Origin of the sequence: Nonomuraea sp. NPDC049637, from assembly GCF_040675235.1 — a bacterium.
GTDB lineage: Bacteria > Actinomycetota > Actinomycetes > Streptosporangiales > Streptosporangiaceae > Nonomuraea.
Genome location: NZ_JBFAOM010000036.1, coordinates 54,436 through 97,119, shown reverse-complemented (window position 1 = coordinate 97,119; position 42,684 = coordinate 54,436). Strand labels below are relative to the sequence as shown.

The following is a 42,684-nucleotide window of genomic DNA, read 5'->3' as shown; positions in this document are numbered from 1 at the left end:
CCCCGCTCGGAGGCGTTCATCTCGTCTTGCGTTCTTTCGTTGTGTCTTAATTCTTTCAGCCGTTCAAGTCTCTGTCAAATTGACCGGACTTGCTCAACCTGCTGGAATTAAGTCGCGCCCCGCTTCCGGGACAACCCCTCTAACTTACCAGCCTGTCGCTCGGTTAGCGAACCGATCTTCAAACCCGCGAGCCAGAAGGGATTGCCGTCGATACGCGTCGCAACGCACCAAAGTCACCGGAGTGAAGGGAGTGGGTTGCGCCGCACCTCGTCGGCTCCTAAAGATTAGCAGCGCTCCCGACCACTCGGGACGCGTTCGGCAGCTCTCCCGGCCACAGAACGATCACGGCCGAACATAGACTCCCCCCGTGAGCAGCAACACGCCGCCAGTGGCGAAGAAGGTACCGACTGAGCGCATCCATCACGGCGACACGTTCATCGACGAGTACGCCTGGCTAAGCAACAAGGACGACCCGGACACAACGGCGTACCTGGAGGCAGAGAACGACTTTCTCAAAGAGCACACCGCGCATCTCGCCGAGCTCCAGGAACAGGTCTTCCAGGAGATCAAGGGGCGCACTCAGGAGACCGACCTGTCGGTGCCGAGCCGTAAGGGGGCGTGGTGGTACTTCTCGCGTACCGAGGAGGGCAAGCAGTACGCGGTGTCCTGCCGGGTGCCGGCCGACAGTGACGCGCCGCCGCAGATCACCCCGGGCGAGCGCCTTGAGCGCGAGCAGGTCGTGCTCGACGGCAACGAGCTCGCCGGCGACAGCGCGTTCTTCTCCGTCGGCACCAGCGCCGTCGCGCCCGACGGGACGATGCTGGCCTACTCGACCGACTACAAGGGCGACGAGCGTTTCACGCTGAGGTTCAGGAACCTCGAGACGGGCGAGGTGCTGCCCGACGAGATCAAGGACATCTTCTACGGCGGCGCCTGGTCGGCCGACGGCTCGGCGTTCTTCTACACGCGGGTGGACGACGCCTGGCGTCCCTACCAGGTCTACCGGCACACCCTCGGGACGGAAGAGGACGTCCTGGTCTACGAGGAGACCGACGAGCGCTACTGGGTGGGCATCGGGCTGACCCGCAGCGAGCGGTACCTCGTACTGGGCGCGGGCAGCAAGATCACCAGCGAGGTGCGCATCCTCGACGCCGCCGACCCCACCGGCGAGTTCCAGGTCGTCCGGCCCAGGAAGACCGGTGTGGAGTACGGCGTCGAGCACGCGGGCGACTTCTTCTACGTCCTGCACAACGAGAACGCCGAGAACTTCGAGCTGGCCACGGCCCCCATCGACGAGCCCGGCTCCTGGACCCCGCTGATCGGGCACCGCGAGGACACCAGGCTGCTGGAGATCGACGCCTTCTCCGACCACGCCGTCGTGCACTTCCGTCGTGACGGCCTGACCGGCCTGCGGGTGCTGCCCTACGGCGCCGCGGGCGCGGGCTGGCGGGAGCGGATCGAGGCCGCCGAGCGGAACGCGTACGAGATCGACTTCCCCGAGCCCCTGTACGACGTCGGCCCGGCGGGCAACCCCGAGTTCACGACGACGCGGCTCAGGCTGGCGTACACGAGCATGGTGACGCCGCCGAGCGTCTACGACTACGAGCTGGACTCGCACGAGCTGATCCTGCTCAAGCAGCGTCCGGTGCTGGGCGGCTACGACGCGGGCGACTACGAGCAGTTCCGGGAGTGGGCGACGGCCGAGGACGGCACGCGCGTGCCGATCTCGATCGTCAAGCGCAAGGACACCACGACGCCTGCTCCGACCCTGCTCTACGGCTACGGCAGCTACGAGACCTCGATCGACCCCGGGTTCTCGGTTCCCCGGCTGTCGCTGCTCGACCGCGGGTTCGTCTTCGCCGTCGCGCACGTCAGGGGCGGCGGCGAGATGGGCCGTCGCTGGTACGAGGACGGCAAGCTGACCAGGAAGCGGAACACGTTCACCGACTTCGTGGCGGCGGCCCGGCATCTCAAGGCGAGCGGTTGGAGCGGGCGGATCGTCGCGCGCGGCGGCTCGGCGGGCGGGCTGCTGATGGGGGCGGTGACGAACCTGGCTCCCGAGGAGTTCGCGGGGGTGGTGGCCGAGGTGCCGTTCGTGGACGCGCTCAACACGATCCTCGACCCGTCGTTGCCGCTGACGGTGATCGAATGGGACGAGTGGGGCGACCCGCTGCACAACCCGGACGTCTACGCGTACATGAAGAGCTATTCGCCGTACGAGAACGTGGACGGCAGGGTGTACCCGCCGATTCTGGCGATCACCAGCCTGAACGACACGCGGGTGCTGTACCACGAGCCGGCCAAGTGGATCGCGCGGCTGCGGGCGACCGCGTCCGGCGGGCCGTTCCTGCTCAAGACGGAGATGGGCGCGGGCCACGGCGGGCGCAGCGGCCGGTACGACGCCTGGCGCGAGGAGGCGTTCGCGCTGTCCTGGATCATCGAGAGGGGGACGGCGTGAGCTTCGTGGCCGATGAGCGGCGGTACGAGCGTCAGCCGTACAACCGCAGCGGGCGCAGCGGGCTGAAGTTGCCGGCGGTGTCGCTGGGGTTGTGGCACAACTTCGGCGACGACCGGCCGATCGAGAACTCGCGGGCGGTGCTGCGGCGCGCGTTCGACCTCGGGGTGACGCATTTCGACCTGGCCAACAACTACGGCGTGCCGTACGGGTCGGCGGAGCGGAACTTCGGGCGGATCCTGCGGGAGGACTTCGCGGCGTACCGGGACGAGCTGGTCATCTCGACCAAGGCCGGGTACGACATGTGGCCGGGGCCGTACGGGGAGTGGGGGTCGCGCAAGTACGTGCTGGCCAGCCTCGACCAGTCGCTCGCCCGCATGGGCCTGGAGTACGTGGACGTGTTCTACAGCCACCGTCCGGACCCGGAGACGCCGCTGGAGGAGACCATGGGGGCGCTGGACCGGGCGGTGCGCTCGGGCAAGGCGCTGTACGCGGGCGTCTCCAACTACTCGGCCGAGCAGACCGCGCAGGCCGCGCGGATCATGCGCGAGCTGGGCACGCCGCTGCTCATCCACCAGCCGTCGTACTCGATGATCAACCGGTGGATCGAGGACGACGGGCTGCTCGACGTGCTGGAGGAGGCGGGCATGGGCTGCATCGTGTACTCGCCGCTGGCGCAGGGGCTGCTCACCGACCGCTACCTGGAGGGCGTGCCCGAGGGCTCGCGGGCGGCGACGAGCCGGTTCCTGAGCGCCGAGCAGATCGACCGGGACCTGGCGCGCGACCTCAACGAGATCGCCAGGGGCCGGGGTCAGACGCTGGCCCAGATGGCGCTGTCGTGGACGCTGCGCGACCCGCGGGTGACGAGCGTGCTGATCGGGGCGAGCAGTGTCCGGCAGCTGGAGGACAACGTGGCGTGCGTGGACGGCCCGGTGTTCACCGAGAGCGAGCTGGCGGCGATCGACAAGATCACCGAGCCGGTCACGTCGGCCCGCTGACTCACCCGCGGCGCACGGGGTCCTGTTCCGCCCGAGTGCGGTTCACAGGGCCTCGTGCCGCTGGAGGTAGGTGAAGGCGGCCCAGCCCGGCAGCACCGGCAGCCAGAACGTGAGCAGCCGGTGCAGCAGCACGGCCGAGGCGGCCAGGTCCCATTCGAGGCCGGCCGCGACCAGGCCGAGGGTGAGCGCGTACTCGACGGCGCCGAGGCCGCCCGGCGTGGGGGCGGCCGAGCCGATGGCGTTGGCCGTGAGGTAGACGACGGCGACGGCGGTGAAGCTCAGCTGGCCGCCGAACGCCGCGACGCAGGCGTCGAGGCAGGCCACGAACGCGATCGTGATCATGAGCGTGCCGAAGGCGGCCTCGATCATCTTGGCCGGCGACTGGAGCACGTCGAGCAGGCGGGGCAGCACGTTCGAGAACAGCCTGCGCATGCGCACGGTCACCATCCTGCGCAGCGGCGGCACGCCGAGCACCACCGCGACCAGCAGCGCGATGGCGAGCATCGCCACGACCAGGCCGCGCGAGGGGGTGAAGGAGGTGGCGGCGTCGGAGCCGGTGATGTAGGCGAACAGCAGCAGCAGGGCGATGTGGAAGACCAGCATGATGAGCTGCGAGGCGCCCACGCTGGCCACCGCGAGCGCCGGCGCGATGCCGCGCTTCTGCAGGTAGCGGGTGTTGATCGCGACGCCGCCGACCGCGGCGGGCGCGACCAGCTTGACGAACGACGACGCGAACTGCACCAGGACGGTACGCCACAACGGCAGGCGTTCCGGGACGAACCCGCGCAGCATGAGGGCGGCGGCGACGAAGCTGGTGAACGAGGCGATCAGCGCCAGGCCGGACCACCCCCAGTTGGCCGTGGTCACCACCTTGTAGAGGTCGACCTTGCTGAGCTGGGACAGCACGACGTAGGCGGCGACCGTGCTGGCGATGATCGTGATCAGGGTGCGCGGGCGGAAGCGCTCCAGGCGTACCTCTTCGACCTTGCCCTGGGGCTTGAGGGCGACGATGTGGTCGCGCAGGCCCGTCAGCACGTTCTTGGCCTTGGACAGGGCCGAGCGGGTCTCCCTGGTCAGGGCGATGCGCTGGAGCAGCGGCATGGCGGCGGCGAGGGCGTCGGGGCCCATCACGGCGGCGGCGGCCCGGACCGAGCGCTCGGCGCCGACGCGCAGTGCCAGGTAGGTGAGGAGCTGGGCGATGTCGAGCCGGAGCAGCAGGTCGCCGGCGGCGATCTCGCCGCTGCGGGCGTCGGTCAGCACGACCCGGCCGGCGCGGTCGAGGTGGATGCTGTCGCCGGTGAGCCGCCGGTGTGCCAGCCGCTGGATCTGCAGCAGCTCGACCTGCTCCCAGATCTGGGCGAGCAGGGCGTCGTCGATCTCGGCGTCGGGCACCTCGTCGAGCGGGCGGGTCTCGATGTGCTCGTAGGCGAGCAGGGCGGCCTCGGTGCCGATCTCGCTGGTGCCGAGCAGGCGCGGCGTGCTGGCGCCGGCGGCCTGGGCCGCGTAGGCCATCAGGGCCTCGCGTTCCAGCTCGGCCCGGAGCGAGCGGATGGCCCGGCGCCTGGTCTCGGAGTTGAGCCTGATGCGCCGCCACAGCCGGTACGGCAGCCCGGCCACCTGGCGGTCGCGGTCGAGGACGGTGACGTCGAGGCTGGTGCCGTCCTTGAGGCCGATGGCGTAGCGGCGGCTGCCCTGGTGGTCGTCCTCGATGCGGCGGGCGGAGACGGGCGAGAAGGACAGCTTGCGCAGCGCGGCGACCACGGCGCTGCCGGGCGGGCGGGTGTTGGGGCTGCCGACGCCGTAGAGGGTGGCGTAGCCGATGGCCATGCCGACCAGGACGGTCACGATGGCGCTGGGCAGGGTGATCTGCCTGCCGGAGAAGTAGGTGAGGATGTAGAGGGCGATCGAGGTCCACATGAGCATGCGCCACGTGGGGCGGCGCGCGATGCGCACCGCGGTGGTGTAGGCGATCACCGAGGTGAGCAGCGTGTTCAGCGGCTCGATCGCGCGGTCGCCGGTGAGCAGGATGCGCAGGTCGGTCAGGCTGCTGGCCTCGATCCACTGGCCGAGCAGGAACGACCCGGCCATGCCGATGATGGCCGCGATCAGCCCTTCGGCGACGCGCAGGCCGTCGCGGTGGAAGACCCGCTCGACGGCGAACGCGGCGGGCACGATGAGCACGGCCGCGCTGCCGATGAAGGCCGCGACCCGGCTGAGCAGCGGGACCATCTCGGCGCCGACCTTGACGTCCTGCTCCAGGCCGTTGAGCGTCTGCTTGGCGACGAGGGCGAGCAGGATCACCGCCGCGAGCACCGCCAGCGTCGCGAAGAAGCGCAGCAGGTCGGACGGCCGCCGCAGCCGCTGGGGAAGGAGCGGCTCGACTACGTAGACGCCGCCGTCGGCGCGTGGCTCGGACACGGCTGGATCCCCCTCCGTGAGGTCCTCCGTGTCATCGTCTCGTTCCCTGATTTCGGCCACCGACAGTGATTCTGCACCTTCCCGGCCGGACCGTACGATCTCTGTTGTCCAGTGTCCTCGTTCGCCGCTCCGGCGCGCGCACCGGGTGAGGACCCGACCGGCGTCGGCCTGCCCGCGTGTCTGGCATGTTCACTCCCGCGGTGCCGGTGCCGGCCCTCGTCGCCCCCGACGCCCGGCGCCCACGGGGAAAACCGCGCGGCCGGGCGGCCCGGTCACGACGCGTCGGCCGAGTACACCGCGGCCAGGCTGCGCGAGGCAGGGTACACGGTGGAACTCCCACCGTTCACCTTTGACTTCTTTCACGAGGTCGGCTCGGCGGTGTCGCGGGGACGGCGGGCGCGGGCCTCTCGACGTAGGCTGTGCGCATGTCGGGTGATTTGAGGGTTTTGGGGGCATGTCCGCTTGACTGCCCCGACACCTGCTCCTGGATCGTGACCGTACGGGACGGGCAGGCCGTCAAGATGCGCGGCAACCCCGACCACCCCTACACCCGCGGCGCGTTGTGCGTGAAGGTCAACCGGTACCTGGAGCACACGCAGGCGCAGGACCGCATCCTGTACCCGATGCGGCGCACCGGGCCGAAGGGGTCGGGCCAGTTCGAGCGCATCACCTGGGACGAGGCGCTCGACGAGATCTCGACCCGCCTGCGCGCCATCGTGGACGAGCACGGCGGCGAGGCGATCTGGCCGTACCTGGGCACCGGGTCGCTGGGTTACCTCCAAGGCTGCGAGGGCGTGGCGGGCCGCCGGTTCTGGAACGTGCTGGGGGCGTCCAAGCACTGGCTGAACATCTGCTCGGCGGCCGGCAGCAGCGGGCTGATGAAGGCCAACGGCACCGCGGGCGGCATGGACCCGGAGAACTTCGCCCAGGCCAGGCTGATCCTGCTCTGGGGCACGAACACGCTGACCAGCGGCCACCACCTGTGGAAGTTCATCCAGGACGCCCGCGCGGACGGCGCGCACGTGGTCGCCATCGACCCCATCCGCACCAGGACCGCCGACCAGGCCGACCAGCACCTGGCGATCAGGCCGGGCACGGACGCCGCGCTCGCGCTCGGGCTGCTCAACGTCGTGCTCGCGGAGAACGCCCAGGACGAGGAGTTCCTGGCCGAGCACACCGAGGGCTGGGAGGACTTCCGCAAGGAGATCCTGGAGTACCCGGTGGAGCGGGTGGCGGAGATCACCGGCATCCCGGCCGAGGACGTCCACAGCCTGGGGATGCGCCTGGCCCACACCCGGCCGACCGCGATCCGCGCCACCATGGGCATCCAGCGGCACGCCGGCGGCGGCACCGCGATGCGCACGATCGCCGCGATCCCCGGCGTGACCGGCGACTGGCGGCATCCGGGCGGCGGCGTGGCGTACTCGACGAGCGGTCACGTGCGCGTGACCGTCGACACCCGCGACGACCTGCTGGCCAAGCCGGTGCGCACGCTGGTCATGACCAAGCTCGGCTCCCAGCTCGACGACGTCAAATGTCTGTGGGTGTACGCCGCCAACCCGCTCGGCTCGACCCCCGACGCCAACGCGATCAGGCGGCAGCTCGCCCGCGAGGACCTGTTCACGGTCGTCATGGAGCAGTTCCCGACCGACACTGTGGACTACGCCGACATCGTGCTGCCCGCGACCATGCAGACCGAGCACATGGACCTGCACGCCGGTTACGGCCACATGTACCTGCTGTGGAACGAGCCCGCCGTGCCGCCGCCCGGGGAGTGCCTGTCCACCACCGAGACCTTCCGCCGGCTGGCCGCGCACATGGGGCTGAGCGAGCCGTCCCTGTACGACTCCGACCTGGAGCTGGCCGAGTCGTTGTTGTCGGGCGGGCACCCGTCGCTCGAAGGCGTCACGCTGGACCGGCTGCGCAAGGAGGGGTGGGTGCGGATGAACTACCCCAAACCGTTCGCGCCGTTCGCCGAGGGCTTCCCGACGCCGTCCGGGCGGCTGCGCTTCCCGCCCGCCGGGAAGGCGTACGTGCCCTCGCACACGGCGGCCGCCGACCGGTCGGCGTACCCGCTGACGCTGGTCACGCCGGCCTCGCACACGTTCCTGAACACGATCTTCGCCAACAATCCGGAGCTGCGGCGGCGGGCCAAGGGGCCGGCCGTGCTGGTCAACCCGGCCGACGCGGCGGCCCGGGGGCTGGTGGCCGGGCAGCGCGTACGGGTGCACAACGACGGCGGCGAGTTCCTGGCCGACGTGGAGATCAGCGACCGGGTCGCGCCCGGCGTGGTGGCCTCGCCCAAGGGCCGGTGGCCGAAGCTGACCCCGGGCGGCGCGAACGCCAACGCGGTCGTGGCCGAGCGGGACGGCGACATGGGCCGGGGGCCCGCCTTCCACGACAATCTGGTCGAGCTCAGCCCTTGCGCCGGTCCATGACCTGGTGAAGGTCAGCCCTTGCGCCGGTCCATGACCTGGTGAAGGTCAGCCCTTGTGCCGGTCCATGAACGCCACGACCGTGTCGAGCACCTTGGCGGCGTGCGGGCTGCCGAGCAGGGCCGAGGCGTGCAGCGACTCGCCGGGGATGATCAGCACCTGGTTGTCCGGGGACTTGGTCGCGGCGGCCTCGGCCGCGCGCATCGATTCGGCGCCGCCGTAGGCGTCGTGCTCGGAGCCGATCTGCAGCAGCGGCACGGTGAGCGCGGCGGCGTCGCCCTCGTCGATCTCGCCGGACAGGGCGACGACGCCGGCCACCTCGGCGCCCAGCCGCTTGGCCGCCGGGACCGAGGCCGTGGCGCCGATCGAGCCGCCGACCAGGAACAGCCGCTCGACGCCCTTCTCCTTGGCCAGGCGCTTGCCCATGGCGACCGCGCCGTCCTCCGGGAGCAGGCCGGCGTCCCTGGCGTACAGCAGGACGCGGTAGCCGGCGGCGACCAGGCGGTCCGACAGCGGGCGCCAGGAGCACACGGTGCCGCGGCGCTCGTAGCTGATCACCACGCCCACCGGGCCGTCGCCGGCGATCACGCCGGGCAGGCCGCGGACGTGGTTGAAGATCTTGCCGTCCTGCTCGGTGAAGCAGCCCGAGACGTTGGGGCCGGTGGGCGGCGCGCTCGGGGTGGCGCTTGTCTCGCTGACAGGGGCGGGGGACTCGGCGGCCGTCGTGCGGACGGCGGTGGTGCCGGCGCCGACCGCGCCCCCGCAGCCGGTCAGCCCCATGGTGAGGAGTGCCATCCATCCGACGATCTTTCGCATGGCCGCCGCGCCCTTCTCCCGACTATGTCTGAACTGACATAGTGCCGCAAGCACCATATCCTTGGACGCACCATGACCTCAACGCTCGGATACGCGATCCTGGCCGTGCTGGCGCGCGGCGATCGCACCGGATACGACCTCGCGGCGGCCATGCGGCGGCCGGTCGGCTACTTCTGGACGGCCGGCCACAGCCAGATCCACGCCGAGTTGCAGAAGCTGCGGGCGGCCGGGCTGGTCGGGTTCGAGAGCGCGCACGGGCCTGGGCCGCAGGCCAAGAAGGTCTACCACCTGACCGCCGAGGGCCTGGCGGCGCTGCGGGCATGGGTCACCGAGCCGCCGCGCGAGCGGCCGGAGCGCGACGAGCTGGTGCTGAAGACGTACGCGGCGTGGCTGGCCGAGCCGGAGCTGCTGCGGCGGCTGTTCGCCGACCAGCTCGCCGCGCACGAGGAGCGGCTGGCCGACTACGAGCGGCAGGAGGCGTCGTTCGGCGGCCGGCCGGCCTTCGGCGACCCCGGGTTCGGCGGCTACGCGACGCTGCGCTGCGGGCTGAGCTACGAGCGGCACCGGGCCGAGTGGTGCCGCTGGATGCTGACCCAGCTCGCCGACGCCGCGTCAGCCGAGTGAGAGTTTGTAGCCCTCGTGGGAGGCGGTGAAGCCGAGCGCGTCGTAGAAGCGGTGGGCGTCGGTACGCGACTTGTCGGAGGTGAGCTGGACGACGGCGCACCCCCTGGCCCGCGCCCGGTCGACGGCCCACTGGATCATCTTGCCGCCGAGCCCCTGGCCACGGGTCGAGGCGGCCACCCTGACGGCCTCGATCTGGCACCGCTCGGAGCCCAGCCGCGACAGCCCGGCCAGGTACGTGAGCTGCATCGTGCCGACCACCTCGCCCTCCCGCTCGGCCACGATGAGCTCGTCGTGCGGGTTGGCCTCGATGCGGTCGAAGGCCATCAGGTAGCGGGTGTCGTCGGGGTCTCCCTCGCGGGCGGCGCCGAGCGGGTCGTCGGCCAGCAGCCGGACGATGGCCGGGACGTCCTCCTTGCGGGCCTGGCGGAACAGCAGGGACAACACGTAGTGGGACTCCATCAGGGACGGGTTGGAGGGCAGGGCCATGACCTTGCCGCTGCGCACGAAGCCCTTGGCCGCGTAGAGCGCGCGGGCGGCGTGGTTGCGGTCGACGGCCCAGAGCTGCACCTGCTCGGCCCCGGCCGAACGGGCCCACTCGACGGACCGGTCGACCAGGCGGGAGGCGAGCCCGCGTCCCCTGGCCTCGGGGGCGACCCACATGGACAGCAGGTGGGCGCCGGTCTCCTCCAGGAGCATGCACACCAGGCCGACGTCGCCCAGGTCGTCGTCCTCGGCCACCCACCACCGCGAGTGCGGGTTCTTCAGCCGATCGGCCCAGTCGTCTGCGGAGAACGCGACCTCGCGCGCGTAGGAGGAGCCGAACGCGTCCGGTGACTCCTGCAGCGCCCGCAGCCGGACGTCCCTCAGCCGTTCTCCTTCGTCCGGCCCCAACTGCACAATGGCGATTTCCGTCATATGGGAATCATGTCAGGGACAGGTCAGGGTCCGTCCCCGATGCCTCACGGGGGCCCGCGGCGGCACCATGAGGACATGAACGAAATCAGTAGGCGCGACGAGGTCTCACTGTCCGCGGCGGCCCTGCGGGGCGCCCCTTGGAAGACCGCCGCCATCGGCGGCGTCGTGGTGTCGGCCGCCAGCTTCGGGATGGGCCTGGTCACCGGCGGCGGTGACCTGGTCTGGGCCCTGGGCCTCGGCATCAGCCTGTTCGCGCTGATCGCCGCGATCGGCGCGGTCGCCAAGCCGCACGAGGGCGACCGCGTCACCCGCCAGGCGCGGCTGTGGTCGCTGCGGCACCCGTGGAAGTTCGCGCTCCTGCCCTCCGCGATCACGGCGGTGCTCGACTACCCGGTGCAGCTCGTGCTCGACGACGAGGGCGTGTTCGGCTCGGCCGTGCAGGCGATGTGGCACGGCGCGCTGGTCTACCTGATCGCCGCGATCCTCACCCTCACGATGAAGGGACGAGCACGATCTTCCCAGTGACCCGCCGCTCCAGCAGGCCGTCCATGGCCCGGTTCTCCGCGGCGTGGCCCATGGACCACGCGCCCCAGTCGACGCCCACCACGGCCCGGTTACGCAGCAGCACCTGGTTGGCCGGCAGCCTCACGATCCCGCCCGAGGCGAATCCGACGACCAGGAGCCGCCCGCCCTCGCGCAACCCGCGAAGGGCATGCTCGGACAGCTCGCCGCCGACCGGGTCGACGCCACGTCCACGGACCACGCCCTGGCCGCTTCCTTGAGCCCGTCGTAGCCGATCACGTCGTCGGCTCCCGCCCGCCGGGCGCGCTCCCTCTTCTCGCCGGTGGACGCCGCCACCGCGAGCACGTCGAAACCCTCGGGCAGCGGTACGGCGCACCATCAGCCCGTCCACGAGCTTCACCGACAGAACATCATTCCGGCAAGGCCTTCTCCGCCTCGCTCCGGCACACGCAGAACTCGTTCCCCTCCGGGTCGAGCATGGTCACCCAGCCCGTGCCGTCGGGCCTGCGCTGGTCCTGGAAGACGGTCGCGCCGAGGCCGAGCAGCCGCTCGACCTCCTCGTCACGCGTACGGCCCTCGGTGCCGTTGACGTCGAAATGCACCCGGTTCTTGCCCGTCTTGGCCTCGGGCACGCGGATGAACAGCAGGAACGGGTCGCGCGGCGTACGCAGCATCACCTCGTCGGCGCCCGGCTTGTCACCCTCGCCGAGCGGCCACCCGGTGGCCTGGCTCCACCAGTTCGCGAGCTCGTAGGGATCGGCGGCGTCGACGGTGACGGCGTGAATCTCAATCATCGCACTAGTGTCCACCAGCCAGATTGAGCCCCACGACACCGGCCAGGATGAGCGCGATCGAGGTCAGGCGCAGCGGCGACACGTCGTCGCCCATGGCGACCATGCCGAGGATCGCGGTGCCGACGGCCCCGATGCCGGTCCACACGGCGTACGCGGTGCCGACCTCCAGCGACTTGAGCGCGTAGGCGAGCAGCCCGAAGCTGAGGGCGGCCGTGGCCAGGAAGGACAGGGTCCACCACAGGTTGCTGAGGCCGTTGCTGAGCTTGAGCGACAGTGCCATGGCCACCTCGAACAGGCCGGCCAGCACGATGAGGATCCACGCCATGATCAGACTCCTGAGGACGAGACGTACGGGTACGTGCGTCGTCTTGGCGTGTCCGGGTACGGCGCGTCTCGTCCGGGAGCGTCAGCTCATTTCGTACAACGGCTGAGCAAAACGGATCATTCCCACCAGACGGTGACCCACCGATCGCGCGGCACCGGCCACATGCCCAGCTCGACGGCGGTCTCGGCCACCTCCGCCACCCTGGACGGGTCGAGGCACACCCGGCGGCAGGCGCTCTCGGCCAGCTCCTCGACGGTCGTGAAACGTTCCAGGGGCGCCTCACGCTCCTCCACGCGTACCGGGAAGCCCAGCGCCGCGGCCAGGGCCACGCAGTCCTCCGCGATGGGCCGGACCGGGCGGTCGACGCCGTGGAAGTGCTGCCAGAGCGGCGTCATCCAGCTCATGGGATGGCGGTGGGGCAGTTCGAGCACCACCCGGCCGCGGGTGCGGCTGTCGAGCGCCTGGAGGAACTGCGCCAGGTCGGGCACGTTGTAGACCACGTGCGCGGCGACGGACACGTCGGCCACCGGCACCTGGTCGGCCACGTCGGGCCAGCGCCCCTCGACGGTGGTGGCGGGCACGCCGAGGTTCATCGCCCTGACCTTCAGGCCCTCCAGCATCGGCGCGGAGGTGTCGACCGCGTAGAGGTGGCCGATGCGCTCGCGCAGCGGCAGCGACGCGGCGCCGGGACCCGAGCCGACGTCGAGCAGCGTGCCCTTGTCAGGCAGCGCCTCGGCGAGCCGGGTCATGGTCGGGCCGTCGTCGGGCTCGGCCAGCGCCCGGTCGGTCCGCGTGGCGAACCTTTCCGGCGAGTGGCTCCACGGATCGGCCGGAGCCTTGGCCAGGATCTCCTCGGGGATGGCCCAGGATTCCAGTCGCTCCCGCCATCTTGTGGCGAGTTCTTCGGCGTCCATGGAGTCGAGCATGCCACGCATGGGCGGGGTTACCCACGGGTAGCATTGCAGGTAAGGTTACTGGCCAGTACATGAAGACCTCGGTTCAAGGAGATCTGCACCCATGGGCCACTACAAGAGCAACGTGCGTGACCTGGAATTCAACCTCTTCGAGGTGTTCGGTCGACGCGAGATCCTCGGCACCGGGCCCTTCGGCGAAGTGGACGAGGACGTCGCGCGGAGCATCCTGGACGAGGTCAACAGGCTGGCGACCGGCGTGCTCGCCGACTCCTTCGAGGAGGGCGACCGCACCCCGCCGGTGTTCGACCCCGCGACGAGCACGGTGACCGTCCCGGCCGGCGTCAAGAAGTCGTTCAAGGCGCTGGTGGACGGCGGCTGGGCGCACCTCGACCTGCCCGCCGAGCTGGGCGGCCCCGGCATCCCGCGCAGCCTCGCCTGGGCGACGGCCGAGATGGTGCTCGGCTCCAACCCGGCCCTGTACATGTACGCCGCCGGCCCGAACTTCGCCTACACCCTGTGGAAGCTGGGCACGCCGGAGCAGAAGCGCTTCGCCGAGCTGGCCATCGAGAAGAACTGGGGCGCCACCATGGTGCTCACCGAGCCGGACGCGGGCTCGGACGTCGGCGCCGGCCGGGCCAGGGCGGTCCAGCAGCCCGACGGCACCTGGCACATCGAGGGCGTCAAGCGCTTCATCACCAGCGCCGAGCACGACATGGCCGACAACATCTTCCACCTGGTTCTGGCCCGTCCCGAGGGCCACGGTCCCGGCACCAAGGGCCTGTCGATGTTCCTGGTGCCCAAGTTCCACGTGGACCTGGAGACCGGCGAGCTGGGCGAGCGCAACGGCGCCTACGTCACCAACGTCGAGAAGAAGATGGGCCTGAAGGTCTCCACGACCTGCGAGCTCACCTTCGGCGACAAGCACCCGGCGATCGGCTGGCTGGTCGGCGACGTGCACGAGGGCATCAAGCAGATGTTCATGGTGATCGAGCACGCCCGCATGATGGTCGGCACCAAGGCCATCGCCACGCTCTCCACCGGCTACCTCAACGCCCTCGACTACGCCAAGTCCCGCTACCAGGGCGCGGACCTGACCAAGATGGCCGACAAGTCCGCCCCCCGGGTGACCATCACCCACCACCCGGACGTGCGCCGCGAGCTGATGCTGCAGAAGGCGTACGCCGAGGGCATGCGCGCCCTGGTCCTCTACACGGCCACCTTCCAGGACGCCCTCCTGATCGACCCGGCGGACCGGCACGCGGAGGCCATGAACGACCTGCTGCTGCCCCTGGTCAAGGGCGTCGGCTCGGAGCGCTCGTACGAGCTGCTGGCCCGCTCGCTGCAGACCCTGGGCGGCTCGGGCTACCTGCAGGACTACCCGATCGAGCAGTACATCCGCGACGCCAAGATCGACTCCCTGTACGAGGGCACCACCGCGATCCAGGGCCTCGACCTGTTCTTCCGGAAGATCCTGCGCAACCAGGGCGCCGCGGTGGGCGCGCTGCTCGCCGAGATCAACGAGTTCGCCGCCTCCGAGGCGGGCAACGGCCGGCTCAAGGAGGAGCGCAAGCTGCTCGCCGAGGCCGCCGCCGACGTCAAGGTCATGGGCGACACCATGGCCGGCTGGGCGCTCGGCTCGCTGGAGAAGCCGGAGGAGGTCTACAAGGTCGGCCTGAACAGCACCCGGTTCCTGCTCGCGCTGGGCGACCTGGTGATCGGCTGGCTGCTGCTGCGCCAGGCCGAGGTGGCCCTGGCCCGGCTGGCCGAGTCGGAGGACCCGTTCTACCAGGGCAAGGTGGCCGCGGCGTCGTTCTTCGCCACGACCGTGCTGCCCAGGCTGGCGGCCGAGCGGCGCGTCCTCGCCGCCACCGGCCAGGACCTCATGGAGCTTCCCGAAGAGGCCTTCTGAGCGTGATCCGCGTTCCGTGACGCCCGCTCCCCGTCCGGGGGGCGGGCGTCGCTGTTAGGTTCCGGGCATGAGCTCCTCACCTCATGACCACCCCCTGCCCCCGCCGCGCGTCGAAGAGGTCTGCGAGGGCGTCTACGCCTACGTCCAGCCCGACGGGAGCTGGTGGATCAACAACACCGGCTTCCTGGCCGGGCGGCGCGGCGTGATCTGCGTGGACGCCTGCTCGACCGAGCGCCGCACCCGCGACCTGCGAGAAGCCGTCGCCAAGGTCAGCGGCAGGCCGATCACCACGCTGGTCAACACCCACCACCACGGCGACCACACCTTCGGCAACTGGCTGTTCCCTGAGGCCACGATCGTCGGGCACGAGGGCGTACGCGCCCAGATCCTGGCCGACGGCGTTCCGGCGTACCGGGGGGCCTGGTCGCCGGAGGTGGTGTGGGGGGCGATGGAGGTCGCGCCGCCGTTCCTGACGTACTCCGAGGGGGTCACCCTCTACTCCGACGACCTGCGCTGCGAGGTGCGGCACGTCGGGCCGGCCGCGCACACGACCAACGACTCGATCGTCTGGATCCCGGAGCGGCGGGTGCTGTTCTCCGGCGACCTGGTCTTCAACGGCGGCACGCCGTTCGTCCTGATGGGCTCGGTGGCCGGGACGATCGCCGCCCTGGACACGCTCAGGGAGCTGGGCGCGGAGACGATCGTCCCCGGGCACGGCGAGGTGTGCGGGCCGGAGGTCTACGACCGGGTCGAGGGCTACCTGCGGTTCGTCCAGGAGACCGCCCGGCGGGGCCACGCGGCGGGCCGGACGCCCCTGGAGGCGGCGCGGGAGACCGACCTCGGCGAGTGGGGCGCGCTGCTCGACCCCGAACGGATCGTGGGCAACCTGCACCGGGCCTACGCCGAGCTGGACGGCCGCCCGCCGGGGGCGCCGATCGACGTCGGCGCGGCCGTCCAGGACATGATCGCCTACAACGGCGGGCGGCCATTGTCCTGTCTCGCCTGACGCGGCGGGGGTGTGGTCACCGATACCCGGGTATGACCGTGGGCACATCTCGCCTTTGCCTGGAGGTCGTCATGGGTGTCGGGGTCAGCATCTTCTTCCTCACGCTCGGCGCCATCCTGCGGTTCGCCATCGAACCCGACGTGTTCGGCCAGAGCGTGCACATGGACATCATCGGCGTCATCTTCATGATCGTCGGAGGCGTGGGCGTCGTGCTGAGCATCGTGCTCGCGCCCCGGCGCGGACGCACCTCCGAAGACCGGCTGATGCACCGCGAGAACCACCCGCCCGAGTTCTAAAGGGTTCTAGAGGGTTCTAGAGACTGAGCTGCACGGCGGCGCGCGTCGCCAGGATCGGCTTGATGTGCTCCGCGATCACGGCCTGGTGGCGGGGGTGGTCGCGGTAGATCACGAAGTCGTCCACACTGTCGAGGTCGGCGACCACGGCGAAGTCGTGGTTGCCCTGGGTGATGCCCGCGTCGGGCCCCACCGTGTACGCCCGTAGCTGCGGGATCTCGCCCGGCAGCTTGCGCAGCTCGGTCGCGACCGCGGCCTTCTGCTCGTCGGTGGCGTCGTCGGACCAGGTGAACAGCACAATGTGACGGATCATGCGCCAACCCTATCGACACACACCCGTCGGCGGAGTTATTCTCAGATCGAGATTGACTCGAACTGAGAAGGACTTGGGGATGGAAGAGTTCCTGACCGGCTACAACCCCCGGCTCTACGCGCCGGTCGCGGTCACCGTCGACGTGGTCGCGCTGACCATCCGCGACCGGCGGCTGCACGTCCTGATCGTTGAGCGCGGCGTGGAGCCGTACGCGGGCCGCTGGGCCCTGCCCGGCGGCTTCATCAAGCCGGACGAGGACCTGGCCGAGGCGGCGGTGCGCGAGCTGGCCGAGGAGACCGGCGTGGCCACCCGCCCGGCGCACATCGAGCAGCTCGCCAGCTACGGCGGCCCCGGCCGCGACCCCCGCATGCGGGTGGTGTCGATCTCCTACCTCGCCTTCGCCCCCGACCTGCCCGACCCCCGGCCCGGCACGGACGCCGCCGCGGCCGTCTGGCACCCGGTCGACGACGTGCCGCCGCTGGCCTTCGACCACGCCCGCATCCTGGCCGACGGCGTCGAGCGGGCCCGGTCGAAGCTGGAGTACACGCCGCTGGCCACGGCCTTCGCCGGCCCCGAGTTCACCGTCTCGGAGCTGCGGCTGATCTACGAGACCGTGTGGGGCACGCCGCTGCACGCGGGCAACTTCCACCGCAAGGTCCTGTCCGTCCCCGGGTTCGTCGAGAGCACCGGCCAGACCACCGAGACCGGCGGCCCCAGGGGCGGGCCGCGGGCCAAGCTCTACCGGGCGGGCGACGCCCGGCTGCTCCACCCCGCGCTGCTGCGGCCCGCCCGGGAGGAGGAGGTGCGGTGAACACCGAGCGGGCGGCGGCGATCGTCATGGGCGCGCGATCGGCCCAGGAGCTCTTCGCCGGCGGGTCCGCGGCCCGCGTCTACCGGCGGCTGGCCAGGGCGCTGCATCCCGACCTCGCGCCGGGCGGTGAGGAGGCGTTCAAGCGGCTGGTCGCGCTCTGGGAGACCTACCACCGCGGTCAGCGGGTCGGCGACTTCCTGGTCGGGCCGCCGCTGCACAAGGGCGGCACCGCCGTGCTCTACCCGGCCGGGCGCGGCGCCGAGCGCGACTCGCTGCTCAAGGTGGCCCGCGACCCGGCCGCCGACCGGCTGCTGGTCCGCGAGGCCGCCGCGCTGCGGAAGATCGCGGCCGACGGTGACCCGCGCTTCCTGCCGTACGTCCCCCGCCTCGTCGCAAGCTTCCGCTACCGCGGCGGCGGGGTGGTCCGGCAGGCGAACGTGGTCAGCCGGGCGCCCGCCGGGTTCGTCACCCTCGAACGCGCCGGCACCGGGCTCGCCCCCCGCGACGTGGCGTGGATCTGGCGGCGGCTGCTCGTGGCCGCCGGGCTCGCCCACCGGGCCGGCGTCGCGCACGGCGCGGTGCTCCCCCGCCACGTCCTCGTCCATCCCCTCGACCACGGGCTCGTGCTGGTCGACTGGTGCCACGGCGACCGGCTCGACGAACGCGCCGACATCGCCGCCCTGACCCGGTGCGTCGACCACCTGATGGGCGAGCGCCCGCGCCGGATGCGCGCCTTCGTCCGGGGCTGCCTGCTGCGGCCGCCGTCCGACGCGTGGGAGCTGCTGCGCGAGCTCGACGACCTGCTCGACGACCTCTACGGGCCCCGTACGTACCGTCCGCTCCACCTTTGAGGGAGGCTGCCATGGGCAGCGGAATCTGGTCCACGAACGTCTACGACTCGGCCGCGCGCTACCGCGCGGCCACCGGCTCCAGCGCCTTCGCCTACAGCGACGGCGGAGCCCGGCGCGTCCACCCCGACCTCGACCCCTTCGGCGTGACGCGGGAGAGCCGCGACTCGGCCGAGCACCCCGACTCGCTGGCCATCGCCGTGCTGTTCGACGTGACCGGCTCGATGCGCGCGGTCCCCCGCACGCTGCAGACCCGCCTGCCCGACCTGCTCGGACTGCTGCTGCGCAAGGGGTACGCCACCGACCCGCAGATCATGTTCGGCGCGATCGGCGACGCCACCTGCGACCGGGCGCCGCTGCAGGTCGGCCAGTTCGAGTCCGACAACCGCATGGACGACCAGCTCGGCCTGATCCTGCTGGAGGGCGGCGGCGGCGGGCAGAAGCGCGAGTCCTACGAGCTGGCCATGTACTTCATGGCCAGGCACACCTCGATCGACTGCCACGAGAAGCGCGGCAGGCGCGGCTACCTGTTCGTCATCGGCGACGAGATGCCCTACCAGCGGGTGTCCAGGAACCACGTCAAGGACCTCGTCGGCGACCGCCTGACCGCGCCCCTCGGCGTGGACGACGTCGTGGCCGAGCTGACCCGCAAGTACGACGTCTACTTCATCCTCCCGCAGGGGGCCAGCTACGCCGGCGACCCCGAGGTGCTGGACTCCTGGCGCGGCCTGCTCGGCCAGAACGTGCTGGAGCTGGACGACCTCGATGCCGTGTGCGAGACGATCGCGCTCACCGTCGGGCTCGGCGAGGACGCGATCGGCCTGGACGAGGGCCTTGAGGACCTGGCCGAGCTGGGCTCGACGGCCGGCGCGTCGGTGTCGCGCGCCCTGGCCAGGCTCGACCGCGGCACGGTGGTCACCGGCGAGCCGCTCGACGGGCTCGGCGGCGGGCTCGGCGGCGGGCTGGGCGGCGGGCTGGGCGGGCTCCTGCCGTGAACGAGCACCTCGTCGTCGTCGACCTCGGGTACGGCGACGCCGGCAAGGGCACGGTCGTGGACTGGGCGTGCGCCACGCTGCCCGTCCACGCCGTGGTCCGGTTCAACGGGGGCGCCCAGGCGGGGCACAACGTCGTCCTGGACGACGGGCGGCACCACACGTTCGCGCAGTTCGGCGCCGGGACGTTCCGGGGGGTTCGCACGCATCTGTCGCGGTTCGTGGTGGTGGACCCGCTGGCGTTGTCGGCCGAGGCGGAGCACCTGGCGCGGCTCGGCGTGCCCGACCCCTACGGGCTGCTCACGGTGGACCGGGACTGCCTGCTGGCGACGCCGTACCACGTCGAGGCCGGGCGCAGGCGGGAGCTGGCGCGCGGGGCGGCGCGGCACGGGTCGTGCGGGATGGGCGTCGGGGAGACGATGGCGTACCACCTGGAGCACGGCGCGCTCGCGCCCCGGGCGGGCGACCCGCCGCGCGAGCTGACGCGGAAACTGACCGTGCTGCGGGAGACGCTGCGGGACGCGCTGGGGGTCGAGGGGCCGCCGGTGGCCGACTGCGTGGCCGTCTACCGGGCGTTCGCCGAACGGGTGCGGCTGGTGGACTCGTCGTACACCGCCGGGCTGGTCGGGCGGGGGCCGGTGGTGTTCGAGGGCGCACAGGGCGTGCTGCTGGACGAGCGGCAGGGGTTCGACCCGTACACCACGTGGAGCACGACGACGTTCGCCAACGCGCTGGAACTGCTCGACGGGGCCGGGGCGGCGCGGCTCGGGGTGCTGCGGACCTACACCACCCGGCACGGCCCCGGCCCGCTGGTGACCGAGGACCCCGGCCTGGAGCTGCCCGAGCCGCACAACGTGACCGGGCCGTGGCAGGGGTCCTTCCGCCGCGGGCACTTCGACGCGGTCGCCCACCGGTACGCGGCCGAGGCGGCCGGCGGCGTGGACGGTCTCGCGCTCACCCACCTCGACGCGGACGTCTCCCGCATGTGCGTGCGCTACGACCGGCCCGTCACGTTCGCCGAGCCGGACCGTACGGCCCGGCTGCTGCGGGCGACGCCGGTCTACGAGGAGGGTGTATCAGACTGGCCCGCGGCGGTCTCCCATGTCGTGGGCGCGCCCGTGTGGCTGGAGTCGTACGGCCCCCGCGCGCGGGACAAGAAGGCGCCCTGGCCGAGCCTGCGGTGACCGCCGGGGAGAGGGGTCCTCCCGGCGGTCGCCGCCCGGCTTCAGCCCGGTTTCAGCCCCAGGCGAGCATGCGGAGCGGGTCCTCCAGCATCGCGCCGACGTCGCGCAGGAACATCGAGCCCAGCTCGCCGTCGACGATCCGGTGGTCGAAGCTGAGCGCGAGGGTGGTCACCTTGCGCACCGCCAGCTCGCCGTCCACCACCCACGGCATGTCCCTGACCTGGCCGAAGGCCAGGATGGCCGACTCGCCCGGGTTGAGGATGGGGGTGCCGGCGTCGACGCCGAACACGCCCACGTTGGTGATGGTGATCGTCCCGCCGGCCATCTCGGCCGGCTGGGTGCGGCCCGCCCTGGCCGTCTCCGCCAGCGCGCCCAGTTGCCTGGCCAGCTCGGGGAGCGGGAGGGCGTGGGCGTCCTTGATGTTGGGCACGACGAGGCCGCGCGGGGTGGCGGCGGCGATGCCCAGGTTCACGTAGTGCTTGACCACGATCTCCTGGGCCGCCTCGTCCCATGACGAGTTGATCATCGGGTAGCGCCTGACCCCGGTGAGCAGGGCCCGGCAGACCAGGAGCAGCGGAGAGACCTTGACCTCGGCGAAGTCGGGCAGGGCCCGCAGCCGCCGGACCGCCTCCATGGTCTCCGTCACGTCGACCTGGAGGAACTCGGTGACGTGCGGGGCCGTGAAGGCGCTGGCCACCATCGCCTGGGCGGTCATCTTGCGCACGCCCTTGACGGGGACGCGCTCCTCCCGCCGCTGGGGCTCGGCCTGCCGGACGGGCTCGGGCGCCCCCTGCGGACCGCCCTGCAGACCACCCTGCAGACCACCCTGCAGACCACCCTGCGCGGCGGCGTGCACGTCGTCGCGGGTGATGGAGCCCTGGGGCCCGGTGCCGGTGAGCGTGGCCAGGTCGACGCCCAGGTCCTTGGCCAGCTTGCGGACCGGCGGCTTGGCCAGCACGGCCACGCGGCCGGAACCGGCGACCACGCCGGCGGCCGGCGCGGCGGCGGGGACGGGCTCGGCCGGGCGGGCCGTCGGGGCCGGGCCGGGCACCTCCACGCGGGCCGGGTTGGCCACGGGCGCGGCCGGGATCGGCTCCGCCTGCTGCTTGCGGGGACGGCGCTTGGAGGCGCCGGTCTTGACCCCGTAGCCCACCAGGACCGCCTGCCGCTCCTCCTTGGGCGCGGGGCTGCCGTGGGCGCCGGGCTCGACCGCGCCCTCCTCCGGCGGCTTGGGGACCATGTCGTCGGCCAGCGCCTTGAGGCCCTGGTCGGCGCTCCCTTGGTCGGCACGGTTCCGGTCGGCCACGCCCTGGCCGGCGGGGCCCTGGTCGGGGCCGCCCGCATCGCCGCCGGTGTCCACGGCGACGATCGGCGTGCCGACGTCGACCGTGCGGCCCTCCTCGACCAGCACGCCCGCGACCACGCCGTCCCAGGGGATCGGCAGCTCGACGATGGACTTGGCGGTCTCGATCTCCACCACGATCTGGTTGACCTTGACCTCGTCGCCCGGCCGCACGTGCCAGCGGACGATCTCGGCCTCGGTCAGCCCCTCCCCGACGTCGGGGAGCTTGAACTCGCGTCGCATGGAAGCGCGTCCCCCTTTCAGAACCCGAAGGCGCGGTCGACGGCGTGCAGCACCCGGTCCAGATCGGGCAGGTAGTGCTCTTCGAGCTTCGACGGCGGGTAGGGGGTGGAGAAGCCGCCGACCCGCAGGACGGGCGACTCCAGGTGGTAGAAGCACTGCTCGGTGATCCGGGCCGCCAGCTCGGCGCCGAAGCCGCTGTAGACGGGCGCCTCGTGGACCACGACCACCCGGCCGGTGCGGCGGACGGACTCCATGACCAGCGGCTCGTCCAGCGGGTTGAGCGAGCGCAGGTCGATCACCTCCAGCGAGCGGCCGTCGTCCTCGGCGGCGGCGGCGGCCTCCAGGCAGGTCTTGACCATCGGGCCGTAGGCCAGCAGCGTGACGTCGGAGCCGGGCCGTACGACCGTGGCCTTGTCGAACGGCGTCCACCAGTCGGTCGAGGCCGTGTCGATGTCGGCCTTCTCCCAGTAGCGGCGTTTCGGCTCGAAGAAGATGACCGGGTCGTCGCTCCGGATGGCCTGCTGGATCATGGTGTAGGCGTCGGCCGGGTTGGAGCAGGCCACCACGCGCAGGCCGGCCGTGTGCGCGAAGTACGCCTCGGGCGACTCGCTGTGGTGCTCGACCGCGCCGATGCCGCCGCCGCACGGGATGCGCACGACGACGGGCAGCTTGATCGCGCCGAGCGAGCGCATCGGCATCTTGGCGAGCTGCGTGATGATCTGGTCGGCCGCCGGGAACACGAACCCGTCGAACTGGATCTCGCACACCGGCCGGTAGCCGCGCAGCGCCAGGCCGATCGCGGTTCCGATGATGCCGGACTCGGCGAGCGGCGTGTCGATGACCCGGTCCTCGCCGAAGTCCTTCTGCAGGCCGTCGGTGACGCGGAACACGCCGCCGAGCTTGCCGACGTCCTCGCCCATGATGAGGACCTTGGGGTCGTCCTCCATGGCGCGGCGCATGCCCTCGTTAAGCGCCTTGGACAGGCTCAACACCGTCATTTCTCGAAGCCCTCCAAGTAGGCTGCGAACTGAGCGCGCTCTCCGTCGATGAGCGCGTGGGGCTCGCGATAGACGTGGTCGAAGATATCGAGCGGCTCGGGGTCGGGCATCGCCAGGCACCGCCTGCGCAGGTCGGCGCCGAGCTGGTCGGCCTCGGCGGTCACGGCGTCGAAGAAGCCCTGATCGGCCAGCTCGTTGCGGAACAGGTACGACTTGACCCGCTCGATCGGGTCCTTCAGCTTCCACGCCTCCAGCTCGCTGGCCACCCGGTAGCGGGTCGGGTCGTCGGTCGTGGTGTGGGCGCCCATCCGATACGTGAACGCCTCGATCAGCGTCGGCCCCTGGCCCGTGCGGGCGGCTTCGAGCGCCTTCCTGGTCACCGCGAGGCAGGCGAACACGTCGTTGCCGTCGACCCTGATGCCCGGGAAGCCGAAGCCCGAGGCCCGGCGGTAGAGGGGGATGCGGCTCTGCTTCTCCAGCGGCTCGGAGATGGCCCACTGGTTGTTCTGGCAGAAGAAGACGACGGGCGCGTTGAACACGCTGGCCCAGATGAACGACTCGTTCACGTCGCCCTGGCTGGTGGCGCCGTCGCCGAAGTAGACGATCGTGGCGGCGGAGGCGTCGTCGCGCTGGATGCCCATGGCGTAGCCGACCGCGTGCAGGGTCTGGCTGCCGATCACGATCGTGTACAGGTGGAAGTTGTGCTCCTCGGGGTCCCAGCCCCCGTGGTTGACGCCCCTGAACAGGCCGAGCAGCTTCACCGGGTCGACGTCGCGGCACCAGGCGACGCCGTGCTCGCGGTAGGTGGGGAAGGCCATGTCGGAGTCGGTGAGCGCGCGGCCCGAGCCGATCTGGGCGGCCTCCTGGCCGAGCAGCGAGGCCCAGATGCCCAGCTCGCCCTGACGCTGCAGCGCCACGGCCTCCAGGTCGATGCGCCGGACGAGCACCAGGTCGCGGTAGAGCGACCTGACCTCTTCGGCCGTCAGGTCTATGTCGTAGTCGGGATGCTCGACCCTCACTCCCTCGGGGGTGAGCAACTGCACGAGCTCAGGGGGTGCTTCGGCACCACGAGAGGCGTCGACTGTCACGTGCCGCTCCTGTGCGGTCGGGGCCGGTGTCGATGGGGTCGCCACCTGAGGCCAGCCGTGTGTGCGTGCGAACCATGTGGTGGTGGTTCATACGCGTTTGGGGACATCGTGGCAGACGTCACAGCCCTCCGCGCAAGCCCCATGTCCTCCCCGTTCCCGTTGTGTTGACGGCCATGCGCGCCGGTAGGCTTGCTTTCCCAAGCACCCACTCCACCCAGGAGGAACGTAGTGGCGCGCGTCATCGTCGACGTCATGCTCAAGCCCGAGATCCTCGACCCGCAGGGCCAGGCCATCGCCAGAGCGCTGCCCAGGCTCGGTTTCTCCGGCGTCTCGGCGGTCCGTCAGGGCAAGCGGTTCGAGGTCGAGCTGGAGGGCCCGGCCGACGAGGCGGCTCTCGACGAGGTACGGAAGATGGCCGAGACACTCCTGGCCAACACCGTGATCGAGGACTACAGCGTCCGGGTTGAGGGGTAGAAGGCACATTTGATGCCTGGTTTTACCCCTGGTGAGTTAAAGTCGCGTTCGGGCATGCCACAATGCCACGGGCGTGCCAACACTAAATAACAACAACGTGATTTTGCGGTTAGCCCCGATTTCACAGGGAAACCTACTCCAGGTGACATTCCGGAGCCCGGAGGAGTCCGGTGGATATTGAGTTCTCGTTGGCGCTGCCTCGGGATGCGATCGGCATACCGATGGTCAGGCGAGTGCTTGGCGACGCGATGCGCTCACTCAACGTGAGTGAGACCTGCATCGCCGACATGCTGCTCGCCGTCTCCGAGGCGTGCTCCAACGCGGTGCGACACGGCGGCCCCGCCAACCGTTACGAGGTCTCGGCGTCGATCGGCTACGGCCGCTGCGACGTGCGCGTCGCCGACAGCGGCGACGGCCTCCCGTCGATGCCGCTGCACTTCCCTCCGCCCGACACCGAGAACGGCCGCGGCCTGCTCATCATGCGGTCCGTGGTGGACGAGATCTCCTTCGGCACCACGCCCGGCCGCGGCACCACGGTCCACCTGCGCAAGATGCTCGCCTGGGACGACGAGGCCGAGGGCGCCCGTCACCGCGAGCTGGCCGCCGTCTGAGCGTCATCTGAGCGCCGCCTGAGCGCGTCCCGACCCGCTGCCCGGAACACAGCCGTGCACCCGATAATCTGAGTACACCGCCGTAGACCGCCGTCCGCCCCCAAAGAGACGGTGGCACGCGCGTGCGCATTCCTCGGAGGGGACGACTGTCATGAGCGCTGCCCGTGTGGGCGTAGTCACGTTTCCAGGAACTCTCGACGACCAGGACGCCGCCAGAGCCGTGCGCCTCGTGGGCGCGCAGGCGGTCCCGCTGTGGCACGCCGACCACGACCTGAAGGGAGTCGACGCCGTCTTCCTGCCCGGCGGCTTCTCCTACGGCGACTACCTGCGTTGCGGCGCGATCTCCAAGTTCGCCCCGCTGATGGACGAGCTCGTCCCGGCCGCCAGGGCCGGTCTGCCGGTCATCGGCACCTGCAACGGCTTCCAGATCCTCTGCGAGGCCCACCTGCTGCCCGGCGCGCTCACCCGCAACGCCTCGCTCCACTACGTCTGCCGCGACCAGCGGCTCACGGTGGAGCAGACCGCCACCGCCTGGACCGGCTCCTTCGAGCGCGGCCAGGAGATCGTGCTGCCGGTCAAGCACGGCGAGGGCCGTTACGTCGCCTCCGCGGAGACGCTGGCCGAGCTGGAGTCCGGCGGCCACGTCGTCGTGCGCTACGCCGGGGGCAACCCCAACGGCTCGCTCAACGACATCGCCGGCATCCGCAACGAGGCGGGCAACGTGGTCGGCCTCATGCCGCACCCCGAGCACGCCGTGGAGGAACTGGTCGGCGCGCCGAGCACCGACGGGCTCGGCTTCTTCACGTCCATCCTGAGGAATCTGGTGAACGCATGAGCACCGACAACGTCAAGCGGGCCGCCGAGACCCCCGACGAGCCGATGCCCTTCGCCGAGCTGGGGATGAAGCAGGACGAGTACGACCGGGTCAAGGAGATCCTGGGTCGCCGTCCCACCGGCTCCGAGCTGGCCATCTACAGCGTCATGTGGTCGGAGCACTGCTCGTACAAGTCGTCCAAGGTGCATCTGCGGCAGTTCGCCACCAAGGCGCCCAAGTCCGAGGCGCTGCTGGTGGGCATGGGCGAGAACGCGGGCGTCGTCGACATCGGCGACGGCTGGGCGGCCACGTTCAAGATCGAGTCGCACAACCACCCGTCCTACGTCGAGCCGCACCAGGGCGCGGCCACCGGCGTCGGCGGGATCGTGCGCGACATCATGTCGATGGGCGCCCGCCCGATCGCCGTCATGGACGCGCTGCGCTTCGGCGGCGCCGACGCCGTCGACACCCGGCGGGTGCTGCCCGGCGTGGTCGAGGGCATCAGCCACTACGGCAACTGCCTGGGCCTGCCCAACATCGGCGGCGAGGTCGTCTTCGACCCCTGCTACATCGGCAATCCCCTGGTCAACGCGCTGTGCGTCGGCCTGCTGCGCAAAGACCAGATCAAGCTGGCCACCGCGCCGGGGCCGGGCAACCAGGTCGTGCTGTTCGGCGCGTCCACGGGTCCCGACGGCATCGGCGGCGCGTCCGTGCTGGCCTCGGCGACGTTCGAGGACGAGTCGCAGGCCAAGCGGCCCGCCGTGCAGGTGGGCGACCCGTTCATGGAGAAGCTGCTCATCGAGTGCTGCCTGGAGCTCTACGCGGCCGACGTGGTCGTCGGCATCCAGGACCTCGGCGCGGCGGGCGTCTCCTGCGCCACGACCGAGCTGGCCGCCAAGGGCACCGGCGGCATGAAGGTCGACCTCAACCTGGTCCCGCTCCGCGACTCCTCGCTCAAGCCCGAGGAGATCCTGATGAGCGAGTCCCAGGAGCGGATGATGGCCGTGGTCCGGCCCGACGACATCCCCGCGTTCATGGCGATCTGCGCCAAGTGGGACGTCCCGGCCACCGTCATCGGCGAGGTCACCGACACCGGCCGCCTGGTCATGACCTGGGACGGCGAGGTCATCGTGGACATCCCGCCGGGCACCGCCGCCGACGAGGGCCCGGTCTACGAGCGTCCCTACCACGAGCCGGCCGGGCAGGCCGCGCTCAACGCCGACACCACCGACCGGCTGGCGCGCCCCGACGACCTGCGGGCCACCCTGCTGCAGCTCCTCGGCTCGCCCAACCTGGCCTCCAAGGAGTGGGTGACCTCCCAGTACGACCGCTACGTCCGCTCCAACACCGTGCTGGCCCAGCCCGCCGACGCCGGGATGCTGCGCATCTCCGAGGCCATCGCCGGGGCCGAGCCGACGACCCGGGGCATCGCGCTGTCCACCGACGGCAACGGCCGTTACGCCAAGCTCGACCCCTACGCGGGGGCGCAGCTGGCGCTGGCCGAGGCGTACCGGAACGTGGCCGTGACCGGCGCCAAGCCGCTGGCCGTCACCAACTGCCTCAACTTCGGCTCGCCGGAGGACCCCGAGGTGATGTGGCAGTTCGCCGAGGCCGTACGCGGGCTCGCCGACGCCTGCCGCACCCTCGGCGTGCCGGTGACCGGCGGGAACGTCTCCTTCTACAACCAGACGGGCTCGACCGCCATCAACCCCACGCCGGTCGTGGGCGTGCTCGGCGTCATCGACGACGTGGCCAAGCGGGTGCCGTCCGGGTTCACCGCCGAGGGGCTGCGGGTGGTGCTGCTCGGCGACACCGCCGAGGAGTTCGGCGGCTCCGAGTGGGCGCACGTGGCCCACCGCCACCTGGGCGGCCTGCCGCCGCACGCCGACCTGGAGGCCGAGCAGGCGCTGGCGACCGTGCTGGTCGAGGCCGCCGCCCGCGGGCTGCTGGAGGGGTCGCACGACCTGTCCGACGGCGGGCTGGCCGTGGCGCTGGCCGAGTCGTGCCTGGCCCGCGGCATCGGGGCCACCGTCGCGCTGAGCGGCGAGCCGTTCACCGACCTGTTCAGCGAGTCGGCGGCGCGGGCCCTGGTCGTGGTGCGGCCGGAGGCGTTCGAGGAGTTCGCGGCGCTGTGCGGGCGGCACGAGGTGCCGTGCTACGGGCTCGGGGTCACCGGCGGGGCGTCGCTGGTGGTCGAGGGCGTGTTCGAGGTGGGGGTCGAGGAGCTCCGCGAGACCCACTCGGCGACGCTGCCGGCGCTGTTCGGCTGACGTCGAACGAGAAGGGCCGGTGCGGGGTGACCCCGCACCGGCCCTTTCAGCATCGTCAGACCTTCTCGGCCGTCAGACCTGCTTGGCCGTCAAACCTGCTTGGCCGTCAGACCTGCTTGATCGTCAGACCTTCTTGATGCAGACGACGTACACCTTGCCGGAGACGCTGGTGCCGTTGGCGCCGTGGTCGTTGCCGCCGTTGTCGTCCTTGGCGACGGTCACCGTCCAGCCGCTGTCGCCGGGGTAGCTGCCCAGGACTTCGGCGTTCTTCAGGGTGCTGAAGGAGAAGCCGCCGCCGGTGGGGTTGCCGCCGTTGTTGCAGGAGGCGGTCACCGAGCCGAGGCCGTTGATGGTGGCGCTGTTGGTGTAGGTGGCGTAGGTGACGCCGGCGCCGTCCTTGCCGGGCTCACCCTTGGGGCCCTGCGGGCCCTGCTTGCCGTCGTCGCCCTTCGGGCCCTGGGGGCCCGCCGGGCCGCGCTCGCCATCCTTGCCGTCCTTGCCGTCCTTGCCCGGCAGGCCCTGCTTGCCGTCCTGGCCGTCCTGGCCGTTCTTGCCGGGGAGGCCGTCCTTGCCGTCCTTGCCGTCGTCGCCCTTCGGGCCCTGGGGGCCGGCTGGGCCGCGCTCGCCGTCCTTGCCGTCCTTGCCGGGAAGGCCGTCCTTGCCGTCCTTGCCCGGGAGGCCCGGCTTGCCCTGGGGGCCCGTGTGACCGTTCTCACCGCGGGGGCCCTGCGGACCCTGCGGGCCCTGGGGTCCCTGGTCGCCCTTGGGGCCGGACGTGCCGCCGTTCAGCTGCGTCGTGCTGCCGCCGATCACCACGCGCTCTTCGGTCTTGCGGCACGGCGTGGTCGGGTTGACGATGCGGACGTACCGCGTCTTCTTGTGCACGCAGGCGTACACCTCGCTCGCCGCCGACGAGGCGGTGGCCACGCCACCGACGGCGAGGAGCGAGGCGGCGAGCGCTCCGACAGTGGCGAGGGTGAGCGTACGCCCACCGCGAACGTTGATAGCCACGGCTTTCCTTCCAGGGAACAAGTGATGCTCATGTGCTGCATGAGATTCACGTTTCAACCGTTCCAACGGTTGGCAGAAACTACATAACGTATATGTCACGAAACGGAGGGTTACTGACCGGATTGACCGACTGTCGCCGTCACAGTGGGTAAAAGGACGCATTGGCGGCGGCGATCCCGCGTGCATAATCGGGTCTGTGCCCAGCACCTACCTGCCGCCGGCCACGCAGCCCGTCCGAGGCGTGGTCTGGGTCATCCATCTCGCCCTTCCCCTGCTGGGGCTCTGGTTGCTGCTCTCCCAGCCGCATCTCAACGTCGTCTGGCAGCACAACGCGAGCCACTTCTGGATGATCCTCGCGGTGGCCGGGATCAACGTGGCGCTCGGCGGGCTGATCACCGAGGCCGCGCGCCGCCGTCAGGACGCCCGGCTGTTCCTGGTCTCCATGGTGTTCCTCAGCAGCGCGGGGTTCTTCCTCCTGCACGGCCTGGCCACGCCGGGGATCATCCTGCCGACCGGCTCGCTGGGCTTCGACCTCGGGCAGCAGGTGGGGCTCACGATCGCCTCGATGTTCGCGTTCGCCTCGGCCCTGCCGCTGGGCGAGCGGGCCGCCAGGAGCGTCCTGGCGGCGCAGCACTTCGTCCGGGCGATGTTGTTCGGGTTCATGCTGTTGTGGGCGCTGGTGTCGTTGGTGCCCGAGCTGACCGAGCTCAGCCGGCCGCCGCCGGTCGCGCCGATGAGCTGGCTGGGCGCGGCCTCGATCCCCGGCGTCCTGCTGTACGGCGCGGCCGGCGTGCTGATGTTCCTGCTCCACCGCCGCCGTCCCTCGGCCATGCTGGTCAGCCTGATCACCGCGTACGCGCTGCTGGCCGAGGCGATGGTCGCCGGGATGTCGCAGCACAACTGGCACCTGACGTGGTGGGAGTGGCACGTGCTGCTCACCCTCGCCTTCGTGTTCGTGGCCTACAGCGCCTACCTGCAGTTCCGGCGGGAGGGGTCGAGCGCGGGGCTGTTCGACTCGGTGACGCTGGCGGCGACCGTCGCCCGCCTCCAGCAGGACTACGACCAGGCCCTGGAGGAGCTGGTCGAGCACGTACGCCGGGGCGAGCCGCTGGCCGCGGCCCGGTTGTCGGGCAAGTTCCGGCTGAACGAGAGCCAGGCCGCCGTGCTCGACCGGGCCGGGACGGCGCTGGCCCACGAGCGGGAGTTGTCGGAGCGGCTGGCCGCGCTGGTGGCGGTGAGCGCGCAGACCCGCGTGGGCCTGCCGGAGGGCGAGCTGCTGACCACCGCGCTCGACCGGGTCAGGCAGGCGTACGGAGACGTCAAGATCGCGCTGGTGTCGGAGGGGAAGACCCAGATCGGCTCCCGCGCGTACGAGTTCGAGGGCGACGGCCCGATCCGCCGCGACCACCGGCTGGCCTACCCGCTCACGGTCAGGGGCCGCCTGGCCGGCGTGCTGGAGGTGCCGGTGGGCCGCAGCGGCCACGACGAGGCGCTGGCCGCCACGCTCGCCGGCCAGTTGTCCATCTCGCTGGAGAACGCCCGCCTCTACCAGGAGCTGGACACCCTCTTCCGCCAGTACATGTCGCCCGACGTGGCCAACGCCCTGCTCGCCGACCCGGCGCGGGCGGCGCTCGGCGGCGAGTTGCGGGAGCTGACCGCGCTCTTCGCCGACCTCAAGGGGTTCACCTCGTTCTCCGAGCAGGTCACGCCCGGCGAGATCGTCGAGATGCTCAACCGCTACCACACGGCCGCCGTCCCGTGCGTGCTGAACAACGGCGGCACGATCGTGCAGTTCGTCGGCGACGCGATGCTGGCCCTGTTCAACGCGCCCGCCCCGCAGGCCGGTCACGCCAGGGCGGCCTGCCGGGCCGCGCTGGAGATGCAGCGGGCCGCCGCCGAGGTGGCCGAGGAGATGGCCTGGAAACGCGCGGACGACGTGGAGTGGCCGACCTTCCGGGTGGGCGTCAACACCGGCCCCGCGCTGGTCGGCAACATCGGCAGCCCCGAGTTACGCGGCTTCAACGCGATGGGCGACTGCGTCAACGTGGCCGCCAGGCTCCAGGCCCTGGCCGAGCCGGGGACCGTGGTGATCGGCGAGACGACGCTCAGACAGCTCGGCCGCGACGCCTCGGTGAACGCCCTCGGACGGCTCAGCCTGAAGGGCAAGGAAGAACTCGTGGCCGCGTACGTTCTGACTGGAATGCCATAGAACGGCAATAGCCGTACGTACATAATCGGCGCATGGATCCAGAGCCCGGCGAGTTCCTTTCCCTGCTCACCGCCGAGGAGATCGAGGCGCTGCGAGCCGCCGGGCGCCCGCGCCGATGGGACCGCGGCACGACGGTGATCACCGAGGGCGACGCGGCCGACTGGGTGCTCGTGCTGACGCAGGGCCGGGTCAAGGTGTCCTCGCACACGAGCGGCGGCACCGAGGTGGTCCTCGCGGTCCGCGGCCCGGGGGCGCTGCTGGGCGACATGTCGGCCGTGGACGGCTCGCCGCGCTCGGCCACCGTGACCGCGCTGGAGCCCATCGAGGGCATCGTGGTCCGCGACTTCAGCGGTTTCCTGGCCGCGCACGGCCGCATCGCCGTCCTGCTCCTGCAACTGGTCGTCGGCCGGCTGCGCGACGCCGACCGCAAACGCGTCGAGTACGGCGCGTTCGACACCACCGGCCGGGTGGCGACCCGGCTGCTCGAACTGGCCGACCGGTACGGCGAGCGCACCAGCACCGGCGTGCGCGTGGCCCTGCCGCTCAGCCAGGACGAGCTGGCCGGCTGGACGGGCTCCTCACGGGAGGCGGTCAGCAAGGCGCTGCGCTCCCTGCGCGACCGCGGGCTCATCGAGACCGGCCGGCGACGGGTGGTCATCCACGACGTCGAGGGGTTACGGAAGCGAGCCAGGTGACCCCTGGTACAAAACGGACGTACGACGTACGTCATAGTGGGAGGCATGGTCGCGGTCACCCCCGAAGCCGGCACCCGCATGCGCTACGCCTGGCGCGTGTGCTCGGTCACCAGCCTGGGCCTCGTCCTCATCGGCATCGCCGGCAGCACGCTCAACGTCGCGCTGCCGACCGTCGTGCGGCACTTCCGGGCCGACGCGACGCAGTCGGGATGGATCCTGCTGGCGTTCCTGCTGGTCAACACCGCGAGCCTGGTGTTCTTCGGCCGGGTCGCCGACCTGCTCGGGCGGCGCGAGGTGTACCTGGCGGGCTTCGCCCTGTTCACCGCGGCCTCGCTGCTGGCCGGCTTGTCACCGGACGTCTGGTTCCTGGTCGGCATGCGCGTGCTCCAGGCGATCGGCTCAGCCATGATCCTGGCCAACGGCACGGTGATCATCACCGACGCGTTCCCGCCCGAACGGCTCAGCCAGGGCATGGGCGTCTACATCGGCACGCTGTCGGTGGCCCAGCTCGCCGGTCCGACGCTCGGCGGCCTGATCGCCGAGACCGCCGGCTGGCAGTGGATCTTCTGGGTGAACGTGCCCGCCGGGCTGATCGCGCTCGGCTGGGGCGCGGTGATCTTACGCAAGATGCCGAAGAGGCCCAGGCAGCCGGTGGACGCGCTCGGCAACGTGCTGGTGTTCGCCGCGCTGTCGGCGGTGCTGCTGGCGGTCAACGAGGCCGGGTCGGGCGGCCTGACCAGCCCGGTCGTCCTGACGGGGGCGGCGCTGTTCGTGCTGCTGGTGCCGCTGATCGTGCTGGCCGAGCGGCGCTCCACCAACCCGGTGCTGGACCTGCGGCTGTTCGGCGGCCGACTGCTGGCCTACGCGAACCTGGCCTCCTTCTGCAACGCGCTCGCGCGGTCCGCGCTGATCCTGGTGGTCGCGCTCTACTTCCAGGCGGCGCGCGGGCTCGACGCGTTCTCGGCCGGGCTGAGCGTGCTGCCGGTGCCGGTGGGCATCGGGCTGGCCTCGCCGATCGCGGGCCTGCTCGGCCCGCGGGTCTCGCCGTACGGGCTGTCGATCGGCGGCGCGGCGATGAGCGCGCTCGGGCTCGGCACGCTGATGCTGACGGCCGACCCGGCGACGCCGTACTGGGTGACGGGGATCGCCCTGTTCGTGGCCGGCTGCGGCAGCGGGACGTTCCTGACCGGCAACACCACCCAGGTCATGGCCGCCCTGCCGAGCGGCAGCCTGGGCGTGGTCAACGGCTTCCGAGTCATGATCATGAACGTCGGCATCGTGATCAGCGTGGGCCTGTCGCTCAGCGTCGTGACCAGCTCCGTGGGCCCGGCGCTGCGCGCCCAGGTGTACGCGGGCACGCTGTCCACGCTCTCCCCGGTGGCCGTCGGGCAGCTCATGGACGGCTTTCAGCGGGCGTACGCGGTGCTGTTCGCCGTGGCGCTGGCCGGCGCGGTGCTGGCCGCGCTCGCCCGCTCTCAGAGGGCTCCGGCGAGCCTCGACTCCACGTCGCGGTAGCGCGAGACCGGGATGAGGTGCACGCCGTCGAACGCGCCCGAGTCGCGCAGCGCGAACACCTGCTCGCAGGCCGCCTCGACGCCCGCCATGCGGTCGGCGGCCACCCGCTCGACCAGCTCGCCGGGCAGGGCGATGTCGGGGATGGCGGCGGCCAGCGTACGGGCGTGGCGCTCGCTGGCCAGCACCATGACGCCCGCGTAGACCGGCACGTCGACCTGGTTGGCCTCGCGCCACCGGACCTGTGCCTCGACCGAGAAGCTGACCTGGGCGAACAGGAAGTCGGCCGCGCGCTTCCAGGCCGGCAGCGGGCGCAGCCCGGCCGCCGCGCCGACGCGGAAGGCCGGCGAGAAGCCCCTGGCCTCCTCGATCATCGAGCGGACCGTCAGGTCGCTGGTCCGGCTGCCGCTGGCCGGCTTGTCGCCGTGGACGAACAGGAACTGGTCGACGCCGTACGCCGCGGCCGTCAGCAGGTCGCGGTGGAAGCCGAGCAGGTTGCGGTCGCGGGAGTTGAGACAGGCGATGCTGCGCCCGCCCATCGCCTCGACCTCGTGGGCCACGGCCACGCTGGACACGGTGGCCCGGCCGATGTGGTTGTCGGGGATCAGGAAGGAATGGGCGACCTGGCTGAGCGTGCCGATCTGGTGGCGTACGCGCTTCAGATCGGGCTTGGTGGGCGGTTCGATCTCGCAGACCAGCTCGAAAGGCATGATCCCGACCCTAACGCCCGGCGGCCAGCGCCTCGATGCCGCGCAGCACGAGATCGACGCCGAAGGAGTCGTAGAAGGCCGGGTCGGCGCCCGCGACCAGCGGTGAAGCCATCTCGACCAGGTACGGGTACTTCTCCGGCGGCAGCGACTGGAGGCCGGCCCGCTTGCCCCTGACCAGCTCGGCGATCTCCTCACCGGTCCGGCCGGCCTTGAAGTGCACGGGCGCGTCGGCGATCGACAGGGCGCTCTGCAGCAGGTACTTGGTGATCAGGCAGCTCTCCTCCACGTCGAACCCGGCCGTACGGGCCAGGCCCAGCGCCTTGTCCCAGACGACCAGGAAGTTGGGGACGGAGATCGGGTCGATCTGCTCGATGACGTTCTTGGCGCAGGGATGGGTGCGCAGGGTCCTGATGAGCCCCTGGGTCAGGTCGCGGAGCTGCTCCTGCCAGGGCCGCTCGTCGGCCGGCTCCGGCACGAAGCCGCCGATCAGGTGGTCGGCCATGCCGACCAGGAGCTGGTCCTTGTTCTTGAAGTGCCAGTAGAGGGCCATCGGCGTCACGCCCAGGTCGCTCGCCAGCCGGCGGATCGTCACGGCGTCGAGCCCCTCGGTGTCGCCGATCTCCAGCGCACGCTCGGCGATGGCCCGCGCGTCCAGTTTTCCCATCACGGTTGACAACTATACGCCGTACAAGTTGAACTGTACGACGTACAAGTACGGCGTATAGGAGGTTGGCGACATGCGATGGTGGGCGCTGGGTGCCGTGACGTCGGGCACGTTCATGACCTATCTCGACAACAACGTGGGGAACGTCGCGTTGCCGACGATCCAGCGGGAGCTCGGGCTGACGATCTCCGGGCTGGAGTGGATCGTGAGCTCGTACATCCTGGTCTTCGCCGGGCTCATGCTGGTCGGCGGCCGGCTGGCGGACCTGTTCGGGGCCCGCGTGGTGTTCCTGGCCGGGCTCTCCGTCTTCACCGCGGCCTCGCTGGGCGCCGGGCTGGCCACCTCGGGCGGCGCGCTGATCGCGGCGCGGGCCGTCCAGGGCGTGGGGGCGGCGCTGCTCACGCCCACGTCGCTCACCCTGATCAGCCAGATCTTCCCCGAGCCCGGCGAGCGCGGCAGGGCCGTGGGCGTCTGGAGCGCGTCCGGGGCGCTGTCCATGGCGCTCGGCCCGGCGGCCGGCGGTTTCATCAGCGAGCACCTGCACTGGGGCTGGATCTACCTGATCAACGTGCCGATCGGGATCGCCACCCTCGGCCTGGCCCTGTGGGCGGTCCGGCCCGCGTTCACCCGCCGGCGGCACCGGCTCGACCTGCCCGGCCTGGCCACCTCGGCGCTCGCGCTGGTCTCCCTCACCTACGCGCTCATCGAGGGCGACCGCGCCGGATGGACGTCGGCCGAGATCCTGGCCGCGTTCGGGCTCGCGGCGGCGGCCGCCGTGGCGTTCGCGCTGGTCGAGACGCAGTCCGAGCGCCCGATGATCGACCTGTCGCTCTTCCGCTCGCGGGTGTTCACCGGCGGCGCGCTGACCATGGGCATCTGGTCGTTCGGCGTGTTCGGCATCTACTTCTTCAGCGCCCTGTGGCTGCAGAACGTGCTCGGCTTCTCCCCCACGCAGGCCGGCCTGGCGTTCGTGCCGATGGCCCTGGTCATGGCGGTCGTCGCCATCACGTCGCAGCGGATCTCCGCGCGGCTCGGCACCGGCCGCACGGTGGCGCTCGGCATGGCGCTCATGGGCGCGGCGATCTACCTGATCTCCGGCGTCGGGGCCGACGGCGACTACGCCGACGTCGCCCCCTGGTTCCTGCTCTACGGCCTCGGCGGCGGCCTGCTGGTGCCGCTGACCTCGGCGATCCTCGGCGGCCTGCCCAAGGACAGGGCGGGCGTGGCCTCAGGCGTGCTGAACGTCTCGCGGGAGGTGTTCGGCCTGCTCGGCATCACCGTGCTGGGCGCGATCCTCAGCTCCCGCCAGAGCGGGAGCGATCAGCCCCCGCCGGCCGCCTTCCTCGACGCCTACCAGTTCACGCTCGTCATCGCGGCGGTGATCGTGCTGGCCGCCGTCCCGCTCGGCCTGTACGCGCTGCGCCCGTCCCGCCGCCCGCCGGTGACGGACGAGCCTCAGGCCACCGCCCCCGCGACCGTCGGCTCGTCGAACTGAGTGCGGTACAGCTCCTCGTAGCGGCCGCCCATGGCCAGCAGTTCGGCGTGCGTGCCCCGCTCGGCCACGCGGCCGTCCTCGATCACCAGGATCTGGTCGGCCGCCCGCACGGTCGACAGCCGGTGCGCGATCACCACGGCGGTCCGGCCCGCCAGCGCCTCCCCCAGGGCCTCCTGCACGGCCGCCTCGGAGGTGGAGTCGAGCGCGGCGGTGGCCTCGTCCAGGATCACCACGCGCGGCCTGGCCAGCAGGAGCCGGGCGATCGTCAGCCGCTGGCGCTCGCCGCCGGACAGCCGGTAGCCGCGCTCGCCGACCACCGTGTCCAGGCCGTCGGGCAGCGACTCGATCAGCGTCCGCAGCCGGGCCCTGGACAGGGCGTCCCAGATCTCCTCCTCGCTCGCCGCCGGCCTGGCCAGCAGCAGGTTCTCCCTGATCGTGTCGTGGAAGAGGTGGCCGTCCTGGGTGACCATGCCGAGGGTGTCGCGGATGGCGTCGAAGGTCAGGTCCCGTACGTCCACGCCGCCGAGGCGGACCGCGCCGGAGTCGACGTCGTACAGCCTGGGCAGCAGCTGGGCGATCGTGGACTTGCCGGCCCCCGACGAGCCCACCAGCGCCACCATCTGGCCCGGCAGGGCCGTGAACGAGATGCCGTGCAGCACCTCCTCGCCGCCCCGCGAGTCCAGCGTGGCGACCTCCTCCAGCGAGGCCAGCGACACCTTGTCGGCGGCGGGGTAGGCGAAGCGCACGTCGTCGAACTCGACCGCGACCGGGCCCTCGGGGACGTCGCGGGCGTCCGGGCGCTCCTGGATCAGCGGCTTGAGGTCGAGCACCTCGAAGACGCGCTCGAAGCTGACCAGGGCGCTCATCACGTCCACCCGGGCGCTGGCCAGGGCGGTCAGGGGCGCGTAGAGGCGGGTCAGCAGCAGGGCCAGCGACACCACGGCGCCGGGTTCGAGCTGGTCGCGCAGGGCGTAGAAGCCGCCGAGGCCGTAGACGAGGGCCAGCGCGAGCGCCGAGACCAGGGTCAGGGCCGTGACGAACACCGACTGGTTCATGGCCGAGCGCACGCCGATGTCGCGCACCCGCCGCGCCCGCGCGGCGAACTCCGCGGACTCGCGCGCCGGACGGCCGAACAGCTTCACCAGCGTCGCGCCCGGCGCGGAGAACCGCTCGGTCATCTGGGTGCCCATGGCGGCGTTGTGGTCGGCGGCCTCGCGCCGCAGCCGCGCGATCCTGACGCCCATCCGGCGCGCGGGCAGCACGAACACCGGCAGGAGCAGCAGCGCGAGCAGCGTGATCTGCCACGAGATGCCGATCATCACGGTGAGCGTCAGCACGAGCTGCACCAGGTTGCCCGCCACGCTGGACAAGGTGTCGGTGAAGGCCCGCTGCGCGCCGATCACGTCGTTGTTCAACCGGCTCACCAGGGCCCCGGTACGCGTGCGCATGAAGAACGCGACCGGCATCCGCTGCACGTGGTCGAAGACCGCCGTGCGCAGGTCGAGGATCAGCCCTTCGCCGATGGTGGCCGACTGCCAGCGGTTGAGCAGGCCGAGCCCGGCCTCGGCGAGCGCCAGGCCCGCGATCAGCAGCGCGACCACGACCACCACGCCGAGCGGCTCACCGTTGAAGATCGCGTCGACCACCCGCCCCGCGAGCAGCGGCGACACCACGGCCAACCCTGCCAGCACCACGCTGAGCACCAGGAACAGCACGATCCTGCGCCGGTGGGGACGGGCGAACCCGCCGATACGCCGGAGCGTCGCCCTGTTCAGCGGGCGACGCTCCGGCCGGTTGTTCATCGAGTAAAGCTGATGCCAGGCGGTCACTTCCATGCTCATGCATGGGAGACTATTTCCTCAAGTTAACTTGAGGTCAACCGGTTTTCGCCGGGGAGCCGGGTATCAGCTGCCGATCTTCCTGCCCCTGCCGTGCCAGACCACCGCCACCGACGGGCGCGGCTGGTCGCCGTCGGGCCAGCGGCTGGCCGGGTTGTCCGGGGTCGCGCCGTCGATCTCGCCCGGGTGCTGCACGGCCACGAACACGCTCTTCTGGTCCTCGGTGACCAGCGGGCCGCAGGTCTCCGCGCCGAGCGGGACCGTGAGGAACTGGCGCAGGTGACCGCGGTCGGAGCCGCGCACCGGCATGACGAACAGGCCGTCGTTGCTGCCGAGCTGGTTGCCGTCGGTGGAGATCCACAGGTTGCCGTCGGCGTCGAACGTCACGTTGTCCGGGCACGAGATCGGCGAGACCTTGGTCTTGTCGAAGCCGGCGAAGTACGTCGCGGGGTCGTTCGGGTCGCCGCAGACGAGCGGGAGCGACCAGGCGAAGGTGGTCTCGCCCGCGTCGTTGCGCCGCTCGGCCACCTCCAGGATGTGACCGTGCTTGTTGGACGGGCGCGGGTTGGCCTCGTCCACCTGGGCGGCGGTGCGGTTGGAGTTGTTGGTCAGGGCCACGTAGACGCCGCCGGTGACCGGGTTGCGCTCCATGTCCTCCGGACGGTCCATCTTGGTCGCCCCGACCTTGTCGGCCGCCGTACGGGTGTAGACCAGCACCTCGGCGGCGGTCATGCCGTCCACGTACGACCTGTCGCCCGACACCAGCGGGATCCACTGGCCCGAGCCGTCGAACAGCCCGTCGGAGGGCAGCTTGCCGGAGCCGTCGATCTCGGCGGCCGGGCTGTCGCCGGTGAACTTGGCGACGTACAGGGTGCCCTCGTCCAGCAGGGTGCGGTTGTGGCGGTCGAAGCCGGGGATGTACCGGTTCTTGGAGACGAACTTGTAGATGTACTCGAAGCGCGAGTCGTCACCCATGTAGACGACCAGGCGGCCGTCCCTGGCCAGGGTGGTGTTGGCGGCCTCGTGCTTGAACCTGCCGAGCGCGGTGCGCTTGACGGGCGTGGAGTCCGGGTCGAACGGGTCGATCTCCACGATCCACCCGAACCTGTTGGCCTCGTTCGGGTGCTTGGCCAGGTCGAAGCGCTCCTCGACCCGGTCGAAACGGCGGTTGCCCGCCGGGGTGCCCGTCGTGATCGTGTACCGCGAGATGTACGGCCGCTGCGCCTCGGGCACCTTGTCGCCGTTGACGAAGTACTGGTCGAAGTTCTCCTCGGCGGTCAGGACCGTGCCCCACGGGGTGGAACCGCCCGAGCAGTTGTTCAGCATGCCGACCGGCGCCAGGCCCTTGGGGTCGGCGGCCGTCCTGAGCAGGGCGTGACCGGCGGCGGGGCCGGAGAAGCGCATCGGCGTCTGCGCGGTGACGCGCCGGTTGTAGCGGCGGCGGCCCTTGGTGGTGAGCTTCCACTCGCCGGTGCCGTGCGCCCGCTCGATCTCCACGACCGAGCCGCCGTGCGCGGCCAGCGCGATCTTGATCTGCTCCTCGGTCGCCGCCGCGCCGCCCGTGTACCCGCGGAACATCAGGTTCTCGTCGGTGTACTCGTGGTTCACCCACAGCAGGCCGCGGTTGTGGCCCATCGGGAAGAACGTCACGTAGTCGCAGTTGTAGCCGAACTGCTTGTTCTGGGCGTCGGCCGTCTGGTTGGCGAAGTCGAAGGCCGGCGCGTCGGGCAGCACCGGGTCGCCCCAGCGCACGACCACGGAGGAGTTGTAGCCGTCGGGGATGCGCAGCGCGTCGTCCTTGTTCGGCGGCACCGGGGTGAAGGCGATCCCGCTCCGGCCGCGCAGGCCCTCCGCGACCGGCCCGGCGGCGGTCTCGGCGGCCGCCTCGGCCGCCGGCTCGTCGGCGAACGCCGGGACCGCGCCCGCCACGCCCACGCCCGCCACCAGCGCGCCGAGCGCGCCCGCGCGCAGCACGCCGCGGCGCGTCAGCGCCTCCTTCACCACGTCGCCGAAGTAGGCGTTGCCCGTCGTGTTGGCCACGTCGTGCGCGCACGCGTTCCCGCAACGGAACTGACAGGTCAGAGCGGATCGGCCACCTTTGTGCGGGGTGGAAAGCAGCGGCAGCAGCCGCCCCGCCTCAGGGTTCGCCACAGGTCCTCCAGATATGTGCGCGGTTGTACGGCGGGGACGTTACGGTCGCCGACGAAACCCGGGGTGAACGACGACCTCCGTCCCGATGAACGCTTGCCGCGAGACAATGGACTCGTGCCACCACGCAAGATCGACCCGGAGAAGCTGCGCGCGGCCCTCGACGGCCAGCTCGTCGCCCTCGACGAACCGCCCTACGACGGCCCCGCATCGGCCCTGCCCGACGCCCTGGTCGCCGCGGTGCTGACCGCCTACGACCGCGGGCTCGCCCCCGAACGCGACGCGGCCCGGCAGGCGGTGCGCCACCTGCTGGAGAAGCTGGCCGCCGCCGCTCCCGGCCGCACGGTCGAGGTGCGCGTGCCGCCCTACGCGGCCGTCCAGGCCGTCCCCGGCCCCCGCCACACCCGCGGCACACCGCCGAACGTGGTGGAGACCGACGCCCGCACCTGGCTGGAGCTCGCGCTCGGCCGGCTCACCTGGGACGAGGCCGTGGCCAGGGGCTCGGTCGCGGCGAGCGGCTCCCGCGCCGACCTGTCAGCCCACCTGCCGCTCTAGCGGCCCTTGCTCATCCAGGGGAACCTGCTCTCGAAGCACTGGTCGGCGAGCTGGCCGGGAAGCTGGCCGCACTCCTGGACCACCTTCCAGAACCAGATCGCGACGATCGCGAACAACACCAGCGACAGCGCGCTGATCACGATCCCGGCGATGGCCCGGCCCCTGCCCACGCGCTTGGCGAGCGCCACACAGCCGAAGACGATCGACAGGATCGCGGTGAGCACGCCGGTGAAGCAGACGAACACCAGGAACGGGCTGGCCACGCCCAGCACCAGCGAGGCGGTGGCCAGGCCGCTGCCGGGCGGCGCAGGCGGCTGGGCGCCGTAGGGGCCGTACTGGCCGTAGGCGGGGGCTCCCGGTGGCGGGCCGTAACCGGGCGGGCCGCCGTAGGGGCTGGAGGGGGTGGTGCCGGGGACGGACGCGTCCCGGCCCCCGGTCTCGTACGCCCCCGGCGCCTCATAACGCCCGCCAGCCGCCGCCGACCCCCCATAGGCCCCCTCACCGCCCCCGCCGACCCCCGGCCCGCCATACGGCCCCTCACCACCTCCGCCGGCCGCCGTGGGCCCGGTGTAGGCTCCCTCGCCCCCGTAGGCCCCCGGCCCGCCGTAGGCTCCCTCGCCCCCGTAAGGTGCGCCAGGACCTCCTGTGGGTCCTCCTGCGCCTACGGAGGGGGGCGTCACGCCTTCCGCGCCCGCGGTGGCACCCCTGCCTACGGCGCCTCCGGGGCGCTCGATGCCTCCTGGGCCTTCCGCACCTCGTGGGCCCTCCGTACCGCCCTCCGTACCGCCCTCCGCGCCGCCCGGCCGCGCGCCCGGCTCCTCGGGGCCGCCGGCCGCGTGGGTGCCGGTGGGCGGGGGCTCGAAGGTGGGCACGTCGCCGTATTCGTACCGGGAGGGCGCGGGGCGGCTCGGCTCCTCGTCCGGTTGCGTGCCCCAGCCCGGATAGGCCGGGGTGCCGCCGGGCATCGGATAGACCTGCGTCTCCTCGGCGTCCCTGCCAGACCATCGCGTCCCGCCGGTGCCGCCGCCCTCGGCCGGTTGCGGCGTCTCGGGCGAGGTGGGCAGGTCGGGATGGTCGGGACGTCCCCCGGGCCTGGGCTCGTGCGACGGCGGCACGTCGGGTGGCGGCGGTGGCACCACGGGTGGCACGGGCGCGATCGGCTCCTCGCCCTCCCGCTCCTCCTCGAACGGCCACTCATCCGCCCACCGCCCACCCCCGGACCGCCCCCCAGCTCCTTCGCCCTCAGACCGCCCGGCCTGCCGCTCCCCCGGCCGTTCGCCGGGCTGCTCGCCGGGCTGCTCGCCGGGCTGCTCGCCGGTCCGCTCGCCGGTCCGCTCGTCGGGCTGTTCGCCCTCGTGCCGCCCGCCGCCCGACCGGCCTCCCTCTCCGGGACCTACGCCTCCGCCTGGGGCTGCGCCCTCCGGAGTGTCCGCGT

At 71.5% G+C, this 42,684-nt stretch carries 38 protein-coding genes and 1 riboswitch; of the genes, 21 read left to right on the top strand and 17 right to left on the bottom strand.

Going from position 1 to position 42,684, the window contains the following annotated elements; translation table 11 throughout:
- The first annotated feature begins 367 nt into the window (after positions 1–367).
- Complete coding sequence (locus AB0J71_RS36755; RefSeq protein ID WP_364418529.1) at positions 368–2,458, top strand: S9 family peptidase; 2,091 nt, start codon at positions 368–370, stop codon at positions 2,456–2,458.
- Positions 2,455–3,453 carry an L-glyceraldehyde 3-phosphate reductase gene (gene mgrA / locus AB0J71_RS36750; RefSeq protein WP_352320535.1) on the top strand — a complete coding sequence of 333 codons (999 nt, stop codon included), beginning with the start codon at positions 2,455–2,457 and terminating at the stop codon, positions 3,451–3,453. Before AB0J71_RS36755 ends, mgrA begins: the two co-directional genes overlap by 4 nt.
- A 42-nt stretch (positions 3,454–3,495) precedes the next feature.
- On the opposite strand, the gene AB0J71_RS36745 is transcribed toward mgrA, so the two are convergent.
- Entirely contained in the window at positions 3,496–5,871 is a 2,376-nt protein-coding gene (locus AB0J71_RS36745; protein WP_352320533.1) for a lysylphosphatidylglycerol synthase transmembrane domain-containing protein, read from the bottom strand.
- Between the two features lie 425 nt (positions 5,872–6,296).
- Here AB0J71_RS36745 and AB0J71_RS36740 point away from each other — a divergent pair, with 425 nt between their 5' ends.
- Positions 6,297–8,309, top strand: coding sequence for a molybdopterin oxidoreductase family protein (locus AB0J71_RS36740; RefSeq protein WP_364418527.1), 2,013 nt, complete (start codon positions 6,297–6,299; stop codon positions 8,307–8,309).
- A 45-nt stretch (positions 8,310–8,354) separates the two neighbouring features.
- Here the strand turns inward: AB0J71_RS36740 and AB0J71_RS36735 are convergent, their stop codons facing one another.
- Positions 8,355–9,101: a hypothetical protein gene (locus AB0J71_RS36735; RefSeq protein WP_364418525.1), complete on the bottom strand. Its 747-nt coding sequence runs from the start codon at positions 9,099–9,101 to the stop codon at positions 8,355–8,357.
- A gap of 93 nt (positions 9,102–9,194) precedes the next feature.
- Between AB0J71_RS36735 and AB0J71_RS36730 the strand changes: the two genes are divergently transcribed.
- Positions 9,195–9,746: a helix-turn-helix transcriptional regulator gene (locus AB0J71_RS36730; protein WP_352320527.1), complete on the top strand. Its 552-nt coding sequence runs from the start codon at positions 9,195–9,197 to the stop codon at positions 9,744–9,746.
- On the opposite strand, the gene AB0J71_RS36725 is transcribed toward AB0J71_RS36730, so the two are convergent.
- Positions 9,735–10,661 carry a GNAT family N-acetyltransferase gene (locus tag AB0J71_RS36725; RefSeq protein WP_364418523.1) on the bottom strand — a complete coding sequence of 309 codons (927 nt, stop codon included), beginning with the start codon at positions 10,659–10,661 and terminating at the stop codon, positions 9,735–9,737. The two genes, AB0J71_RS36730 and AB0J71_RS36725, sit on opposite strands and share 12 nt — an antisense overlap.
- Before the next feature lie 75 nt (positions 10,662–10,736).
- Between AB0J71_RS36725 and AB0J71_RS36720 the strand changes: the two genes are divergently transcribed.
- Positions 10,737–11,186, top strand: a complete 450-nt coding sequence (locus AB0J71_RS36720) for a hypothetical protein (protein ID WP_352320523.1) — start codon at positions 10,737–10,739, stop codon at positions 11,184–11,186.
- On the opposite strand, the gene AB0J71_RS36715 is transcribed toward AB0J71_RS36720, so the two are convergent.
- From AB0J71_RS36715 to AB0J71_RS36700, 4 genes are all read right to left on the bottom strand, one after another.
- Entirely contained in the window at positions 11,152–11,424 is a 273-nt protein-coding gene (locus AB0J71_RS36715; RefSeq protein ID WP_364418521.1) for a hypothetical protein, read from the bottom strand. The genes AB0J71_RS36720 and AB0J71_RS36715 overlap by 35 nt on opposite strands.
- A 169-nt stretch (positions 11,425–11,593) precedes the next feature.
- Entirely contained in the window at positions 11,594–11,977 is a 384-nt protein-coding gene (locus AB0J71_RS36710; RefSeq protein ID WP_364418519.1) for a VOC family protein, read from the bottom strand.
- Positions 11,978–11,981: 4 nt separating this feature from the next.
- Positions 11,982–12,302: a multidrug efflux SMR transporter gene (locus tag AB0J71_RS36705; RefSeq protein WP_352320519.1), complete on the bottom strand. Its 321-nt coding sequence runs from the start codon at positions 12,300–12,302 to the stop codon at positions 11,982–11,984.
- Positions 12,303–12,334: 32 nt separating this feature from the next.
- Positions 12,335–12,408, bottom strand: a riboswitch (guanidine-III (ykkC-III) riboswitch).
- Positions 12,409–12,418: 10 nt separating this feature from the next.
- Positions 12,419–13,216 carry a methyltransferase domain-containing protein gene (locus AB0J71_RS36700; RefSeq protein WP_352320517.1) on the bottom strand — a complete coding sequence of 266 codons (798 nt, stop codon included), beginning with the start codon at positions 13,214–13,216 and terminating at the stop codon, positions 12,419–12,421.
- A gap of 103 nt (positions 13,217–13,319) precedes the next feature.
- On the opposite strand from AB0J71_RS36700, the gene AB0J71_RS36695 reads away from it, so the two are divergent.
- From AB0J71_RS36695 to AB0J71_RS36685, 3 genes are all read left to right on the top strand, one after another.
- Positions 13,320–15,125 (top strand): acyl-CoA dehydrogenase, encoded by a 1,806-nt coding sequence (locus AB0J71_RS36695; protein WP_352320516.1) that lies wholly within the window; start codon positions 13,320–13,322, stop codon positions 15,123–15,125.
- Positions 15,126–15,192: 67 nt separating this feature from the next.
- Entirely contained in the window at positions 15,193–16,131 is a 939-nt protein-coding gene (locus AB0J71_RS36690; protein ID WP_364418517.1) for an MBL fold metallo-hydrolase, read from the top strand.
- A 71-nt stretch (positions 16,132–16,202) separates the two neighbouring features.
- Positions 16,203–16,427 carry a hypothetical protein gene (locus AB0J71_RS36685; protein WP_352320513.1) on the top strand — a complete coding sequence of 75 codons (225 nt, stop codon included), beginning with the start codon at positions 16,203–16,205 and terminating at the stop codon, positions 16,425–16,427.
- A 16-nt stretch (positions 16,428–16,443) separates the two neighbouring features.
- Here the strand turns inward: AB0J71_RS36685 and AB0J71_RS36680 are convergent, their stop codons facing one another.
- Entirely contained in the window at positions 16,444–16,737 is a 294-nt protein-coding gene (locus tag AB0J71_RS36680) for a Dabb family protein (protein ID WP_352320511.1), read from the bottom strand.
- A gap of 79 nt (positions 16,738–16,816) precedes the next feature.
- Between AB0J71_RS36680 and AB0J71_RS36675 the strand changes: the two genes are divergently transcribed.
- From AB0J71_RS36675 to AB0J71_RS36660, 4 genes are read left to right on the top strand one after another with little or no spacing between them, the layout of a single operon-like run.
- Positions 16,817–17,548, top strand: coding sequence for an NUDIX hydrolase (locus AB0J71_RS36675; RefSeq protein WP_364418515.1), 732 nt, complete (start codon positions 16,817–16,819; stop codon positions 17,546–17,548).
- Entirely contained in the window at positions 17,545–18,399 is an 855-nt protein-coding gene (locus tag AB0J71_RS36670) for a molecular chaperone DnaJ (RefSeq protein WP_364418513.1), read from the top strand. The genes AB0J71_RS36675 and AB0J71_RS36670 overlap by 4 nt, the downstream gene beginning before the upstream one ends.
- Before the next feature lie 11 nt (positions 18,400–18,410).
- Complete coding sequence (locus AB0J71_RS36665; protein WP_364418511.1) at positions 18,411–19,391, top strand: hypothetical protein; 981 nt, start codon at positions 18,411–18,413, stop codon at positions 19,389–19,391.
- Entirely contained in the window at positions 19,388–20,572 is a 1,185-nt protein-coding gene (locus tag AB0J71_RS36660) for an adenylosuccinate synthetase (RefSeq protein WP_352320503.1), read from the top strand. The genes AB0J71_RS36665 and AB0J71_RS36660 overlap by 4 nt, the downstream gene beginning before the upstream one ends.
- 52 nt (positions 20,573–20,624) lie before the next feature.
- Here AB0J71_RS36660 and AB0J71_RS36655 read toward each other — a convergent pair whose 3' ends face one another.
- From AB0J71_RS36655 to pdhA, 3 genes are read right to left on the bottom strand one after another with little or no spacing between them, the layout of a single operon-like run.
- On the bottom strand, positions 20,625–22,157 hold the full coding sequence (locus AB0J71_RS36655) for a dihydrolipoamide acetyltransferase family protein (protein ID WP_364418509.1): 1,533 nt from the start codon (positions 22,155–22,157) through the stop codon (positions 20,625–20,627).
- A gap of 17 nt (positions 22,158–22,174) precedes the next feature.
- Positions 22,175–23,155: an alpha-ketoacid dehydrogenase subunit beta gene (locus tag AB0J71_RS36650; RefSeq protein ID WP_352320500.1), complete on the bottom strand. Its 981-nt coding sequence runs from the start codon at positions 23,153–23,155 to the stop codon at positions 22,175–22,177.
- Complete coding sequence (gene pdhA, locus AB0J71_RS36645; protein WP_352320498.1) at positions 23,152–24,243, bottom strand: pyruvate dehydrogenase (acetyl-transferring) E1 component subunit alpha; 1,092 nt, start codon at positions 24,241–24,243, stop codon at positions 23,152–23,154. Before pdhA ends, AB0J71_RS36650 begins: the two co-directional genes overlap by 4 nt.
- 228 nt (positions 24,244–24,471) lie before the next feature.
- Between pdhA and purS the strand changes: the two genes are divergently transcribed.
- The 4 genes from purS (at position 24,472) to purL (ending at position 28,412) form a co-directional block, all read left to right on the top strand.
- Positions 24,472–24,717 (top strand): phosphoribosylformylglycinamidine synthase subunit PurS, encoded by a 246-nt coding sequence (purS, locus tag AB0J71_RS36640; RefSeq protein WP_352320496.1) that lies wholly within the window; start codon positions 24,472–24,474, stop codon positions 24,715–24,717.
- A 221-nt stretch (positions 24,718–24,938) separates the two neighbouring features.
- Complete coding sequence (locus tag AB0J71_RS36635; protein ID WP_352320494.1) at positions 24,939–25,328, top strand: ATP-binding protein; 390 nt, start codon at positions 24,939–24,941, stop codon at positions 25,326–25,328.
- Positions 25,329–25,479: 151 nt separating this feature from the next.
- A complete protein-coding gene (gene purQ / locus AB0J71_RS36630) occupies positions 25,480–26,163 on the top strand; it encodes a phosphoribosylformylglycinamidine synthase subunit PurQ (RefSeq protein WP_352320492.1) in 684 nt (227 codons plus the stop codon).
- Positions 26,160–28,412, top strand: coding sequence for a phosphoribosylformylglycinamidine synthase subunit PurL (gene purL, locus AB0J71_RS36625; protein WP_352320490.1), 2,253 nt, complete (start codon positions 26,160–26,162; stop codon positions 28,410–28,412). The genes purQ and purL overlap by 4 nt, the downstream gene beginning before the upstream one ends.
- Before the next feature lie 123 nt (positions 28,413–28,535).
- Here the strand turns inward: purL and AB0J71_RS36620 are convergent, their stop codons facing one another.
- A complete protein-coding gene (locus tag AB0J71_RS36620; protein WP_364418507.1) occupies positions 28,536–29,423 on the bottom strand; it encodes a hypothetical protein in 888 nt (295 codons plus the stop codon).
- Positions 29,424–29,619: 196 nt separating this feature from the next.
- Here AB0J71_RS36620 and AB0J71_RS36615 point away from each other — a divergent pair, with 196 nt between their 5' ends.
- Genes AB0J71_RS36615 through AB0J71_RS36605 form a run of 3 tightly spaced genes read left to right on the top strand, consistent with a single transcriptional unit; the run spans position 29,620 to position 33,842 of the window.
- Positions 29,620–31,632 carry an adenylate/guanylate cyclase domain-containing protein gene (locus AB0J71_RS36615; protein WP_352320486.1) on the top strand — a complete coding sequence of 671 codons (2,013 nt, stop codon included), beginning with the start codon at positions 29,620–29,622 and terminating at the stop codon, positions 31,630–31,632.
- Between the two features lie 32 nt (positions 31,633–31,664).
- Positions 31,665–32,327 (top strand): Crp/Fnr family transcriptional regulator, encoded by a 663-nt coding sequence (locus AB0J71_RS36610; protein WP_352320484.1) that lies wholly within the window; start codon positions 31,665–31,667, stop codon positions 32,325–32,327.
- A 45-nt stretch (positions 32,328–32,372) separates the two neighbouring features.
- Positions 32,373–33,842: an MFS transporter gene (locus AB0J71_RS36605; RefSeq protein ID WP_352320482.1), complete on the top strand. Its 1,470-nt coding sequence runs from the start codon at positions 32,373–32,375 to the stop codon at positions 33,840–33,842.
- On the opposite strand, the gene AB0J71_RS36600 is transcribed toward AB0J71_RS36605, so the two are convergent.
- Complete coding sequence (locus AB0J71_RS36600) at positions 33,803–34,549, bottom strand: methylenetetrahydrofolate reductase (RefSeq protein WP_352320480.1); 747 nt, start codon at positions 34,547–34,549, stop codon at positions 33,803–33,805. The two genes, AB0J71_RS36605 and AB0J71_RS36600, sit on opposite strands and share 40 nt — an antisense overlap.
- Positions 34,550–34,559: 10 nt before the next feature.
- Entirely contained in the window at positions 34,560–35,213 is a 654-nt protein-coding gene (locus tag AB0J71_RS36595; protein WP_352320539.1) for a TetR family transcriptional regulator, read from the bottom strand.
- A gap of 73 nt (positions 35,214–35,286) precedes the next feature.
- Between AB0J71_RS36595 and AB0J71_RS36590 the strand changes: the two genes are divergently transcribed.
- Positions 35,287–36,708: an MFS transporter gene (locus AB0J71_RS36590; protein WP_364418505.1), complete on the top strand. Its 1,422-nt coding sequence runs from the start codon at positions 35,287–35,289 to the stop codon at positions 36,706–36,708.
- Here the strand turns inward: AB0J71_RS36590 and AB0J71_RS36585 are convergent.
- A complete protein-coding gene (locus tag AB0J71_RS36585) occupies positions 36,669–38,549 on the bottom strand; it encodes an ABC transporter ATP-binding protein (RefSeq protein ID WP_352320477.1) in 1,881 nt (626 codons plus the stop codon). The two genes, AB0J71_RS36590 and AB0J71_RS36585, sit on opposite strands and share 40 nt — an antisense overlap.
- A gap of 63 nt (positions 38,550–38,612) precedes the next feature.
- A complete protein-coding gene (locus AB0J71_RS36580; protein WP_352320476.1) occupies positions 38,613–40,697 on the bottom strand; it encodes a PhoX family phosphatase in 2,085 nt (694 codons plus the stop codon).
- Between the two features lie 114 nt (positions 40,698–40,811).
- On the opposite strand from AB0J71_RS36580, the gene AB0J71_RS36575 reads away from it, so the two are divergent.
- Positions 40,812–41,249, top strand: coding sequence for a sterol carrier family protein (locus tag AB0J71_RS36575; protein WP_352320474.1), 438 nt, complete (start codon positions 40,812–40,814; stop codon positions 41,247–41,249).
- On the opposite strand, the gene AB0J71_RS36570 is transcribed toward AB0J71_RS36575, so the two are convergent.
- The gene (locus tag AB0J71_RS36570) at positions 41,246–41,512 is read right to left on the bottom strand and encodes a DUF4190 domain-containing protein (protein WP_352320472.1); all 267 of its coding nucleotides are present in this window, start codon (positions 41,510–41,512) and stop codon (positions 41,246–41,248) included. The two genes, AB0J71_RS36575 and AB0J71_RS36570, sit on opposite strands and share 4 nt — an antisense overlap.
- Positions 41,513–42,684: the final 1,172 nt, after the last annotated feature.

Coding starts and splice junctions, on each gene's coding strand:
- AB0J71_RS36740 (WP_364418527.1), top strand. CDS start 6,297: ATGTCGGGTGATTTGAGGGTTTTGGGGGCATGTCCGCTTGACTGCCCC.
- AB0J71_RS36735 (WP_364418525.1), bottom strand. CDS start 9,101: ATGGCACTCCTCACCATGGGGCTGACCGGCTGCGGGGGCGCGGTCGGC.
- AB0J71_RS36730 (WP_352320527.1), top strand. CDS start 9,195: ATGACCTCAACGCTCGGATACGCGATCCTGGCCGTGCTGGCGCGCGGC.
- AB0J71_RS36725 (WP_364418523.1), bottom strand. CDS start 10,661: ATGACGGAAATCGCCATTGTGCAGTTGGGGCCGGACGAAGGAGAACGG.
- AB0J71_RS36720 (WP_352320523.1), top strand. CDS start 10,737: ATGAACGAAATCAGTAGGCGCGACGAGGTCTCACTGTCCGCGGCGGCC.
- AB0J71_RS36710 (WP_364418519.1), bottom strand. CDS start 11,977: ATGATTGAGATTCACGCCGTCACCGTCGACGCCGCCGATCCCTACGAG.
- AB0J71_RS36705 (WP_352320519.1), bottom strand. CDS start 12,302: ATGGCGTGGATCCTCATCGTGCTGGCCGGCCTGTTCGAGGTGGCCATG.
- AB0J71_RS36700 (WP_352320517.1), bottom strand. CDS start 13,216: ATGGACGCCGAAGAACTCGCCACAAGATGGCGGGAGCGACTGGAATCC.
- AB0J71_RS36695 (WP_352320516.1), top strand. CDS start 13,320: ATGGGCCACTACAAGAGCAACGTGCGTGACCTGGAATTCAACCTCTTC.
- AB0J71_RS36690 (WP_364418517.1), top strand. CDS start 15,193: ATGAGCTCCTCACCTCATGACCACCCCCTGCCCCCGCCGCGCGTCGAA.
- AB0J71_RS36685 (WP_352320513.1), top strand. CDS start 16,203: ATGGGTGTCGGGGTCAGCATCTTCTTCCTCACGCTCGGCGCCATCCTG.
- AB0J71_RS36680 (WP_352320511.1), bottom strand. CDS start 16,737: ATGATCCGTCACATTGTGCTGTTCACCTGGTCCGACGACGCCACCGAC.
- AB0J71_RS36675 (WP_364418515.1), top strand. CDS start 16,817: ATGGAAGAGTTCCTGACCGGCTACAACCCCCGGCTCTACGCGCCGGTC.
- AB0J71_RS36665 (WP_364418511.1), top strand. CDS start 18,411: ATGGGCAGCGGAATCTGGTCCACGAACGTCTACGACTCGGCCGCGCGC.
- AB0J71_RS36655 (WP_364418509.1), bottom strand. CDS start 22,157: ATGCGACGCGAGTTCAAGCTCCCCGACGTCGGGGAGGGGCTGACCGAG.
- AB0J71_RS36650 (WP_352320500.1), bottom strand. CDS start 23,155: ATGACGGTGTTGAGCCTGTCCAAGGCGCTTAACGAGGGCATGCGCCGC.
- AB0J71_RS36635 (WP_352320494.1), top strand. CDS start 24,939: ATGGTCAGGCGAGTGCTTGGCGACGCGATGCGCTCACTCAACGTGAGT.
- purQ (WP_352320492.1), top strand. CDS start 25,480: ATGAGCGCTGCCCGTGTGGGCGTAGTCACGTTTCCAGGAACTCTCGAC.
- purL (WP_352320490.1), top strand. CDS start 26,160: ATGAGCACCGACAACGTCAAGCGGGCCGCCGAGACCCCCGACGAGCCG.
- AB0J71_RS36610 (WP_352320484.1), top strand. CDS start 31,665: ATGGATCCAGAGCCCGGCGAGTTCCTTTCCCTGCTCACCGCCGAGGAG.
- AB0J71_RS36605 (WP_352320482.1), top strand. CDS start 32,373: ATGGTCGCGGTCACCCCCGAAGCCGGCACCCGCATGCGCTACGCCTGG.
- AB0J71_RS36600 (WP_352320480.1), bottom strand. CDS start 34,549: ATGCCTTTCGAGCTGGTCTGCGAGATCGAACCGCCCACCAAGCCCGAT.
- AB0J71_RS36595 (WP_352320539.1), bottom strand. CDS start 35,213: ATGGGAAAACTGGACGCGCGGGCCATCGCCGAGCGTGCGCTGGAGATC.
- AB0J71_RS36590 (WP_364418505.1), top strand. CDS start 35,287: ATGCGATGGTGGGCGCTGGGTGCCGTGACGTCGGGCACGTTCATGACC.
- AB0J71_RS36585 (WP_352320477.1), bottom strand. CDS start 38,549: ATGAGCATGGAAGTGACCGCCTGGCATCAGCTTTACTCGATGAACAAC.